This window comes from Streptomyces sp. SYSU D01066-1, from assembly GCF_054956795.1.
In genome coordinates this window covers 115344-171120 of sequence record NZ_JBUDHV010000013.1, presented here as the reverse complement: position 1 = coordinate 171120, position 55777 = coordinate 115344, and the positions used below count along the sequence as shown (strand labels likewise).

53 protein-coding genes and 1 tRNA gene are annotated in these 55777 nt (G+C 73.5%); 29 read left to right on the top strand and 25 right to left on the bottom strand.

What is annotated here, in order from left to right:
- Window positions 1-241: 241 nt before the first annotated feature.
- On the top strand, window positions 242-1123 hold the full coding sequence (locus tag ACY1JF_RS15725) for a peptidoglycan-binding domain-containing protein (protein WP_462705742.1): 882 nt from the start codon (window positions 242-244) through the stop codon (window positions 1121-1123).
- Between the two features lie 45 nt (window positions 1124-1168).
- On the opposite strand, the gene ACY1JF_RS15720 is transcribed toward ACY1JF_RS15725, so the two are convergent.
- Together ACY1JF_RS15720 and ACY1JF_RS15715 are read right to left on the bottom strand one after the other, a co-directional pair.
- Window positions 1169-1828 (bottom strand): HAD-IA family hydrolase, encoded by a 660-nt coding sequence (locus ACY1JF_RS15720; protein WP_462705741.1) that lies wholly within the window; start codon window positions 1826-1828, stop codon window positions 1169-1171.
- Window positions 1829-2202: 374 nt separating this feature from the next.
- The gene (locus tag ACY1JF_RS15715; protein WP_215171806.1) at window positions 2203-2784 is read right to left on the bottom strand and encodes a TMEM165/GDT1 family protein; all 582 of its coding nucleotides are present in this window, start codon (window positions 2782-2784) and stop codon (window positions 2203-2205) included.
- A gap of 587 nt (window positions 2785-3371) precedes the next feature.
- On the opposite strand from ACY1JF_RS15715, the gene ACY1JF_RS15710 reads away from it, so the two are divergent.
- The 3 genes from ACY1JF_RS15710 to ACY1JF_RS15700 all read left to right on the top strand — a co-directional run bounded on the left by ACY1JF_RS15710 (window position 3372) and on the right by ACY1JF_RS15700 (window position 6404).
- A complete protein-coding gene (locus ACY1JF_RS15710) occupies window positions 3372-4016 on the top strand; it encodes an HNH endonuclease family protein (RefSeq protein ID WP_462705740.1) in 645 nt (214 codons plus the stop codon).
- Between the two features lie 146 nt (window positions 4017-4162).
- Window positions 4163-5809 (top strand): alkaline phosphatase D family protein, encoded by a 1647-nt coding sequence (locus tag ACY1JF_RS15705; RefSeq protein WP_462705739.1) that lies wholly within the window; start codon window positions 4163-4165, stop codon window positions 5807-5809.
- Window positions 5810-5939: 130 nt separating this feature from the next.
- Window positions 5940-6404: a DoxX family protein gene (locus tag ACY1JF_RS15700; protein WP_462705738.1), complete on the top strand. Its 465-nt coding sequence runs from the start codon at window positions 5940-5942 to the stop codon at window positions 6402-6404.
- Between the two features lie 274 nt (window positions 6405-6678).
- Here ACY1JF_RS15700 and ACY1JF_RS15695 read toward each other — a convergent pair whose 3' ends face one another.
- The gene (locus ACY1JF_RS15695) at window positions 6679-7209 is read right to left on the bottom strand and encodes a superoxide dismutase family protein (RefSeq protein WP_462705737.1); all 531 of its coding nucleotides are present in this window, start codon (window positions 7207-7209) and stop codon (window positions 6679-6681) included.
- A gap of 263 nt (window positions 7210-7472) precedes the next feature.
- Here ACY1JF_RS15695 and ACY1JF_RS15690 point away from each other — a divergent pair, with 263 nt between their 5' ends.
- The gene (locus ACY1JF_RS15690; protein WP_462705736.1) at window positions 7473-8108 is read left to right on the top strand and encodes a DedA family protein; all 636 of its coding nucleotides are present in this window, start codon (window positions 7473-7475) and stop codon (window positions 8106-8108) included.
- A 104-nt stretch (window positions 8109-8212) separates the two neighbouring features.
- Here ACY1JF_RS15690 and ACY1JF_RS15685 read toward each other — a convergent pair whose 3' ends face one another.
- Window positions 8213-8446 (bottom strand): DUF2277 domain-containing protein, encoded by a 234-nt coding sequence (locus tag ACY1JF_RS15685; RefSeq protein ID WP_462705735.1) that lies wholly within the window; start codon window positions 8444-8446, stop codon window positions 8213-8215.
- Window positions 8447-8508: 62 nt separating this feature from the next.
- On the opposite strand from ACY1JF_RS15685, the gene ACY1JF_RS15680 reads away from it, so the two are divergent.
- Entirely contained in the window at window positions 8509-8853 is a 345-nt protein-coding gene (locus ACY1JF_RS15680; protein WP_462705734.1) for a hypothetical protein, read from the top strand.
- 105 nt (window positions 8854-8958) lie between these two features.
- On the opposite strand, the gene ACY1JF_RS15675 is transcribed toward ACY1JF_RS15680, so the two are convergent.
- Window positions 8959-9030, bottom strand: a tRNA-Val gene (locus ACY1JF_RS15675).
- Between the two features lie 221 nt (window positions 9031-9251).
- Here ACY1JF_RS15675 and ACY1JF_RS15670 point away from each other — a divergent pair.
- From ACY1JF_RS15670 to ACY1JF_RS15655, 4 genes are all read left to right on the top strand, one after another.
- Window positions 9252-10019, top strand: a complete 768-nt coding sequence (locus tag ACY1JF_RS15670) for a DUF4097 family beta strand repeat-containing protein (protein WP_462705733.1) — start codon at window positions 9252-9254, stop codon at window positions 10017-10019.
- A 71-nt stretch (window positions 10020-10090) separates the two neighbouring features.
- A complete protein-coding gene (locus ACY1JF_RS15665; protein WP_462705732.1) occupies window positions 10091-11518 on the top strand; it encodes a hypothetical protein in 1428 nt (475 codons plus the stop codon).
- A 159-nt stretch (window positions 11519-11677) separates the two neighbouring features.
- On the top strand, window positions 11678-11899 hold the full coding sequence (locus tag ACY1JF_RS15660) for an FmdB family zinc ribbon protein (RefSeq protein ID WP_462705731.1): 222 nt from the start codon (window positions 11678-11680) through the stop codon (window positions 11897-11899).
- Window positions 11900-12107: 208 nt separating this feature from the next.
- Window positions 12108-13022 carry a DedA family protein gene (locus ACY1JF_RS15655; RefSeq protein WP_462705730.1) on the top strand — a complete coding sequence of 305 codons (915 nt, stop codon included), beginning with the start codon at window positions 12108-12110 and terminating at the stop codon, window positions 13020-13022.
- Here ACY1JF_RS15655 and ACY1JF_RS15650 read toward each other — a convergent pair.
- The 3 genes from ACY1JF_RS15650 to ACY1JF_RS15640 form a co-directional block, all read right to left on the bottom strand.
- Complete coding sequence (locus ACY1JF_RS15650; protein ID WP_462705729.1) at window positions 12940-13773, bottom strand: HAD family hydrolase; 834 nt, start codon at window positions 13771-13773, stop codon at window positions 12940-12942. The genes ACY1JF_RS15655 and ACY1JF_RS15650 overlap by 83 nt on opposite strands.
- Complete coding sequence (locus ACY1JF_RS15645) at window positions 13773-16238, bottom strand: phosphoribosyltransferase (RefSeq protein WP_462705728.1); 2466 nt, start codon at window positions 16236-16238, stop codon at window positions 13773-13775. The genes ACY1JF_RS15650 and ACY1JF_RS15645 overlap by 1 nt, the downstream gene beginning before the upstream one ends.
- Window positions 16239-16355: 117 nt before the next feature.
- Complete coding sequence (locus tag ACY1JF_RS15640; RefSeq protein ID WP_462705727.1) at window positions 16356-17522, bottom strand: HpcH/HpaI aldolase/citrate lyase family protein; 1167 nt, start codon at window positions 17520-17522, stop codon at window positions 16356-16358.
- A 207-nt stretch (window positions 17523-17729) separates the two neighbouring features.
- Between ACY1JF_RS15640 and ACY1JF_RS15635 the strand changes: the two genes are divergently transcribed.
- Window positions 17730-18737: a TerD family protein gene (locus ACY1JF_RS15635; RefSeq protein WP_462705726.1), complete on the top strand. Its 1008-nt coding sequence runs from the start codon at window positions 17730-17732 to the stop codon at window positions 18735-18737.
- Between the two features lie 101 nt (window positions 18738-18838).
- Here the strand turns inward: ACY1JF_RS15635 and ACY1JF_RS15630 are convergent, their stop codons facing one another.
- From ACY1JF_RS15630 to ACY1JF_RS15605, 6 genes are all read right to left on the bottom strand, one after another.
- Window positions 18839-19579 carry a TerD family protein gene (locus tag ACY1JF_RS15630; protein WP_462705725.1) on the bottom strand — a complete coding sequence of 247 codons (741 nt, stop codon included), beginning with the start codon at window positions 19577-19579 and terminating at the stop codon, window positions 18839-18841.
- 376 nt (window positions 19580-19955) lie between these two features.
- Window positions 19956-21098 carry a DUF475 domain-containing protein gene (locus ACY1JF_RS15625; RefSeq protein WP_462705724.1) on the bottom strand — a complete coding sequence of 381 codons (1143 nt, stop codon included), beginning with the start codon at window positions 21096-21098 and terminating at the stop codon, window positions 19956-19958.
- Between the two features lie 48 nt (window positions 21099-21146).
- Complete coding sequence (locus ACY1JF_RS15620) at window positions 21147-21722, bottom strand: TerD family protein (protein WP_462705723.1); 576 nt, start codon at window positions 21720-21722, stop codon at window positions 21147-21149.
- 116 nt (window positions 21723-21838) lie between these two features.
- Entirely contained in the window at window positions 21839-22414 is a 576-nt protein-coding gene (locus ACY1JF_RS15615; RefSeq protein WP_462705722.1) for a calcium homeostasis/redox stress adaptation protein, read from the bottom strand.
- Window positions 22415-22541: 127 nt separating this feature from the next.
- Entirely contained in the window at window positions 22542-23000 is a 459-nt protein-coding gene (locus tag ACY1JF_RS15610) for a peroxiredoxin (RefSeq protein ID WP_462705721.1), read from the bottom strand.
- A 131-nt stretch (window positions 23001-23131) separates the two neighbouring features.
- Complete coding sequence (locus ACY1JF_RS15605) at window positions 23132-23569, bottom strand: DUF3052 domain-containing protein (RefSeq protein ID WP_462705720.1); 438 nt, start codon at window positions 23567-23569, stop codon at window positions 23132-23134.
- Window positions 23570-23972: 403 nt separating this feature from the next.
- On the opposite strand from ACY1JF_RS15605, the gene aceE reads away from it, so the two are divergent.
- Window positions 23973-26705 carry a pyruvate dehydrogenase (acetyl-transferring), homodimeric type gene (aceE, locus tag ACY1JF_RS15600; protein WP_462705719.1) on the top strand — a complete coding sequence of 911 codons (2733 nt, stop codon included), beginning with the start codon at window positions 23973-23975 and terminating at the stop codon, window positions 26703-26705.
- Between the two features lie 580 nt (window positions 26706-27285).
- Here the strand turns inward: aceE and ACY1JF_RS15595 are convergent.
- Window positions 27286-27612 carry a small hydrophobic protein gene (locus tag ACY1JF_RS15595; protein WP_462705718.1) on the bottom strand — a complete coding sequence of 109 codons (327 nt, stop codon included), beginning with the start codon at window positions 27610-27612 and terminating at the stop codon, window positions 27286-27288.
- 333 nt (window positions 27613-27945) lie between these two features.
- Entirely contained in the window at window positions 27946-29553 is a 1608-nt protein-coding gene (locus tag ACY1JF_RS15590) for an MFS transporter (protein ID WP_462705717.1), read from the bottom strand.
- Window positions 29554-29665: 112 nt separating this feature from the next.
- On the opposite strand from ACY1JF_RS15590, the gene ACY1JF_RS15585 reads away from it, so the two are divergent.
- The 3 genes from ACY1JF_RS15585 to ACY1JF_RS15575 all read left to right on the top strand — a co-directional run bounded on the left by ACY1JF_RS15585 (window position 29666) and on the right by ACY1JF_RS15575 (window position 32519).
- Window positions 29666-30292 (top strand): TetR family transcriptional regulator, encoded by a 627-nt coding sequence (locus ACY1JF_RS15585; RefSeq protein ID WP_462705716.1) that lies wholly within the window; start codon window positions 29666-29668, stop codon window positions 30290-30292.
- Between the two features lie 81 nt (window positions 30293-30373).
- Window positions 30374-31594, top strand: coding sequence for an alpha/beta hydrolase (locus tag ACY1JF_RS15580; protein ID WP_462705715.1), 1221 nt, complete (start codon window positions 30374-30376; stop codon window positions 31592-31594).
- A gap of 67 nt (window positions 31595-31661) precedes the next feature.
- Window positions 31662-32519, top strand: coding sequence for a DUF4429 domain-containing protein (locus ACY1JF_RS15575; protein WP_462705714.1), 858 nt, complete (start codon window positions 31662-31664; stop codon window positions 32517-32519).
- Here ACY1JF_RS15575 and ACY1JF_RS15570 read toward each other — a convergent pair.
- Entirely contained in the window at window positions 32510-32971 is a 462-nt protein-coding gene (locus ACY1JF_RS15570) for a MerR family transcriptional regulator (protein ID WP_462705713.1), read from the bottom strand. The genes ACY1JF_RS15575 and ACY1JF_RS15570 overlap by 10 nt on opposite strands.
- A gap of 97 nt (window positions 32972-33068) precedes the next feature.
- Here ACY1JF_RS15570 and ACY1JF_RS15565 point away from each other — a divergent pair, with 97 nt between their 5' ends.
- From ACY1JF_RS15565 to ACY1JF_RS15555, 3 genes are all read left to right on the top strand, one after another.
- Window positions 33069-33539, top strand: coding sequence for a GNAT family N-acetyltransferase (locus ACY1JF_RS15565; RefSeq protein ID WP_462705712.1), 471 nt, complete (start codon window positions 33069-33071; stop codon window positions 33537-33539).
- A gap of 19 nt (window positions 33540-33558) precedes the next feature.
- The gene (locus tag ACY1JF_RS15560) at window positions 33559-34377 is read left to right on the top strand and encodes a serine hydrolase domain-containing protein (RefSeq protein WP_462705711.1); all 819 of its coding nucleotides are present in this window, start codon (window positions 33559-33561) and stop codon (window positions 34375-34377) included.
- 712 nt (window positions 34378-35089) lie between these two features.
- On the top strand, window positions 35090-36322 hold the full coding sequence (locus ACY1JF_RS15555; RefSeq protein ID WP_462705710.1) for an LmeA family phospholipid-binding protein: 1233 nt from the start codon (window positions 35090-35092) through the stop codon (window positions 36320-36322).
- An 81-nt stretch (window positions 36323-36403) separates the two neighbouring features.
- Here ACY1JF_RS15555 and ACY1JF_RS15550 read toward each other — a convergent pair whose 3' ends face one another.
- Window positions 36404-37066, bottom strand: coding sequence for a pirin family protein (locus ACY1JF_RS15550; RefSeq protein ID WP_462705749.1), 663 nt, complete (start codon window positions 37064-37066; stop codon window positions 36404-36406).
- Window positions 37067-37127: 61 nt separating this feature from the next.
- Between ACY1JF_RS15550 and ACY1JF_RS15545 the strand changes: the two genes are divergently transcribed.
- The 5 genes from ACY1JF_RS15545 to fabF all read left to right on the top strand — a co-directional run bounded on the left by ACY1JF_RS15545 (window position 37128) and on the right by fabF (window position 42047).
- Window positions 37128-38330: a PucR family transcriptional regulator gene (locus ACY1JF_RS15545; RefSeq protein ID WP_462705709.1), complete on the top strand. Its 1203-nt coding sequence runs from the start codon at window positions 37128-37130 to the stop codon at window positions 38328-38330.
- A gap of 89 nt (window positions 38331-38419) precedes the next feature.
- Window positions 38420-39343, top strand: a complete 924-nt coding sequence (locus ACY1JF_RS15540; RefSeq protein WP_462705708.1) for an ACP S-malonyltransferase — start codon at window positions 38420-38422, stop codon at window positions 39341-39343.
- Window positions 39344-39359: 16 nt separating this feature from the next.
- A complete protein-coding gene (locus ACY1JF_RS15535; RefSeq protein ID WP_462705707.1) occupies window positions 39360-40361 on the top strand; it encodes a beta-ketoacyl-ACP synthase 3 in 1002 nt (333 codons plus the stop codon).
- 82 nt (window positions 40362-40443) lie between these two features.
- A complete protein-coding gene (locus ACY1JF_RS15530) occupies window positions 40444-40692 on the top strand; it encodes an acyl carrier protein (RefSeq protein WP_215169434.1) in 249 nt (82 codons plus the stop codon).
- An 83-nt stretch (window positions 40693-40775) separates the two neighbouring features.
- Window positions 40776-42047, top strand: coding sequence for a beta-ketoacyl-ACP synthase II (gene fabF / locus ACY1JF_RS15525; protein ID WP_462705706.1), 1272 nt, complete (start codon window positions 40776-40778; stop codon window positions 42045-42047).
- Between the two features lie 177 nt (window positions 42048-42224).
- On the opposite strand, the gene ACY1JF_RS15520 is transcribed toward fabF, so the two are convergent.
- On the bottom strand, window positions 42225-42719 hold the full coding sequence (locus tag ACY1JF_RS15520) for a DUF3145 domain-containing protein (RefSeq protein ID WP_462705705.1): 495 nt from the start codon (window positions 42717-42719) through the stop codon (window positions 42225-42227).
- A gap of 266 nt (window positions 42720-42985) precedes the next feature.
- On the opposite strand from ACY1JF_RS15520, the gene ACY1JF_RS15515 reads away from it, so the two are divergent.
- Window positions 42986-43882 carry an SGNH/GDSL hydrolase family protein gene (locus ACY1JF_RS15515; protein ID WP_462705704.1) on the top strand — a complete coding sequence of 299 codons (897 nt, stop codon included), beginning with the start codon at window positions 42986-42988 and terminating at the stop codon, window positions 43880-43882.
- A 25-nt stretch (window positions 43883-43907) separates the two neighbouring features.
- The gene (locus ACY1JF_RS15510) at window positions 43908-44885 is read left to right on the top strand and encodes an aldose epimerase family protein (RefSeq protein WP_462705703.1); all 978 of its coding nucleotides are present in this window, start codon (window positions 43908-43910) and stop codon (window positions 44883-44885) included.
- Between the two features lie 103 nt (window positions 44886-44988).
- Here the strand turns inward: ACY1JF_RS15510 and ACY1JF_RS15505 are convergent, their stop codons facing one another.
- A complete protein-coding gene (locus ACY1JF_RS15505; protein ID WP_462705702.1) occupies window positions 44989-47421 on the bottom strand; it encodes a beta-glucosidase H in 2433 nt (810 codons plus the stop codon).
- A gap of 104 nt (window positions 47422-47525) precedes the next feature.
- On the opposite strand from ACY1JF_RS15505, the gene ACY1JF_RS15500 reads away from it, so the two are divergent.
- Window positions 47526-48101, top strand: coding sequence for a TetR/AcrR family transcriptional regulator (locus ACY1JF_RS15500; RefSeq protein WP_462705701.1), 576 nt, complete (start codon window positions 47526-47528; stop codon window positions 48099-48101).
- Window positions 48102-48161: 60 nt separating this feature from the next.
- Window positions 48162-49421 carry a pyroglutamyl-peptidase I gene (locus ACY1JF_RS15495; RefSeq protein WP_462705700.1) on the top strand — a complete coding sequence of 420 codons (1260 nt, stop codon included), beginning with the start codon at window positions 48162-48164 and terminating at the stop codon, window positions 49419-49421.
- A gap of 133 nt (window positions 49422-49554) precedes the next feature.
- Here the strand turns inward: ACY1JF_RS15495 and ACY1JF_RS15490 are convergent, their stop codons facing one another.
- Window positions 49555-50361, bottom strand: a complete 807-nt coding sequence (locus tag ACY1JF_RS15490) for an EI24 domain-containing protein (protein WP_462705699.1) — start codon at window positions 50359-50361, stop codon at window positions 49555-49557.
- A 53-nt stretch (window positions 50362-50414) separates the two neighbouring features.
- Window positions 50415-51917 carry a SulP family inorganic anion transporter gene (locus ACY1JF_RS15485; RefSeq protein WP_462705698.1) on the bottom strand — a complete coding sequence of 501 codons (1503 nt, stop codon included), beginning with the start codon at window positions 51915-51917 and terminating at the stop codon, window positions 50415-50417.
- 325 nt (window positions 51918-52242) lie between these two features.
- Here ACY1JF_RS15485 and ACY1JF_RS15480 point away from each other — a divergent pair, with 325 nt between their 5' ends.
- Window positions 52243-52710 (top strand): MerR family transcriptional regulator, encoded by a 468-nt coding sequence (locus tag ACY1JF_RS15480; RefSeq protein WP_462705697.1) that lies wholly within the window; start codon window positions 52243-52245, stop codon window positions 52708-52710.
- A gap of 134 nt (window positions 52711-52844) precedes the next feature.
- On the opposite strand, the gene ACY1JF_RS15475 is transcribed toward ACY1JF_RS15480, so the two are convergent.
- On the bottom strand, window positions 52845-53867 hold the full coding sequence (locus ACY1JF_RS15475) for an NADP-dependent oxidoreductase (protein WP_462705696.1): 1023 nt from the start codon (window positions 53865-53867) through the stop codon (window positions 52845-52847).
- An 87-nt stretch (window positions 53868-53954) separates the two neighbouring features.
- On the opposite strand from ACY1JF_RS15475, the gene ACY1JF_RS15470 reads away from it, so the two are divergent.
- Complete coding sequence (locus ACY1JF_RS15470) at window positions 53955-54407, top strand: MarR family winged helix-turn-helix transcriptional regulator (RefSeq protein ID WP_462705695.1); 453 nt, start codon at window positions 53955-53957, stop codon at window positions 54405-54407.
- A gap of 142 nt (window positions 54408-54549) precedes the next feature.
- Here the strand turns inward: ACY1JF_RS15470 and ACY1JF_RS15465 are convergent, their stop codons facing one another.
- Window positions 54550-54879 (bottom strand): hypothetical protein, encoded by a 330-nt coding sequence (locus ACY1JF_RS15465; RefSeq protein ID WP_462705694.1) that lies wholly within the window; start codon window positions 54877-54879, stop codon window positions 54550-54552.
- On the bottom strand, window positions 54849-55379 hold the full coding sequence (locus tag ACY1JF_RS15460) for a hypothetical protein (protein WP_462705751.1): 531 nt from the start codon (window positions 55377-55379) through the stop codon (window positions 54849-54851). Before ACY1JF_RS15460 ends, ACY1JF_RS15465 begins: the two co-directional genes overlap by 31 nt.
- Window positions 55380-55777 lie beyond the last annotated feature (398 nt).

Sequence of the window (55777 nt, the reverse complement as noted above, 5' to 3'; positions counted from 1 at the left end):
GGCCGGGAGGCCGGACGGTTCCGGCGGAGCTACTGCGGACACGGCGGGTGCGGTGGGTGCAGCGGACACGGCGGGTGCAGCGGACACGGCGAGCCAGGCGGACCCGCCGGGGCAAGCGGGCCAGGCGGATCCGGTGGTCAAGGCGGGTCCGGCAGGCTCGGCGAGTCCGGCGGGCCAGGCGGCCCAGGCGAGTCCGCCGGCCCAGGCTGGTCCCGCGAGCCCCGCAGGGGAAACCGGGCCGGTGGCGAGCGCCGGGCCGGAGGATCCGTCGGACGCGGCCGAGACCACCATGGTGCTGCGCGCCCCCGACGCCGCCTCGGCGCAGGGGACCGCGGACCCGGCCGCGACCTCCGTCCTCCCCACTCCCCTGGCGCCCCCGGCGACCGCGCCCAACGCCACCGACCTGCGGATGTTCGAACCGGCGGGCGGCGAGCCCGCCGGGCCGCGCACCGTCGCGCCCGCGGCCCCCGCCGGGCGCCGCCGCCCCCGGCGGGCGGCGAAGGTCGGCGCCGCGGTGGCCGCCGTCGTGGTGCTGGGCACCGCCGGGTACGCGAGCGGCCTGTTCTCCTACCAGTCACCGGCGCGGAACGGGGCCCCGGCGGACGAGGTGCGGGCCGGCGTGCCGGACCCGTCGACCGGCATGGCCTCGGCCCGGGAGGCCACCGCCGGCGCCTCCGCGTCGTCCCAGTCCGCCTCGCCCTCCCCGTCCTCCTCCGCGTCCGGGGACGGGGACGGGGACGGGGAGGAGAGCCCGTCGCCCTCGGCGTCCCCGTCGGCGTCGGACGCCTCGCCCTCGGCGTCGCGCACCGCCGAGGCGAGCCGGTCGGCGACCTCGTCGGACACCAGCGCGCCGGCCACCGAATCGCAGCCGGCGGAGGACGACACGGAGGACGGGGAGGCCACGGTGCTGCGGCGCGGCGACGACGGCCCGGAGGTCACCGAGCTCCAGCTGCGGCTGCGCCAGGTGCACCTCTACCTGAACGACATCGACGGCAACTACGACCGCCAGGTCGAGGAGGCCGTCAGCCGCTTCCAGTGGACCCGCGGCATCAGCTCCGAGGAGACGGGCACGTACGGGCCGAAGACCCGCGAGCGGCTGGAGCGGGAGACCCGGGAGCCCTGAGGACGCCGAGGGGGCTGCGCGAAGGCTCCGCGGCGGACGGCACCGTCAGCCGATGTGCAGGCGGACGGTGCCGTCCGCCGCGGACTCCACCCGGACCTCGGTCAGATCGCGGACCAGCGCGTCGGGCCCGTGCGGGGCGGCCCGGAGACCCACGCCGACGACCCGCATCCCGGCGGCGCGCGCGGCGGCGATGCCGGCGCCGGAGTCCTCGAAGGCGACGCAGTCGGCGGGGGCCGTGCCCAGTTCGGCGGCGCCCTTGAGGAAGCCCTCGGGGTCGGGCTTGCTGGCGCCGACCGACTCGGCGGTGACGCGTACGTCGGGCAGGGCCAGCCCGGCGGCGCCCATCCGGGCGGTGCAGAGCGCCACGTCGGCGGAGGTGACGAGGGCGTGCGGCAGGCCGCGCAGGGCGGCGAGGAACTCCGGCGCCCCCGGGATCGGGACGACACCGTCGGTGTCGGCGGTCTCCTCGGCGAGCAGGCGCGCGTTGTCGGCGTGGTTCTGCTCCATGGGCCGGCCGGGCAGCAGCAGCGCCATGGAGGCGTAGCCCTGGCGGCCGTGGACGACCTTCATGACCTCGTCGCCGTCGAGTCCGTTGCGGTCGGCCCAGCGCCGCCAGACGCGCTCGACACAGGCGTCGGAGTTGACGAGGGTGCCGTCCATGTCCAGGAGCAGGGCGCGGGCGGTGAGCACGGTGGTGGCCGTCATCGGCAGACTCCAGGGCGTGGGGAGGTACACAAGGCGGCCCCGCCCGCCGGTCAGGGAGAACGGGCGGGAGCCACTTTGTTTCACCACGGTACAAAACGCACCGGGGATCGCGCCAGCGACATCGGGCACCGTTCATCCGCCGTTCAGGACGGGGCGGGCGGGGCGGAGGGCGGGCGGGGCGGAGGGCGGGCGGTGCGGGCGGTGCGGGGGCGGGCCGTACGGCGCACCCGGACTGCCCGCCGACGAACCCGGCGGACCGGTCGACGAACCCGGCGGACCGGCCGACGAACCCGGCGGACCGGCGGACGGACCCGGCGGACCCAGCCGACAAACCCGACGGGCCGGCCGACGACCGGCCGACGAACCCCGCCAGGTCAGCCCGCCACCGCCTCCCACAGGCTCCACACGCCGAGGCCCAGCATCAGCAGCGCCGCGATCTGCGTGATCAGCTTCAGCGGGACCCGCTTCATCAGGGCCTTCCCGCCGACGATGCCGAGCCCGGCCACCGCCCACAGGGCCAGTACCGCACCCAGGCCGACGGAGACCGGGTCGTCGTAGCGGGCGGCGAGGTTGGCCGTCATGATCTGCGTGAGGTCACCGAACTCGGCGACCAGGATGAGCATGAACCCCGCCCCGGCGACCTTCCAGAAGGACTGGTTCTCCGGCTTGCGGACCTCTTCCTCGTCCTCGTCCTTCTTGAAGAGCAGCACGGCCGCGCCGCCCAGGAACAGCACACCGGTGATGGCGTGCACGATCTGCTGCGGCAGCAGGGTCAGCACACTGCCCGCCGCGACGGCGAGCGCGACGTGCACCAAGAAGGCGGCGGCGACGCCCGCGAAGACGTAGGAGGCGCGGTAGCGGGTGCCGAGGACGAGGCCGGCGAGCGCGGTCTTGTCCGGCAGTTCCGCGAGGAAGACGACGCCGAAGACGAGCGCCGTCACGGTGAAGCTGATCAAAAGGTCCTCAATCGGTCGGGGCCGCCCCACCGAGAGTGCTGGTCCTGCGGACGCGGGACACCTCGGCACGGCAGCACATCGTCACCCGGGCCACGGGGCACGGGGCACGGGCGTGCACTGCTTGCCGAAGGTCTCGCCGGCGGGTCCCCTGCGGTACCGCCTCCGGGCGCCGGCTCAGGCGTGCTGAGCAGTATGTCGACGGTCCGGCGAAGAGCTACTCCCCTTCTGCGCCGTCCATGGTACGCGACGGGAGGACCCGGAGCAGGTGACGGAGGACCCCGAGGAAGAGCGGACGGGAGGCCCCGGGGCCGGAACGGGAGAACCCCCGGGGCCAGGACGCGACGCCCCGGGGCCGGAACGGGAGAACCCCCGGGGCCAGGACGCGAGAACCCCCAGAGCCAGGACGCGACAACCCGAGGCCGGGACGCGACAACCCCCGGGGCCGGAACGCGGAAGGCCAGTTCCGCACCTTGTTTTGTCATGGTCACGTCACTAACTTCTCACCGGACGCTCACCCCACCGCAACACGGCGCCGCGAGCATTCCCGTGCTCGCGCCCACCACCCCCCACCACCCAAGGGAGTCCGCATGCCGAAGTTCTACGCGCGTCGACGGCTGAGCATACTCGCGGCGCTCACCGGAGTCATGGCCTCCGTCGCGCTGTTCAACGGCCCGACCGCCTCCGCCGCCCTCCCCACCCCGGTCAGCGCCTCCACCGCCCGCACCTACCTCGCCTCCCTCACCGTGGCCACCGAGAACCGCACCGGCTACGACCGCGACCTCTTCCCGCACTGGATCACCCAGTCCGGCACCTGCAACACCCGCGAGACCGTCCTCAAGCGCGACGGCTCGAACGTCGTCACCGACTCCGCCTGCGCCAGCACCAGCGGAAGCTGGTACTCCGTCTACGACGGCGCCACCTGGACCGCCGCCTCCGACGTCGACATCGACCACCTCGTGCCGCTGGCCGAGGCCTGGGACTCCGGCGCGAGCGGCTGGACCACCTCCCGGCGCCAGTCGTTCGCCAACGACCTGACCCGCCCCCAGCTCATCGCGGTCACCGACGACGTCAACCAGGCCAAGGGCGACCAGGACCCGGCCACCTGGATGCCCTCGCGGACCGCCTACCACTGCACCTACCTGCGTGCCTGGGTGCAGGTGAAGTACTACTACGGCCTCTCGGTCGACTCCGCCGAGAAGTCGGCGCTGACCAGCGGCCTCGCGAGCTGCTGAGCATCCGCCGGCCTCTGCCGGGCACCCGCTGACCGGGCGACCGGAGGCCGGCGCCCGGTCGTCCGGCCCCGGAAGCTCCCTGCCGGCTTCCGTCGCCCCGTACCGTACGGCCCGTACGGTACGGGGCGACCGAAAGAGGAGTGACCATGGGTGACCTGCGCCTGGGACCGCTGCTGAGGTATGCCGACGGCTCGTCCGCGACCGTGTGGGTCGAGACGGACCGTCCGGCCGAGGCCGAGGTGCGCTGCGCCGACGGCGCCGGCGGCACGGCCCGCACCTTCCGGGTGGCGGGCCACCACTACGCCCTCGTCGAGGTGGGCGGCCTGACCCCGGGCGCGGCGACGCCCTACGAGGTGTTCCTCGACGGCACGCGCGTGTGGCCGCTGCCGGACTCCCCGTTCCCGCCCTCGGTGATCCGCACGCCCGGGAAGGACGAGGAGACGGTACGGGTCGCCTTCGGCTCCTGCCGCTGGGCCGCGCCGGCCGCCGGGGAGAAGGACCCGGTGGGCCCGGACGCCCTGGACACGCTCTCCGCCCGGATCGCGGCCGACCCCGAGGGCGAGCGGCCCGACGTCCTGCTGCTCCTGGGCGACCAGGTGTACGCCGACGAGGTCTCCGACGCCACCCGCCGCTGGCTCGCCGGCCGCCGCGACCTCTCCGAGCCGCCCGGCGCCGAGGTCGCGGACTACGAGGAGTACACCCACCTCTACTACGAGTCCTGGCTCGACCCGGAGGTGCGCTGGCTGCTGTCCACCGTGCCCACCTGCATGATCTTCGACGACCACGACGTCATCGACGACTGGAACACCTCCGCCGCCTGGCTCGCCGACATGCGGGCCACCGGCTGGTGGCGCGAGCGGCTGCTGAGCGGCCTGATGTCGTACTGGGTGCACCAGCACATCGGGAACCTGTCCCCGGCCGAACTGGCCGCCGACCCCGTCTACGCCGCCGTGCGCGAGAGCGCCGACGGCACCGACGCGCTGCGCGCCTTCGCCGCCGGGGCCGACGCCGACGCGGCCTCCGTGCGCTGGAGCTACCGGCGCGACTTCGGCCGGGTGCGGCTGCTGATGGTGGACAGCCGCGCGGCCCGGGTCCTCGACGAGCGGCGGCGTTCCATGCTCGACCCCGGGGAGGCCGCGTGGCTGCGCGCCCAGGCCCTGGACGACCGGGGCTCCTACGACCACCTCCTCCTGGGCACCTCACTGCCCTGGCTGCTCCCGCACCTGGTGCACGACGTGGAGGGGTGGAACGCGGCGCTGTGCCGCGGCGAGCGGGGCGCGCGCTGGGCACGGCTCGGGGAGAAGGTGCGGCGCGCGGCCGACCTGGAGCACTGGGCCGCCTTCCCGTCCTCCTTCGACGCGCTGGCGGACGTGATAGCGGAGACGGGTTCGGGGCCCGGGGCGCCGGCGACGGTGTGCGTGCTGTCGGGGGACGTGCACCACGCGTACATCGCCGAGCCGTCCTGGCCCGCGCCGGGGGACGGCCCCTCGGCCCGGGTGGTGCAGCTGACCTGTTCGCCCGTGCACAACTCCGTGCCGCTCTCCATCCGCCTCGGCTTCCGCTTCGGCTGGAGCGCGCCGGCCCGGGCGCTGGGCCGGCTGTTCGCCCGGCACGGGCGCCTGCCGCGGCCGGCGGTGCGCTGGCGCCGGGACGGCGGCCCCTGGTTCGGCAACCAGCTGATGACGCTGACCCTGCGCGGGCGCTCGGCCCACCTGCGGCTGGAGAAGGCGTCGGCGGCGGGGCCGCGGGAGAGGGCGGCGCTGCGGACGGTCACGGAGGCGAAGCTGTCGTGATGCTGTCAATGTCCGCCCGAGTGGATGTTGAGATTGCAAGCACTTATTAGGCATGCCTAACGTGGAGGCGCTTCCGTCCCCGAAGTGACCGGTTCCCCGACACCGGTCCCACCGAAGGAGTGCCCCCCACATGACCGGACGCCTCAACAGCGCCCAGCCGTACGCCCTCGGCCTGTTCCGCATGGTCGTCGGCCTGCTCTTCGCCTGCCACGGCGCCGCCTCGCTCTTCGGGGTCCTCGGCGGTGCCGCGGGCACCGAGGGCGGCACCGTCGCGGCCGGCACCTGGCCCAACTGGTACGCCGCCGTGATCCAGCTCGTCGGCGGCGCGCTGGTCCTGCTCGGCCTGGGCACCCGCGCGGCCGCGTTCGTCTCCTCGGGCTCCATGGCCTACGCGTACTTCAAGGTGCACCAGCCCGGTGCCCTGTGGCCGATGGAGAACGGCGGTGAGTCCTCCGCCATGTTCTGCTGGGCCTTCCTGCTGCTGGTCTTCACCGGCTCCGGCGCCCTGGGCCTGGACCGGCTGCTGAGCCGGCGCACCGCCGGACAGGACGAGCCGGAGCGGACGACCGAGCGGCAGACGCCGGTGTCGGTCTGATCGGCCCGGCCCCGCGCCGGCCGGGAACGGTGCCCCTCGCCTCGCGCGAAGGGCACCGTTTCCTTTTCCCGCCGGCCGGCGGGTCTCCGGTCGGTCGGCGGGCGGGTCTCCGGCCGACCGGCGGGCGGGCCTCCGGTCGCTCGGCGGACGGGTCCCCAGTCGGTCGGCGGACGGGCCTCCGACCGGCCGGTGGGCGCGTCTCCGGCCGACCGGCGGACGGGCCTCCGACCGGCCGGTGGGCGCGTCTCCGGCCGACCGGCGGACGGGTCTCCGGTCAGCCGGTGGGCCGGAACGGCACCGTGAAGCAGGCGGCGCGCGCGCCGGAGTTGCCCGGCCGGTCGTGGATCACCACGGACGACGCCCCGCCCGGCCGGAACCCCCAGTCGTGGCGGGCCAGGGCCCGCCCCTCGCCGTGCGCGTCGGGGGTGAAGTCGAGCCACACCTCGTTGTCCGGGTTGGCGGCGGCCGGGTCGGTGGACGGCCGGTGCTGGTAGTGCCCGCCCGCGGCGGCCGGGGCGGCACCGCAGGGCTTCTGGTGCACATGGGCGCCGTAGGCGTGCCCCGGGTCCAGGCCGCGCACCCGCAGCCGGACGGTGGTCGCGCCGCCGCGGTCGGTGTGCTGGCGCACCTCGATCCAGGCGCCGGGCGGGACCAGGTCCCGGTCGTACGTGAGCGCCTTCCCCGAGCCGCCGCCGGGCGGCGCGAACCGGTCCTCCGAGCGCAGCGAGAGGCCGTCCGCCCCGCCGGGGGCACCGGTCGCGAGCAGGGCCGCCGCGACGGCTCCCGCGCATATTCCTGCCACCATGATGTGTTCCGTTCCTCGGGTCCGACAGGTCCAGGCGGGGGAGGAGCCCTCCGGCGCCTCGCCCCACCGTCGTTGCTACGGGACACCGGCACCGGCCGCCCCCGGGAGGTGGCAGCCGGGTGAATTCCGCGCGCCGGGCGCGCGAGCCCCTGTGAACCCTCCGTCGCGCCCCGGGCGTACGCTGTGTGACGGTCATCGGCCTCCCCTGTCGTCCCGTGTGGCGCGGTTGGTCAGGCCCACGGGGGAAGCCATGGGGAGTCACGGTGTTCGCAAGTGTGGGGTCGCTGGTCAGCAGCCCTTGGATCTACGCCTTCGTGGCGCTGTCCGTGCTCCTGGACGTGTTCCTGCCCGTGCTGCCGAGCGGTGTGCTGGTGATCGCGGCGGCCACCGCGGCGGCGGCCGGTTCGGGCGCCGCGACCGGCCAGGTCCCGCACGACGTCCCCGACATCCTGCTCCTGACCCTCTGCGCCACCACCGCGTCCGTCCTCGGTGACCTGGTCGCCTACCGGCTCGCCCGGAGCGGCGGGCCCCGGCTGGACCGTGTGATCGCCCGTTCCCGCCGACTGACCAGGGCGCAGGAGCACCTCGGCGCCGCCCTGGCCCGCGGCGGCGGCGCGCTGGTGGTGCTGGCCCGGTTCGCCCCGGCCGGGCGGTCGATCGTCTCCCTCGGCGCCGGCGCCGCCCACCGCCGGGTGCGGGAGTTCCTGCCCTGGTCCGCCCTGGCCGGGCTGTCCTGGGCCGCCTACAGCGTGGCCCTGGGCTACTTCGGCGGCCAGTGGCTGGGCGCGACGTGGCTGGCGACGGGGGTCTCCCTCGTCGCCCTGTTCGGGGCGGGGGCGGGAGCGGCACTGCTGGTGCGGCGTCCGTCGCGGGCGCCGGGGTCCGCCCCGGCGCCGTGACGTCCGCGCCGGCCCCGTGACGTCCGCCCCGGCGCCGTGAGGTCCGCAGGGACGCCGCGCCGCCCACGGAGGCGTCGCGCCGTCCGCGGGGCGAGCGGGCGGCCTCAGTCCGCCCGGCGCCGCCGCGTCCCTCCCCGCACCTCCAGGCCGGCCAGCAGCTCGGCCGTCGCCCCGGCGACCGCGTCCACGGCGCGGTCGAACACCTCCTGGTTGTGCGCGGCCGGCGCCCGGAACCCGGACACCTTGCGCACGTACTGCAGGGCGGCGGCCCGGATCTCCTCGTCGGTGGCCTGCCCGGCCGACGCGGGCGGTCGTAGCGTCTTGATACTGCGGCACATGTTTCCAGTTTCTCCCGCTCTTGTCCGCGCGACTCAAAATCGAACAGGAGTATCATCTGGCTGTGGCTACGACCTATGACTTCCCGAGTGATCTCCTCGCCGGGCAGGAGGAACTCCATCAGGTCAGGGCCGACCTGTCGGCCCTGTTGAAACGGCTGCCCTGGTCCGTGGAACCGGTGGACGGCTTCAGTGACGACAGCGGCTGGCGCAAGGTGGAGCGCCCGGCCTCCCCCGGCTGGTCGGAGGACGAACAGGCCGAGGTGGAGAAGCTGCGCCGGCGCGAGCGCGAACTGGCGGTGTTCGTCACCACCCACCGCTACTGGGCCCAGCTCACCGGTTCCGACCAGGTCGCGGCCCGCTCCCGTCTCAAGCACGCCCATGAGACCCCGCCCGGGGACGAGGCGTAAGGGGACGGCGGGCCACGGGCCGCGGACGGCGCTCATGCGAGAGGCCCCCGGAGGACCGTTCGGTCCCCGAGGGCCTCTGCCGCCGATGCCCGGCATCGCTCCCGGTGGGCGCGGACGGTTTCGAACCGCCGACATCCTGCTTGTAAGGCAGGCGCTCTACCCCTGAGCTACGCACCCGGACGAGTCGACAGCCTACCTTGCCCGGACCGCCGCCCCGCAAACCCGTACCGCCGCTCCCCGGCCCCCGCTGCGGGGGTTAACCCCACCACCGGTCCGGGAGCGTCCTGGATCGCGGCGGCACGCCCCGGAAACCTACGGTCGTGGAGCCTCGCCGCACCGCGCCTCCCCCGGAGGCGCCCGGCGCGCGGGCCCACCGTCCGTTCCAGGGGGAGACCGCCATGTCCCGTACCGTTCCCGTCCGTTCGCTCGCCGCCGCCGGTGCCGTCGTCCTCGCCGTCGCGGGTCTGGCGGCCTGCGCCTCGCCCGACGAGGACAAGGACCCCGACCGGCGGTCCTTCGCCCTTCAGGGCCGCACGCTCACCGTCGACTCCGACGACTCCGCCCTGGAGATCGTCGCCGCGGAGGGCAACGAGGCCGGCCGCGTCGACGTCACCCGGTGGTTCAGCGGGTCGGTGACCGTCGGGAAGGAGCCCAAGGTGTCCTGGAGGATGGACGGCGACCGCCTGGTGCTGCGGATGGACTGCACGGGCCTCATCGCCGACTGCGCGGCCAGGCACCGCGTCGAGGTGCCCCGGGGCGTGGCCGTCAAGGTCGAGGACGACGACGGCGGCGTACGGGCGCGGGGGTTTTGGGACGCGCTGGACATCCGCACCCGGGACGGCTCCGTCCGCGTCACCGACTCCACCGGCCCGCTGGACCTGCGCAGCGACGACGGCTCGGTCCGCGCCGAGGTCTCCTCGCGACGGGTGACGGCACAGACCAAGGACGGCTCCGTGCGCCTCGAACTCGGTGCCGTGCCCGACCTGGTCGACACCCGCAGCGACGACGGCTCGGTGACCGTCGGACTGCCCCGGGCCACGTACAAGGTGACGGCGAAGACCGACGACGGCTCCGTCGACGTGTCCGTGCCCCGCGACGACTCCAGCGCCCACGTGGTGAACGCCCGTACCGCCGACGGCGAAGTCACGGTCCGCTCCGCGAACTGACCGGCCCGTGTGTTCGTCCTCAACGGGTGGGAGAATGAACCCGGGCAGGGCGGACGACACGGGAGAGGGATGTGACGGCGACACCATCGCAGCCGTATACGCCGCCGCTGGTGCCCCGCGCGCCACGTCCACGGCTCCTCCCGCACCGCCGGCCCGCCTCGCGCCGCCGCGCCCCCGGCGCCCTGCGCGACACGCTCGCCCTGCTGGGCCTGCCGCTGCTCGCCGCGCCCGTCCTGGCCGGCGCGTTCACCGGCGGTGGCACCCGGCGCTGGTTCGGCGGCCGGGCCGAGAGCCAGCGGGCGGCGGCCCAGACCGCCAAGGACGAGGCCGCCGCCGCGTTCTACGAACTGGACACCGCCCAGCGGGACCTGCGGATCTCCATCGAGACGATCACGGCCGTCGACGACTCCCCCGCCGCCCGGCGCGCGGTCGACGGCTTCGCCGCCCTGGGCCGGCGCATCGACGAGGCCAGCCGGCAGTACATCGGCGCCGTCGACGCCCACGACCTCGACCGGGACGACCTGGAGGCGTCGGCCGCCGCCCGCGCCCGCGCCGAACTGACCGCCGCCACGGAGGAACTGGGCCGGGTCAGGCGGGACCTGGACCGCTTCGCCGAGGGCCTCGGCCCCCTGCTCGGCACGGCGGAGACCCAGCTGGCCCGGCTCGCCCCCGCCGTGGAGCGGGCCCGGCAGTCCCTGCTGGCCGCCTCCGAAGCCCTGGACGCCGTACGCGGCTCGGGGCTGAGCGCGGACGACCTCGCCGCCCGGCTCGCCGCCCTCGCCCCGGAGCTGACCAAGCTCAACCAGGGCGCCGGCCGGCACGGTGTGCCCCGGACCCTGGAGCGCGCCGAGCGGGTCACCCGCGAGGCCGAGACGGTCCGCACCGAGGCCGAACGGCTGCCCGAGCGGGCCGCCGAGACCGACAGGCGGCTGGTCTCCCTGCGCACCCGCGCCCAGGCCCTCACCACCCGCGCCGAACAGGTCGAACCCGTCCTCAGCGAACTGCGACGGCGCTTCACCGCCGCCTGCTGGCAGGACCTCCAGCACGTACCCGACCAGGCCCGCGAGACCGTCCGGCAGGCCGAACGGAAGCTGGCCGAGGCCCGGACCGCCCGCGCCGAACAGCGCTGGCCCGACGCGACCGCGCTGCTGTCGACGGTACGGGCCCTGCTGAACGAGACCGACGAGGCCGTGTCCGCCGCCGGCGACCGGCTCCGCCTGCTCGACGCCGTGCAGCAGGACCCCCGGGACGAGATCGAACGGACCCGGTTCGCCATCCGCGACGCCCAGCGGCTGGCCATGGCCGGCCGCACCACCCCCGACCCCCGCGACGCCCGCCCCCTGGACGACGCCGTGGCCCGGCTGGAACGCGCGATCGGCACCCTGGAGGGCAGGCACCCCGACTACTGGCACTTCCTCACCGAGACGGACGCGGTCCGCCGCACGGTGGCCCACGTGGTCGGCCGGATACGGGAGGAGCGCGGGGCCGGGCACTCGTAGTCCCGCCCGGCGGACCGGCCGCGCGGGCGGGGGCGGAGGCGGTCACTCGTCCGTGCGGGCGGGCGGGCGGCGTGAGCGTGGGAGGACGGTGTGGTGCGCCGGGCGGGTCCTGACCGTGAGCCCTGCCGTGGTGCCGTGGGCGCCGGTTAACCTGTGCCCATGCCTCGTTACGAGTACCGCTGCCGCAGCTGCGGCGACACGTTCGAACTGAGCCGTCCCATGGCCGAGTCCTCCGCTCCCGCCGCCTGCCCGGCGGGCCACGACGACACGGTGAAGCTGCTGTCGACGGTCGCGGTCGGCGGCTCGTCCTCCGCTCCGGCTCCGTCCCCGGGGGCCGGCGGAGGCGGTGGCGGCTGCTGCGGAGGGGGCTGCTGCGGCTGACCGGCTCCCCGGCCGGGTCCGCGCCCACCGCCCCTCGCCCACCGCCCTTCGTCCCGCGCCGCGCCACGTCTCACGTGGTCGAGAGGCCGGCCGCGGGCGGGGGTGCCCGCACACCGCGGCGAACCGCGACGCCTCACCGCGGCGGACCCCGGTCGCCGTGCGGTCTTCCTCAGGGTCCCTTCAGCCACGATTTCCTAGCGTGGCCGTCATGACAGCCATCGCAGCGCAGACGGCCGCGGACAGCGGTGCCGCTCCGCAGTGGATCAACGACCTCATGGACGCCCTGGGCGCCCCGGGGGCCGGTATCGCCATCGCCCTGGAGAACCTCTTCCCTCCCTTGCCGAGCGAGGTGATCCTGCCGCTGGCGGGATTCGCGGCCGCCTCCGGCCGGATGGGCCTGCTCGCCGTCCTGCTGTGGACCACGGCGGGCTCGGTGATCGGCGCGCTCGCCCTGTACGGGATCGGGGCGCTCCTCGGCCGCGACCGCACCGTGGCGTTGGCGGGACGGCTGCCGCTGGTGAAGGTGACGGACATAGAGAAGACGGAGGCGTGGTTCCTCCGGCACGGCACCAAGGCGGTGTTCTTCGGCCGGATGATCCCCGTCTTCCGCAGTCTCATCTCCGTGCCAGCGGGCGTCGAGCGGATGCGGCTCCCCGTCTTCCTCGGCCTGACCACACTGGGCAGCGCGCTGTGGAACACCGCGTTCGTGCTCGCCGGTTACGCCCTGGGGGACAACTGGTCCCAGGTCACGAGCGTCGCCTCCGCGTACTCGAAGGTGATCCTCGTCGGCGCCGCGGTCGCGGTGCTGGGCTTCGTCGTCCTGCGGCTGCTGCGGCCCGGGGCCGGCCGGCGCAGGCGCGGCGAACCCGGACACGGCGGATCCGGACACGGCGGATCCGGACACGGCGGATCCGGACACGGCGGATCCGGGCGGGGAGAGGAGCCGCCCGCCACCGCGTCGGCCTCGTCCACCGCCTGCTCCGCCGAGGGTCCCTCGGACCGGACGGACGTCACCAGGCCGGACACGCCGACCGCGGGAACTACCGGGCGGGGTGCACCGACCGCAGGAACTCCTGAAGGATCCGCTCCCCGGCGAACACCCCCCGCTCGGGCAGGGCACTGACCGCCGGTGATGTCCAGCCGGAGTCGGCCAGCTCGCCGTGGCCCGGGCGCCAGCCTTGGTCGGCGGCGAGCAGCAGGTCGGCGTCGAGGAGGGAGTCCCCGGCGGCCAGGGTGAGGCCGGCGCCGGTGCGGCGGGCGACCTCGCGCACGGCCGCGCTCTTGGTGAGCGGCGCCGGGACGGCGTAGAGCTTGCGGCCCTGGAGGGACACGGTCCAGCCGCGGTCGCCGGCCCACACGGCGAGTTCCTTGACCCATCCCTCGGGCAGCAGGTCGCGTTCGAGGACGAGGTAGGCGAAGAGGTCCTCGGCGGTGCGGTGCTTGCGCACCCACCGCGGGTCGGCGGTGGCCCTCAGATGCTCGCGCACCTCCGTCAGCGGGGCGCACTCGTCGGCCAGCCGTGCGGTGACCCGCGCGTACCAGTCGGGGTCGGTGACGCCGTCCACCAGCAGGTGGCCGCCGTTGGCGCAGATCGCGTACTTCGGCGGGGGGCCGGGCAGGTTGACGCGCTGGTACTGGGCGCGGGTCCGCGTCGTGGTCGGCACGAAGACGGCGGCCTCGCCGAGTTCGGTGAGGAGCCGGGCTGCGGTCTCCGTCATGTACGACAGGGGCTTGCGGTCGTAGACCTCCACGCACAGCAGCCGGGGGGCCTCCTGGTCCGGGACGGTCAGGTTGAGGGCGGCGGCGGAGTAGATCAGCGTGCGGTCGAGGTCGCTCGCGACGAGGACAGGCGGCTGCGCGGGCTGTGCGGGCATCAGACCGTCACCGCCCTGCCGTCGGCGCCCGTCGCGCCGCGGGTGTACCGGGGGTGGATCAGTCCGACGCAGGTGTAGGGCAGGTCGGCGACCTCCTCCACGGGCACGCCCCGCTGGGCGGCGAGCAGCCGGACGTGGTCCAGGTCGCTGCCGGCGCCGGCCCGGGCCAGCACCTTCCAGGGCACCCGGCGCAGCATCACGCGGGTGGTCTCGCCGACGCCGGGCTTGACGAGGTTGACGTCGTGGATGCCGTACTCCTCGCTGATCCGCTCGACCGCCGCCCACCCCTCCCAGCTGGGGGTCCGGTCGGCGGCGTGCAACTCCTTGGCCTGGACGTCGACGGCGCCCCTGACCTCCGGGAAGCGGGCGGAGACGGCGTCGAGGAAGGCCCGCGAGAGGTCGGCGCCGGCGAGTTCGCGGTAGAACTTCGCGCCGTGGAAGTCGTGGGCGCCGACCAGGTCGGCGCGGAGCACGGTGCGGGAGATCAGGCCGGAGACGGTGGAGTTGAGGCAGGCGGAGGGGATGAGGAAGTCGTCGCGGGTGCCGTAGGTGCGGACACAGGAGCCGGGGTCGGCCAGGACCGCGATCTCCGGGTCGAAGCCGGTGATGCCGTCGGACACCTCGAAGTCGCGCAGGGCGGCGGCGAGTTCGCGGGTGATGGCGCCCTTGCCGGTCCAGCCGTCGACGAAGACGACGTCGGCGGGGTCGTGGTGGTCGGCCAGCCAGCGCAGCGCGTTGGCGTCGATGCCCCGGCCCCGGACGATCGACACGGCGTAGTGGGGGAGGTCGAGACCGTGGCGGAACCGCGCCCAGCGGCGCATCAGGATCCCGACGGGCGTGCCCGCGCGGGCGAGGGACACCAGGACGGGTCTGGGGGACCGTTCCAGCAGGACGAGTTCGGTGACGGCGCCGACGGCCTGCGCCAGCCGGGCCGCCGAGGTGCGCAGCGCCGCGTGGAACAGTTCCTGGTACTGCTCGCTGGGCTGGTACTCGACGGGCAGCGACTCGGCGTAGTGCGCGCCGCCCTTCTGGATCGCCTCCTCGCGCTCCTCGGTGGGCGCCTCCAGCGTCGTGTCCGAGAGGTCCTGGAGCAGCCAGCCGACCTCGTCGGGGGCGTAGGAGGAGAAGGCGGGGCCGCGCAGCGGCTCGGGCAGCATGGCGGGCCTTTCGCAGGGGGCGCCGGGGACGTACGAGGGGACGGTCGCGAGCAGGACGTGCGGGACGTGGGCGGCGAGCCGGGCCAGCAGGCCGTCGGGCGCGTGCAGCGCCGGGGTGTCGGCGGGCGAGTCGACGACGGCGACGACGGCGTCGAAGCCGGCGCCGGCGACGTTGTAGGCGTAGCGCTCGCCGGGGCCGTCGGCCGGGTCGTCGTGGGCGGGGAAGACCAGGCGGGTGCGTATCGCGTAGCCGGGGTCGTCGACGGCGAGGACGGGCGAGCGGGTGGTGGTGGAGTAGCGCACCTCGGCGGTCACGACCTGTTCCAGTTCGCGGGCCAGGCGCAGCGGGGCGTACATCAGTTCCTCGCAGCCGAGGACCAGGACGCGGCGGGCGCCGGCGGGCAGGGCCTCGGCGAGCCGGGCGGCCATGGCGGGCAGCGCGCTCTCCAGCCGGGCCCGGTGGGCGGCGGTGAACCCGTGCCGCCCGCCGTCGGGCAGTCCGCGGGGCCAGCGCAGGTCGACGCGGTGGACGGCGGCCGGGCCGGCCGGGGCGGGCTCCGGCTCGGCGGCCGCCGCCGCCTCGTGCCGGGCCACCAGCCGCTGTCCCTTCTCCAGTACGTCGTCGGGCAGCAGGACGGTGCCCGAGGCGGCCGTCACCAGGTCCACCCGGGCGCCGATCTCCCGGGCGAACCCCTCCAGGCGGCCCGCGTCGGCCGGTGAGCGCATGTCCACCAGGGCGACCACGACGTACCGGCGGCGGGGGTAGCGCTCGTGCAGGGCGCGCACGGTGTTGAGCACCGTGTTGCCGGTGGAGAACTCGTCGTCGACCAGGACGAGCGGTCCGTCGCCGGACAGCAGCGCGGGGTCGGCGGGCAGCAGCAGGTGGGAGGTGGCGTGCGAGTGGGACTCCTCGAAGCCGCCCGCCTGGGCGACGCCGTCGACCGGGCGGCGGGTGGAGTGCAGGTAGGGGGCGGGGCCGAGACCGTCGGCGACGCAGTGGCCGAGGCCGGTGGCGGTCTCCGCGTAGCCGAGGACGACCGTCGCGGCGGCCTCCTCGGCGTCCAGCAGGTCGCGTACGCGGCGGCCGAGGGCGAAGCCGTGGCGGTAGACCACGGAAGGCGACTGCGGTACGTGCTTGCCCAGCACGTTGGAGACGAGCAGATGGGCCCGCCTGGGGTTGCGGCGCAGGGCGAGGCCCAGCAGGCCGGTCAGGTCGTCGTCGCCGGTGAGGCCGACACCGAGCCGCTCGGCGACCCAGCTGCCGGTCCAGACACCGGCTGGCTCCCCGGCCCGCGGCCGTTCCCTCATGCGCGTACGCCTCCCGTTGTCCACTGCGTGGTCCATGATCCCTTGTGTTCGGCCGGCCGGTCCGGCCGGCCGGGCTCGGCAAGCCAGGTCCAGTCGGCCAGGTCCAGTCGGTCAGGCTCAGTCGGACAGGCCGGCGGCGAGCAGTTCGACGAAGCCGATGTCCTCGTTGGCCACGCCGAACGCCTCGGCGCGCAGCAGCGTGCGCTCGGCCCAGGCCCGGTGCGGCTTCACCTCGTTCATCTTGTTCGTGTACGACGACCTCAGCACGCCTCCCCCGCAGCGCTCCGGGCGGAGGATGTCCCGGGCGTCGCTGAACTCCTCGTGGCTGACCACGGACAGCGCGTGCACCGGGAGCACGTGGGAGGGGTGGATGCAGGTCTTCCCCAGCAGGCCGTTGGCCTGGTCGAGGGAGATCTCCCGCAGCAGGCCGTCCATGGCGTGCTCGATCAGCCGGGCCCGCAGGTCCGCGGCCTGCACCTCCAGGAAGGGGCTCTGCCGCAGCTGCGGTTTGAACATCCTCTCCTGGACCCGGAAGTACTCCCACACCGGCCCGGTCACCGTGAAACCGGTGCCGTCGGCCCGCCCCAGCATGTTCACCACGTCGGCGATGACGGAGGCGACGACCTGGACGTCGTACGCCGTCATGTCGGGGCCGCGGCGCAGCCCGTAGGAGGAGCAGAAGTCGGTCACGCCGAGCCGGAGGGCCAGGACGCGGTCGCGGTACTTGTCGACCGCGCGGAAGATGCCCTCCAGGGTGTGCACCCGCGACTCCCGGTACAGCAGCTCCGGGGACTCCAGGACCGGCATGGCGAACAGCCGCCGGCCCGTGGTGGTCTCGGCGTCGGAGAGGGCCTCCAGGAAGGGCATGCCGCGTTCCTCGGTGAACTTCGGCAGGACGAATCCGGAGAGCGTCTCCACGGCGGGGCCGAGGCGCCGCACCAGGTCGGGTATCTGCTCGGGGGCGCGGACCCGGACGAACAGCAGCGGAACGTTTCCTCCGGGTTGTCCGGAGAGGTCGGTGAGGTGCCGTACGAGGTTCTCCTCGCCGGCCGCCACATCGGCGTCGCCGATGGAGTCCTCCAGGCAGAGCACCATCGAGACCACACCGCCGGCGGCCTGCCGGAGGATGTCGTCGGCGAGGCGCGGCCGGGTGGCGGGGCTGTAGAGCGTGGCCCCCAGGGCCGCGGAGAGCAGCCGCGCCGGGGAGTCGGCGCTGAACTCGCCCGGCTCCTGGTGGAAGAGACGCTCTCGCACCTCAGGGGCTATATGCCCGAAATGACGCATGTGAACTCCCCCGTGGTGACTGGGCGACCTGTAAAACGTTCGAAGGTGGCCGGTAATAGTACGTAGAAACCCATGTCAGAAGTTCCCGCGGGGCATGAATTCCAGGTAACCCGGCCGTGTCGGCATCGCGGGGGCACGCCACCCGACGCCTCCGGGGTACCCTCCCCCGCATTGTCGTGGCCAGGGCCGAGAAGGCAGGATGACGGCATGACGCACGCGATGCTGAAAGGGTCCAACGTCCCGCTGGAGGCCACCACGGTCCGGGCCGTGCTGCGCTGGACCCCCGGGCAGGGGATCCCGGACGTCGATGTCTCCGCGCTGCTCCTGGGCCCCGACGACCGTGTGCGATCCGACGAGGACTTCGTCTTCTACAACCAGCCCCGGCACCCGTCGGGCCAGGTCTGGCGGCTGGGCAAGAAGCGGGACGCCGAGGGTCTGACCGACGCGATCCAGACGGACCTGTCCGGGGTCGAGGCCCGGGTCGGCCGCATCCTGCTGGTCGCCTCGGCGGACGGCGTCGCCTTCGAGCAGGTGCGGGACCTGCGGGTCCTGCTCTACGACGCGGCGGCCGACGACGCCGAGCCGCTGGCCTACTTCGACGTCAAGCCGGAGACGGGCGAGGAGACCGCGCTCATCTGCGGGGAGCTGTACCGGCGCGGGGAGACCTGGAAGTTCCGGGCACTGGGCGAGGGCTACTCGAACGGGCTGGAGGGGCTGGCGACCGAGTACGGCATCTCGGTGGACGAGGAGGCCGGGGCGGCCGAGGCGGAGGCACGGGACGACACCCGGGCGGCACCCGAGACGGCGGGAACGGCGCCGGAGGCCACCGGAGCGGTCCCCGAGGCCCACGCGCCCGCGCCCGCCGCCCCCACCCAGGCCCTGCCCGCCCCGGCACCGCCCGCCCAGTCCCCGGCCGTCCAGCCCCCGCCGGTCCACTCCACGTCGGCCAGGACCGCGCCCGCCCAGCCGCTGCCGCCGGAGCAGCCGCCCGGGGTGCCGGCCCAGCCCGCGTACGCCTATCCCCAGCAGACCCCGGCGACACAGCCGGCCTACGGGTACCCGCAGCCCGCCGGTGCCGGACCGGCCGCGTACGGCTCCCCGCAGGCGCCCGCCCCGGTGACCGCCGCCGGCTACGGCTACCCGCCGCCGGCGGCCGTGGTCCCCGACCCGGACTTCCGGCTGCCGCCGCAGGGGCCGCAGTTCATCGGACGGTAGGTGCGAGGGCCGCCGCGCGAAGGCGGGCGGCCCGCCCTCAGGACACGCCCCGGCAACCGGACGGCCGGGGCCCTGTCACCGCTGGGCGCACCGGGGCCGGCTCACCGTTCGGCCTTCGCCTTGTAACCCCGTCCCCACTGCAGGCCCCACCCGTACAGCCGGTCCAGTTCGCCCTGGAAGCCGTAGACGAACTTGACCTCGCGGCGGACGAACATCTCGCCCTTGATGTTCTCGATCATGACCACGGCGCAGGAGCGGGCCTGCGGGTGGCGTTCGTCGAGGCTTATCTCGATCCGGGGGCCGCTGCTCGGGTAGAGGGTGACGATGGCGTGCGCGCGTTCGAAGGCCGGCGTCTGGTCGTATATGTAGGCGAAGACCAGGAGCCGCTTGATGGCGTCCCGGTGGTCCAGGTTGATGTAGATCGTCTCGCCGGAGCCGGAGCCGAACCGGTCGTCGCCGCTGAGCTTGACGTAGGGCGCGGCGTTGACGTCCCCGAAGAAGCCGCCCAGTGGCTGGACGACCCCCTTGGCGCCGTCCTGCATCTCGTAGAGGCAGCCCAGGTCGAGGTCGACGTTGACCATGCTCTGGCTGTGGCCGATGACCTCGGGGGGCTTGAGTGCCTTGAAGGGGTGCCGGAGCAGGCTCTCCCGCTGCGGGCCGGAGATGTCGGAGGTCCGCATCCGCCAGGCCAGGTTGATGCGCAGGTTGCCGGTGGCCGCGCCCTGTTTCGTCAAGGAGACCTGGCTGTGCCGTTTGGTCAGTTCTATGGCGTTGGTCGCCGCGTTGCCCGAGTCGAAGTCGGTCTCCCGGCCGCGCCACAGCCGTCCGTCCAAGATGCCCATTCCCGCCCCCACGCATGTCCGTCTCACGCCGCCACCGCACCGAAGGGCCGCGGCTGCCTCGTCGCACCCGCGGTCCGGGACGCCGACGGGGCGGCGCCGAGGAGTCGTCCTCGACGGCCGCCCCGCTCAGAGCGTTCCTCGCCCGGGCCGGGTTCACACCCGCGGTGCCGGAGCACCGGAGGCGAACAGGGCCCGGAGCAGCGGACTCCGCACACTCCCGACCGAGCCCCGCGCTCCCGGAGGAGACCCGTACCCCCGTCCGGGGGTCCGCATCCCCGGCCGGGGGTCCGCATCCCCGTCCAGGGCCCGCGCCCCCGTCCGGGGTCCGCGCTCCCGGAGGGGACACACACTGGAGGAGACTCGCCCTCCGGAGGGCTCACACTCCGGAGGGGACCTCCGTCTTCTCGTTGTCGCCGGGTCCCTCGGCCTCGGCGAGCCGCTTGTTGCGGCGTACGGAGGACCAGAAGGAGGCGACGATCAGGACCACGCCGATCAGGCCGGTGATGATCTCGCTGATCTGGTACTGGATGGTGACCAGCAGGATCACGGCGAGGGCGCCGATCGCGTAGTGGGCGCCGTGCTCCAGGTAGACGTAGTCGTCCAGGGTGCCCTGGCGGACCAGGTAGACGGTCAGGGAGCGGACATACATGGCGCCGATGCCCAGGCCGAGGGCCATCAGGACGATGTCGTTGGTGATGGCGAAGGCGCCGATCACACCGTCGAAGGAGAAGGAGGCGTCCAGGACCTCCAGGTAGAGGAACATGAAGAACGCCGCCTTGCCGGCGATGGCCACCGCCGACTTGGGCTTGCCCGAGCGGGCGGCGGCTTCCTCCGCCTCGTGCTCGCGCTCCTCCTCCCCTTCGAGCCTGTCCTCGAAGAAGCCGGAGAGTCCGCCGACGACCAGATAGGTGATCAGGCCCGCGATGCCGGCCAGCAGCACGGTCTCGGCCTTGTCGACGTGGGCGCCGCCGTGCTGGTGGGCGTGGGTGGCGAAGGTCATCGCGGAGATCAGCAGCACGATCAGGGCGATGCAGACCGACAGCATGTCGACCTTGCCCAGCTTGGCCAGCGGGCGCTCCAGCCAGCCGAGCCACTTGATGTCCCGGTCCTCGAAGAGGAAGTCCAGGAAGATCATCAGCAGGAACATGCCGCCGAACGCGGCGATGGCCGGGTGGGCGTCGGTGACGAGTTCCTGGTAGCGGTCCTTGTCGGTGAGCGCGAGGTCGACGGCCTCGATCGGGCCGAGCTGGGCGCTGACGGCGACGATGACGACCGGGAAGACCAGCCGCATGCCGAAAACGGCGATCAGGACGCCGACCGTGAGGAAGATCTTCTGCCAGAAGGCGCTCATCTTCTTCAGGATCCCGGCGTTGATCACCGCGTTGTCGAAGGACAGCGAGATTTCCAGGATGGAGAGGATCGCCACGACACCGAAGGCGGTCCACCCCCCGTAGAAGACCGCCGCGACCAGGCCGAGCGCGGTGACCGCGAACGACCAGCCGAAGATTTTCAGAAGCACTGGCTACCCAATCCTTGTGTACGGGGCTCCCCCGCGCCGTACTCGGCTTTACGAAACGTTGACTCCGAAGTCTAGAGCGATGCCTCGGAGGCCCGACGCGTACCCCTGTCCGACGGCCCGGAACTTCCATTCACCCCGGGAGCGGTAGACCTCCCCGAAAATCATCGCCGTCTCGGTGGAGGCGTCCTCGCTGAGGTCGTAGCGGGCGAGTTCCCGGCCGTCGGACCGGTCGACCACCCGGATGAAGGCGTTGCTGACCTGACCGAAGGTCTGGCCGCGCTCGTCGGCCTGGTGGATGGAGACCGGGAAGACGATCCTGTCGCACCGCTCGGGCACCTTGGTGAGGTCGATCAGGAGCGACTCGTCGTCTCCGTCGCCCTCGCCGGTGAGGTTGTCACCGGTGTGCTCGACCGAGCCGTCGGGACTCTTCAGCTGGTTGTAGAAGACGAACCACTCGTCACCGAGCACCCGGCCGCCGCCGCACACCAGGGCGCTGGCGTCGAGGTCGAAGGGGGCTCCGGTGGTGGAACGCGCGTCCCAGCCGAGCCCGACCATCACCTGGGTGAGGTCCGGTGCGGCCTTGGACAAGGAGACGTTGCCTCCCTTGGCGAGCGTGACGCCCATGGTGCTGGTCCCTCCCCGGGTGGTGGTTCCGCGGTGCTCCGGCCCCGCGCGAGGCCGCCGATGTGCGCGTCCGGCGCCGCACACGGACCGTGCGGCGCCGGACGACGGGGGTCGGCTCAGACGTTCACGCCGAAGTCCTGCGCGATGCCGCGCAGGCCCGACGCGTACCCCTGGCCGATGGCGCGGAACTTCCACTCCGCGCCGTGCCGGTACAGCTCGCCGAAGACCATGGCGGTCTCGGTGGAGGCGTCCTCGCTCAGGTCGTAGCGGGCGATCTCGGCGCCGCCGGCCTGGTTGACGACCCGGATGAAGGCGTTGCGGACCTGGCCGAAGGACTGCTGGCGGTTCTCCGCGTCGTAGATCGACACCGGGAAGACGATCTTCTCGACGTCGGCGGGGACGGTCGCGAGGTCGACCTTGATCTGCTCGTCGTCGCCCTCGCCCTCGCCGGTGAGGTTGTCACCGGTGTGCTCGACCGAGCCGTCCGGGCTCTTCAGGTTGTTGAAGAAGATGAAGTGCTGGTCGCTGCCGACCTTGCCGGAGCTGTTCAGCAGCAGCGCGCTGGCGTCGAGGTCGAAGTCGGTACCGGTCGTGGTCCGTACGTCCCACCCCAGACCGACGATGACGGCGGTCAGGCCGGGGGCCTCCTTGGTCAGCGATACGTTGCCGCCCTTGCTGAGGCTGACTCCCACGAGTCCTCCATTGGTGTCCGGGGGCGGGAAGCCCCGAAGTGCGTCGGATGTCGGATCAACGGTTCGATCCTAGTGACGGGTTCCCGCACCTCGCAGGCCCCGGCACGCAGGATTCACCGCGTCGGGATCACAGGGTGTCGAGCGCCTTCACGTACTCGTCCAGGTCCCGGGCGTCCGGCAGCCCGTTGACGACGGTCCAGCGCACCACGCCCTCCTTGTCGATGACGAAGGTGCCGCGCACCGCGCAGCCCTTGCCCTCGTCGAAGACGCCGTAGGCGCGCGAGACGTCGCCGTGCGGCCAGAAGTCGGACAGCAAGGGGTACTCCAGGCCCTCCTGCTCGGCGAAGACGCGCAGGGTGTGGATGGAGTCGTTGGAGACGGCGAGCACCTGGGTGTCGCGGTCGGAGAACCGCGGCAGGTTGTCACGCACCTCGCACAGCTCGCTCGTGCACAGGCCGGTGAAGGCGAAGGGGTAGAAGAGCAGCACCACGTTCTTGCCGCCCCGGTAGTCGGACAGCCGCACGGTCGCCCCGTGGTTGTCCTTGAGCTCGAAGCCGGGGGCCTTGTCGCCGACCTGGATCGCCATGTCCCGCTGGTCCCTTCGTAGGAGTCGTCCTCGGAAGCACACCCTACGCAGGGACCGCCACGAAACCCCGGACGGGCCGGACGGGGCCGGTCCGTCCGGGGTTCCGTGAAGAGGGGAGCCCGGCTACGGGGCTACCGCTTCGACTTGGCGGCCTTCGGCGTCGCCAGCCGGCTGCCGCTCCAGTCCTTGCCCACGCTGACGCTCTTGGCCGCCGTCAGACCGGCCGTCGTCGCGGCTTCCGAGATGTCACTGGGCTCGACGTAACCGTCACGTCCGGTCTTCGGCGTGAGGAGCAGGATCGCCCCGCCCTCCTCGATGTACGTGGTGGCATCCACCAGCGCATCCGTCAGGTCGCCGTCGTCGTCACGGAACCACAGCACGACGGCGTCGGCCACGTCCTCGTAGTCCTCGTCCACCAGGTCACCCTCGATGGCAGCTTCGATGGCCTCGCGGAGCTCCTGATCGACGTCGTCGTCGTAGCCGATCTCCTGGACCACCTGCCCGGGCTGGAACCCCAGCCTGGCGGCAGGGTTCGTCCGCTCCTCCGCGTGGTCCGCGGTCGCGCTCACGGGTTGCCTCCTGATCATGTCTTTGAATGGGGTTCCCCCAGGCCCTTCGGGCTCCGGGGGGTCTCAGCCACGCGCGTGCGCGAAGCATTGGCCGTAGTCCACACGGGCGGGACGGATCGCGCAAGTACCCGGCCACCGGGACTGCCGAAACGGTGACGATCCCGACCGTGTCACCGCAACTCCAGGCACGCCGTCCAGGATCGAAGGTGACGTACACCACACCTTTCTGCCCCGTTTGCGTAAATGAGAACCATACAGGGGTACGAGACCCGGAAGAACTTGCCCTGGTTATCGGCAGGGAACCGGTTACCTCTCGGTAGAGATGACGTTTCCCCTCGACAGGTACACGATGGGAGACGGTTCCGGCACTCTCCGATACGTCCTGCGACAGCGAAGGAACAGTGTGGCTTCCGCATCCGATCGCAACCCGATCATCATTGGCGGCCTTCCGAGTCAGGTTCCCGACTTCGACCCCGAGGAGACCCAGGAGTGGCTCGACTCCCTGGACGCCGCCGTCGACGCACGCGGCCGGGAGCGGGCCCGCTACCTCATGCTGCGTCTGATCGAACGGGCACGCGAGAAGCGTGTCGCCGTGCCCGAGATGCGCAGCACGGACTACGTCAACACGATCCCGACCAAGAACGAGCCGTTCTTCCCGGGCAACGAGGAGATCGAGCGCAGGATCCTGAACGCCACCCGCTGGAACGCGGCGGTGATGGTCTCCCGCGCCCAGCGGCCCGGCATCGGCGTCGGCGGCCACATCGCCACGTTCGCCTCCTCGGCCTCCCTCTACGACGTCGGGTTCAACCACTTCTTCCGCGGCAAGGACGACGGCGACGGCGGTGACCAGGTCTTCTTCCAGGGCCACGCCTCGCCCGGCATCTACGCCCGCGCCTACCTCCTGGACCGCTTCGACGAGCGGCACCTGGACGGCTTCCGCCAGGAGAAGTCCAAGGCGCCGTACGCGCTCTCGTCCTACCCCCACCCGCGCTCGATGCCGGACTTCTGGGAGTTCCCCACGGTCTCGATGGGCCTCGGCCCGATCGGCGCGATCTACCAGGCCCGGATGAACCGCTACCTGCACGCGCGGGGCATCGCGGACACCTCCCGCTCCCATGTCTGGGCGTTCCTCGGCGACGGCGAGATGGACGAGCCCGAGTCGCTCGGCCAGCTCACCATCGCCGCCCGTGAGGGCCTGGACAACCTCACCTTCGTCGTCAACTGCAACCTCCAGCGCCTGGACGGCCCGGTGCGCGGCAACGGCAAGATCATCCAGGAGCTGGAGTCGGTCTTCCGCGGCGCCGGCTGGAACGTCATCAAGCTCGTCTGGGACCGCACCTGGGACCCGCTGCTCGCCCAGGACCGCGACGGCGTCCTGGTCAACAAGATGAACACCACCCCGGACGGCCAGTTCCAGACGTACGCCACCGAGTCCGGCGCCTACATCCGCGACCACTTCTTCGGCGACGACCACCGGCTGCGCGCCATGGTCGAGAACATGACCGACGACCAGATCCTGCACCTGGGGCGCGGCGGCCACGACCACCGGAAGATCTACGCGGCGTACAAGGCCGCCCTGGAGCACAAGGGCCAGCCCACGGTCATCCTGGCCAAGACGGTCAAGGGCTGGACGCTGGGCCCGAACTTCGAGGGCCGCAACGCCACCCACCAGATGAAGAAGCTGACGGTCGACGACCTCAAGCGCTTCCGCGACCGGCTGCACCTGCCGATCTCCGACCGGGAACTGGAGTCCGGCCCGCCGCCGTACTACCACCCCGGCCGGGAGACCGAGGAGATGCAGTACATGCACGACCGCCGCAAGGCGCTCGGCGGTTACGTCCCCACCCGCGTCGTGCGCGCCAAGCCCCTGCCCCTGCCGGGCGACCAGGCGTACGCGACCGTGAAGCGGGGCTCCGGTCAGCAGTCCATCGCGACCACCATGGCCTTCGTCCGGCTCCTCAAGGACCTCATGCGGGACAAGGAGATCGGCAAGCGCTTCGTACTGATCGCGCCGGACGAGTACCGCACGTTCGGCATGGACTCGTTCTTCCCGAGCGCGAAGATCTACAACCCGCTCGGCCAGCAGTACGAGTCGGTCGACCGGGACCTGCTGCTCGCGTACAAGGAGACGCCCAACGGCCAGATGCTGCACGACGGCATCTCCGAGGCAGGCTGCACGGCGTCGCTCATCGCCGCCGGCTCGGCGTACGCGACGCACGGCGAACCGCTGATCCCGGTGTACGTCTTCTACTCGATGTTCGGCTTCCAGCGCACTGGCGACCAGTTCTGGCAGATGGGTGACCAGCTCGCGCGCGGTTTCGTCCTCGGCGCGACCGCCGGCCGCACGACCCTGACCGGCGAGGGGTTGCAGCACGCCGACGGCCACTCCCAGCTGCTGGCCTCGACCAACCCGGCGTGCGTGGCCTACGACCCCGCCTTCGGCTTCGAGATCGCCCACATCGTCAAGGACGGGCTGCGCCGGATGTACGGCCCGGACAGCGAGGACGTCTTCTACTACCTCACCGTCTACAACGAGCCGATCCAGCACCCGGCCGAGCCCGAGAACGTCGACGTCGAGGGCATCCTCAAGGGCCTCTACCGCTTCAGCGAGGGCACGGGCGGCTCGGTCCCGGCGCAGATCCTGGCGTCCGGGGTGGCGCTGCCGTGGGCGGTCGAGGCGCAGCGGATCCTCGCCGAGGAGTGGGAGGTGCGGGCCGACGTGTGGTCGGCGACCTCCTGGAACGAGCTGCGGCGCGAAGCCGTGGCCTGCGAGGAGCACAACCTGCTGCATCCGGAGGAGGAGCAGCGGGTGCCGTACGTGACGCGGAAACTGTCGGGCGCGCAGGGGCCGTTCGTGGCGGTGTCGGACTGGATGCGGTCGGTGCCGGACCAGATCGCGCGGTGGGTGCCGGGGACGTACCAGTCGCTGGGCGCGGACGGGTTCGGGTTCGCGGACACGCGGGGGGCGGCGCGCAGGTTCTTCCACATCGACGCGGAGTCGGTGGTGGTAGGGGTGCTGAGCGAGCTGGCGCGGGAGGGGAAGGTGGACCGGTCGGTGCTGAAGCAGGCCGTGGACCGGTACCGGTTGCTTGATGTGACGGCGGCGGATCCGGGGGTGGCGGGCGGCGACGCGTAGCGCGTCCGCCGGGGACGGGGCGGCGGGGCTGCGGCTCCGTCGCCCTTCGCGGTGCCCGGCGCCGCGGTCGGCGCGGGCGAGTGACGCGAGGCGAGTGACGCAAGACGGGGGGCGCGGCCCGCGCCGCCCGTGTGAGGGGGCGGGTGCCGCGTCCCCTCACACGGGCGGCACGAGTCCGTGGCCGTACCCACGGTCGCGTACGGCGGGAAAGGGGCGGGGCGGGGCCGGGGGGGGGGGGGGGGGGCCCGCCCCGCGCCCCCCCCCCCCCCCCCCGGGCGCCCCCCCCCGGGGGCGCCCCCCGGGGGGGGGCGGCCCCCGCCGCGGCCCCGCACCCGGGCGGCCCGCGGCCGGGGCGGTACCCCCGGGCGCGACCGGCGGGACCGGGGGGGGGCGGGCCGGGGGTGTCCGTCCTCGGCACGGCGCGGGACCGCCGTCCCGCGCGGCGGGCCCACCCGGGGCGCCGCGCCGGCCGCTGCGGGCGGACACCCCCGTCCCGCTCCGCCCCGGCCCACCCGCACCGGAGTGGGCGCTACGCGCGCCCCCGGCAAACCCGCGGTCGCGCCGCGGGCGTTCCCTCGGCTCAGAGCGGCGTGCCGTGCCCGATCAGCCCGACCAGGGCGACGAGCGTGTCGATCGCGCCCAGGGTCACGGCGATGACGGCCGGGAGCGGGCGGGAGCCCGCCCAGGTCCGCCCCATGGCGAGCCAGCCGCAGACGATCGCCGCGGGGCCGAGGATGATTCCCAGCGCGAAGAACCCGGCGACCGCGCAGACGACTCCGATGATCCCGAGCGTCGCGCGATCCGGTCCTTCCCTGGTGCCGAACGCCTGGGGGGAGCCCCACCTCGGCCACGTCCGGCCATGCGAGCGTGGGTTCTCGCGTGTTCCCTGTCCGAAGCCCGTCATCATCAACTCCCTGAGCCCTTGCCCGAGTTGGTGTTCACCTCGGGTTCGGTGAGCGGGTACCCCCGCTGGGACGGTCATTCCCCCGGCGAGGCGCTGCCCGCGCGCTGCCCCCCTCCAGCAGCGCGCCGCAGCCGTCGACCCTCCCGTCCCTCGAAGAACTCCACGAAGGACTTCGCGGGGGACTCCGCGGAGGATCTGACCCACTGTGACCTGCGACCTCCGCCGGAGGGGAGGGGTTCGCCGCGATCGTCACCCCGATGGGCGAACCACGGGCCGAGGACGCGGACCGAAGACGCGGACGGAGGACGCAGGCCGAGGACGCGGACCGAAGACCCGTCAGATGTGACCGACGCCCGCGCCCGCCTCCGCGTTGTCCCCCCGCTTGGTCAGCAGCGCCACGAACACCGCCGCCACCGCGACCCCCGCCGCGGTCAGCGACGCCAGGCTCATGCCGGAGATGAACGTGTCGTGCGCGACGTCCGCGATCTTCTCGGCGACCGGGGCCGGAGTCCCGTCCGGCACCGGCGCGATCCCCTGCTGGACGCCCTGCGCGGCCTGGTCCAGCTGGGCCGGCGTGAGCTGCGGCAGCCCCGCGTCCGCCCAGTTGCCCGGGAAGTCGTTGTCCACCTTGGAGGCCATCACCGCGCCCAGCACCGCCGTGCCGAGGCTGCCGCCGATCTGCATCGCCGCCTGCTGGAGACCGCCGGCCACACCGGACAGCTCCAGCGGCGCGTTGCCGACGATGACCTCGGTCGCGCCGACCATGACCGGCGCCAGGCCCAGCCCCAGCAGGGCGAACCACAGCGACATCACCAGGCTGCCGGTGTCCGTGTCCAGCGTCGACATGCCGTACATCGCGACCGCGGTGAGCACCATGCCGCCGGCCAGCGGCAGCCGCGGCCCGACCTTCGTGATCATCGCGCCCGCGGCCGGCGACCCGACGATCATCATCGCGGTCAGCGGCAGCAGGTGCAGACCGGCCTCGACCGGGCTCATCCCGTGCACGTTCTGCAGGTAGAAGGTGACGAAGAACAGGCCGCCCATGAAGGCGATCGCCATCAGCACCATCAGCACGACACCGGCCGACAGCGGCAGCGACCGGAACATCGTCAGCGGGATCAGCGGCTCCCCCACCCTGGTCTCCCAGAAGGCGAAGAGGGCGAAGCCGGCCACCGACACCGCTATGAACAGCCACGTCCGGCCGTCGCCCCAGCCCCACTCGGGAGCCTTGATGAGCGCCCACACCAGGCAGAACATCGAGGCCGACAGCAGCACGATGCCGACGATGTCGAAGGAGCGCGGCGCGTTGCGCGCCCGGTGGTCCAGCAGGATCAGCACGCCCAGCACCAGGGCGAGCACGCCCACCGGCACGTTGATGAAGAACACGGACTGCCAGTTGACGTGCTCGACCAGCACGCCGCCCAGGATCGGCCCGCCCGCCGTCGACGCGCCGATGACCATGCCCCAGATGCCGATGGCCATGTTGAGCTTCTCGGCCGGGAAGGTGGCCCGCAGCAGCCCGAGCGCGGCCGGCATCAGCAGCGCGCCGAACAGGCCCTGGAAGACCCGGAAGACGATGACCGCGCCGATGCCGCTGGAGAGCCCGATCGCTCCCGAGGACGCGGCGAAGCCCGCCACGCCGACCAGGAAGGTCTGCCGGTGACCGAAGCGGTCGCCGAGCTTGCCCGCGGTGATCAGGGTGACCGCGAGGGCGAGGAAGTACGCGTTGGTGATCCACTGCAGCTCGGACCAGCTCGCGCCGAGGTCCTTGCCGATGGCGGGGTTGGCGATGGCCACGATGGTGCCGTCCAGGGCCACCATCATGACCCCGACGGCCACGGTGATGAGCGTGACCCACGGACGGCCGCGCAGCCCCCTGGCCGGTCCGGTGTCCGACGGCCCCCGGTCCCCCGGCCCTGTCGTCTCGATGGTCTGACTAGTCATACTTGCGAGGGTAGTGACAGCCACTGACAATTGACAAACGGATTCACTAGTCGGTTACTGACACGACACCCGCTATAGCCTGAGCAGGGGAAAGAGCCGAAGGAGAGTCCATTTGGAATCGCTGCGCGAACGCAAGAAGCAGCGCACCCGGGACGCCCTGCTGCGGGCCGCCCTCGACCTGTTCACCCAGCAGGGGTACGAGGAGACGACCGTCGACGACATCACCGCGGCCGTCGACGTCTCGCAGCGCACCTTCTTCCGCTACTTCGCCGGCAAGCAGGACGCCGCGTTCTACGTGGCCCGCCTCGCCGAGGCGGGCTTCGTCGAGGCGGTGCGCGCCCGCCCGGCGGACGAACCGCCGCTGGACGCGCTGCGCCGGGCCCTGGCGGAGAGCTGGGACAGCATCGGCGAGGCCATCGAGCGGCTCGTCCCGCTCGATGTGCACCTGCGCTTCTACCAGGTGATCGAGTCGACGCCGGCGCTGCTCGCCGCCCACCTGCACCGCGCCACGCAGGTGGAGGAGCAGATCGCGCGGGTGATCGCCGAGCGCGAGGGCCTGGACGTGGACGCGGACCCCCGGCCGCGCGTGGTGGTGGCCGCCTTCGGCGCGGTGATGCGGGTGGCGGAGCGGACCTGGACGGCCCGGGGCGACGCCAGTCTCACGGCCCTGCACGCCCTGACGGCCGCCCATCTGGACCGGCTCGGACCGGCGCTGACGGGGAACTGGCGCACGACCTGATACCCATACGGCGCGATCGAAACGTGATCCCCGTCACTTGGCACACCCGAGACCGTTCCGTTCTCCTAGTGTGTCCTCCCAGTGACTTCTCTCGACACCTCCCCGCAACTGAACGTCTGGCGGGCGCTGCTCGCGCTGGCCGTGGTGTTCGTCATGCTGGCCACCACCGGCTGGACCGCCCTGCGCAACCAGCGGGAGGCGACGGCGCTCCGGGCGTCGGTCACCGCGTGGGAGCACGGCCTCCTCGACGGGCGCCGGCTGCCCGACACCGGCGCCGGCCCCGCCCGTCTGGCTCGCTTCTTCGCCTCGCTCACCGAGGCCCAGCGCTCCTACCTGGCCCGCCGCTACCCGCTCGCCGTGGGCAACATGAACGGCGCCCCCGTGGCCCTGCGCTACCGCGCCAACCGGGCCGCGCTCCGAACGGCCCGGGCCCTGGAGCGGAGGCGCCTGCACGACAGCCGCCTCTCCCCCGCCGGACAGCGCGAGGCGGCGGCCCGCGTGCACCGCTACGGGGAACTGCTGCGCCCCGGACGGCACGTCCTCGCCTTCGACCCGGACGGCTCCGGCCGCGTCGTCGAGGTCTTCGGCGACCTGGACCGCGCCGAGCGGATCTCCGTCGTCGTGCCCGGCTCCGACACCGACCTGCTCACCTTCGAACGCACCGAGCGGGTGTACGCCGCACCGGCCGGCATGGCCAAGGCCCTGTACCGGGCCGAGCGCGCGGCCGGCCCCTCGACGCGTACGGCGGTGATCGCCTGGGCCGACTACACCGCGCCCAGCGGCCTGGGCGTGGACGCGGCCACCGCGACGCTCGCCGCGGCCGGCGCGGTCCGGCTGGCCGCGCTGGTGCGCGCGCTGCCCGGCGGGGCGCCGGTCTCCCTCTTCTGCCACAGCTACGGCTCGGTGGTCTGCGGTCTGGCGGCGGCCGGTCCGCTGCCCGGCCGGGTCGCCGACGTGGCGGTGGCCGGCAGCCCCGGCATGCGGGTGGAGAGCGCCGCCCGGCTGGGCACCACGGCCCGGGTGTGGGCGATGCGGGACGCCGACGACTGGATCCAGAGCGTGCCGTACCTGGAGTGGGGCGGGCTCGGGCACGGCGCCGATCCGGTGTCCGCCGCGTTCGGGGCGCGGGTGCTGTCGGCGCGGGGCGCCGAGGGGCACAGCGGCTACTTCGTCCCGGGGACGGCCAGCCTGGCCAACTTCGCGCGGATCGGGGTTGGCGCGTACCGCTCGGTGGACTGCGCCGACGGATCCGGAGGCTGCCGGACCGGTTTGTCCGGGGCCGTCACGGCCGGACGCGCGTAGAGACGACGGAAACCGCGGCCCGCGCGGGGATAGGACGCGACGGCTCGTGCCGCATACGATGAGCCGCATGGGTGACGTACTGGCCGGATTTCATGCCGCCTGGGAGTTCGAGTCCGACTCCGTGCTCATCCGTTACGAACGGGGGATCCGAACACCGAAGCTCTTCCAGGTACTGGGGGAGCGCCGCGTCCCCTTCGACGCGGTCGCGGGCGTGACGCTGACGCCCGGCAGACGCGGCACGGTCGTGCTGCGCATGGAGCCCCGCGCGGGCGCCGACCCGCTGATGGAGGCCGCGGCGGGACAGCTGCGGGAGTCGTCCGACCCGTACCGGCTGGTGCTGCCGGCCGAGCGGGAGGTGCTCGCCGAGTACTACGCCGACGAGTTGCGGGCGCGGCTGCCCGCCACCGCCACCGCCCCCGCCGAGGAGTACCTGGTGGCGGCGCCCGACGCGCCGCTGCACTTCAAGGCGTACGACGCGAAGGCGTCCTTCGACGGGGACACGGTGTCGTTCCGGTGGTTCTGGACCGGGGCCTCGTCGGCGAAGTGGAAGGCCGGCGACCAGACCTTCCCGGTCGCCGGCCTCAGCGGGGTGCGGTGGCGCTCCCCCGAGGTCTTCGAGGGGTACCTGCGCCTGGAGCGCCGCGACGACGACTCCCCGACCGCGCAGGCCGACCAGGACCCGGCGTCCGTGGTGTTCGGCCTGGGCTACGGGGCGGTGCACGAGTCGCTGCCGTTCGCCGCGGCGGTGCTGGCCGCGGTGCGCGAGGCCGGTCCGGTGGCGGTGCCGGCCGCCACGGCGGCGGCCCGCCGCGACCCCGCCGACATCGCCGAACGCATCCGGCACCTGGGGGAGCTGCACCAGGCGGGACTGGTCACGGACGAGGAGTTCTCCGTGAAGAAGGCGGAGCTGCTCGCTCAGCTCTGACTCCCGGCCCCCCGGTGGAAGCCGATCCGCGGGTCGAGGACCGGGAGGGTGTCCTGGAGTTCCGCGATCCGGGTCAGGACGTCGCGCCGGGTCGCCTCCAGCAGTTCGCGCCGGGCGCGGTAGGTGTCCTCGCCCTCACGCACCGGTTCGGCGTAGCGGACCATGCCGGCGACCGGCATGCCGGTCAGCCGGAACCTGCCGACGAAGCCGAGCCGGTCCAGGCTGCGGTCGCGGCACCGGCCGGTGTGCGAGCGGTCGACGTGCGACATCAGGCCGATCCGCTCGTACCGGCGCAGGGTGTGCGCGCCCAGGCCGGTGCGGGCGACGACCTCGCTGATGGCGCAGTGGTCCTGGCCGTCGGGGCGCGGGTGGCGCCGGGGTCCCGAGGCGCGGGTGCCGGTGCGGGTGGTGTCCGGCCGGCAGGCCGCGGCCGCGCTCTGCGTCACCGTCATGGCGCCCGCGCTATGACCTTGGAGCGCGCTCCGGGCAAGCCGCGCGGCGGAAAAAATCGACGGACACGGCACCGGGAGGATCACTACCGTCTGGGGCATGAGTCTCGTACGCCGTGCCGTGCCCGGGGACGCCGGGGAAGTGCTGCGCCTGCGCCAGGTGATGATCGACTCGATGGCCGCGGGGCCGGGCGACACCGGCTGGCACGCCGAGTCGCTGCCGGCCCTGCGCGGGCGACTGGCCGACCCCGAGGGGGAGTTCGCCGCGTTCGTCGTCGACCACCCCGAGCGGCCCGGGGCGCTGGCCGCGCTGGTGGCGGGGACGCTGGAGTACCGCATCGGACGGGCCGGCAACCCGCACGGGCTGATCGGCTACGTCTTCAGCGTCGCCACCGACCCGGACGCGCGGCGGCGCGGGTACGCGCGCGCGTGCATGGGGGAACTGCTGGAGTGGTTCCGCAAGCGGGGCGCCGGACACGTCATGCTGACCGCGTCCGCCGACGCCGAGCCGCTGTACGCCTCGCTCGGTTTCACGCGGGACACCGACCCCTCGATGCGGCTGTACCTGTAGGCCGCCTAGGCTCGACGCCATGTCGCTGAAGAGCCTCGCGTTGATCGAGAACTGGCCGGTTCCCACCGCCGCGGCGGGTGCCGTACGGGCGGACGGCACCGTGCTGGGCACCCACGGCCCGGTGGGGCGGCCCTTCCCGCTGGCCTCGGTCACCAAGCCGCTCGCCGCCTACGCGGCCCTCGTCGCCTACGAGGAGGGCGCGATCGAGCTGGACGAGCCCGCCGGCCCGCCCGGGTCGACGGTGCGGCACCTGCTCGCGCACACCTCCGGGCTGGCCTTCGACGAGCACCGCGCGACCGCGTCCCCCGGGGAGCGGCGGCTGTACTCCAACGCCGGTTTCGAGCAGCTCGGCGACCACATCACCGAGGCCACCGGCATCCCGTTCGCCGAGTACGCCCGGCAGGCGGTGCTCGCCCCGCTCGGCATGGCCTCGACGACCCTCGACGGCTCCCCCGCCAAGGACGGCGTCTCCACCGTCGAGGACCTGCTGCGCTTCGCCGCCGAGGTGCAGGCGCCCCGGCTGCTGGACCCGCGGACGGTCGCCGAGGCGACGACCGTGCAGTACCCGGGCGTCAAGGGCGTGCTGCCGGGCTACGGCCACCAGAACCCCAACGACTGGGGCCTCGGCTTCGAGATCCGCGACGGCAAGTCCCCGCACTGGACGGGCTCCTCGTCCTCCCCGCGCGCCTTCGGGCACTTCGGGCAGTCGGGCACGTTCCTGTGGATCGACCCGGACGCGCGGCTCGCCTGCGTGGCACTCACCGACCGGGCGTTCGGCCCCTGGGCGGTCGAGGCGTGGCCGCCGTTCACGGACGCGGTCCTCTCCGAACCGGTGTGATTCCCCGGCTCCCCTGCTCGCCGACTCCCCCGGTCCCCCGGTCTCCCGGCGGATCGGCCCCGGCTTCGAGCACATCGAGCGCATCGAACGCATCGAGTGCATGACCGGAGTGCGCGGCCGGAGGACACGGCCGGAGTGGATGGCCGGTCACGAAGGCAGGGCGCCCGCTCCCCCGGCCCTCGGGGCCGTCCCGGCGGACGGCCCCACCGCGCCGTACGGCCCCGAAGGCCGTCCGGACGGGCGACGGCGGGCCCGAGCGGCGGCGCACCGAGGGCTTCGCCGCCGATCCGCACACCGCCGCCGGGCCCCGCGAGAGCCTGCGGGGCCCGGCTCACGTGCGGTGTGCGGGACCCGGCCCCGGCGCACCACAGGCCCCGCGGCCCAGCGACTCCCCCCGAGGACCCGATCGGCGTCCGGGTCCGGCAGCCGAAGGCACGGGACCGGCGGAAGGCCGGGGACGGGCCCCTCGGACGCGGCGGACGCGCCCGTGCGCCGACGGCGCCGCGCGGCGGTCGCGGGGCGGAGGGGGGACGGGGCCGGGCCAGGTGCCGCCGGTGCGGCGTGCCCCGCTCCGCGCGGCGCGGAGGGGCTTCGCCGGCGCACAGTCGCAAGCGCGTCCCGCCGGACCCGGCCGCCCGGGTCTGACCGTGACCTAGATCGCATCGCCGAAGTTCCGGAGCGCACGCGGCACTTCGCATGTTCGGATGTGTGAATGCGCACCTCTGATCGGACAGAACCGCGTTCTCCCTCCCCGGACCGCGCCGCGGCGCCGCGCAACCCCTACGAAGAGCTCGGCGCGCTCGACGACGGTCCCCTGCGGAGGACCTCCGTGGAGGAGTTCCTGGGCAAGGACCTCATCGAGCAGTGGTCCGAGCCGGACCCGCCCGGCCGGCGCGGCTGGAAGCGGCGCCGGCGCGACCGGTCCGCCGGACTGCCGTTCGCGGTGAAGGCGGTGGTGGGACTGGTCGTCCTCGCCGCCTTCACCGCCCTCGCCGACCGCTGGGCCGTGCTGTACGCCGAGGACCGGGCCGCGGACGCCCTCAAGGACCGGCTGGACCTGGCGACCGAACCCCAGGTCGAGATCGGGGGCTTCCCCTTCCTCACCCAACTGCTCGACGGGCGGCTGGAGTCGGTGCGGGTGACCATGCCGGACGTGGCGGCCGACCGGGTGACCCTGGCGGCGGTCTCGGCCACGGCCCACGACATACGGCTGGACACCGACGGCCCGACCTCGGTGCGCGGCGCGCGCGTCGCCCGGCTGGACGGCGACGTCCTGCTGTCCTTCGACGACCTCGGCAGGGAACTCGGCGCCTCCCAGGTGACGTTCACCGACGACGGCAGCGACCGGGTCCGGGTCCGCGGCACCCTGCCGATCGCCGGGCACGACCTGGCACTGCACGCTGAAGTAACGATTCGCCAGGAGGGTGACCAGAGCATCTCGACGCAGATCGGCGGCATCCGTCTGGACATCGGCGACCTGGCCACCTACCGCCCCGGCACCGGCGCCTCGGACGGCCTGCACCTGACGCCGGAGGCCTCCGCCGACCTGGCCCGGGACGCCCGCAAGGCGAGGTCACTGCTGTCGGTCACGGCGCTGGCGCGACGGCTGGGGCTGTCCGAGGCGGCCGTGGACGAGGTTTTGGCCGACGACGGCCGGCTCACCGAGCTGACCGGCTCCCCGGACTTCGCCCGCCAGGCCCGGAGCCTCGACCTCATCGACCTCGCCCTGGACCACCCCGGCGTCCTGCGCGGCCTGGGCCTGGACCCGGCCCTCCTCGAAGCCCTGCCCCGGCTCACCCGGCCGGTCCTCGCCGACCGTCTGTCCCTCTCCTTCGAGCTGCCCGCCCTGCCCTACGGGGAGGTGCGGCTGCGGGACGTGCGCGTGGCGCAGGACGGCATCCGGGTGCGGCTGACGGGCTCGGCGCTGACGCTGGACGGCTCGTGACCGCGGGACGGGGCGGGCCCGCGCCGCCCGGTCCGTGGTGGCCGCGGAGACCGCCGGCGCGCACGGCCGCCACCGGGAGCGTCAGCGGGCAAGTTCCGCCATCTCCCACAGCAGCAGCTCCGCCGGGCGGGACGCCACCGCCTCCAGCTCCCGGGCGCCGGTGACGCGGGCCGCGTCGCCGGGGCCCAGCCCGCTGCCGTCCAGGCGCACCTCCCCCCGGACGACGTGGACGTACACGAACCGCCCGTCCGGCACCGCCGTCCGCTCCCCCGCCGCCAGCCGCCGTACGTGCAGCAGCGCGCCGGCCGCGGGGAGGGCGTACGGCGTGGCGTCGGCGATGCCGCGGACGATCTCGTAGGACGGTGTGCCGCCGGGCTCGCGCGGGGCCAGCCACATCTGCACGAAGGTCAGCGGCCGCGGGCCGTCGTTGCGCTCCACGTGCCGTACGCCGCCCGCCGCGCTCAACCGCTGCACGTCCCCGGCGCGGACCACTGTCCGGCGGCCGGTGCTGTCCTGGTGGGTCAGCTCGCCCTCGGCCACCCACGTGACGATCTCGGTGTGGCTGTGGGGGTGCTCGTCGAAGCCGGCGCCGGGCGCGAGCCGCTCCTCGTTGCAGGCGATCAGCGCGCCGAAGCGGAGGTTGTCCGGGTCGTAGTGGGGACCGAAGGAGAAGGCGTGCCGCGACTCGATCCCGGCCGCCGGGTCGCCTCCCGGGTAGCGCTCGTCGGCGCGGCGTACGTCCATCACGTCCTCCACCGTAGACCCCTGGGCACGTGCGGCCGTCCCGATAAGGCAGTCTTGTCCCGTGCCCGAACCCGAAGCCAGCAGGCCCCCCGCAGCGCGTCCCGCCCATCCGCACTCCGCGACCCTGAAGCGGCTGGAGCGGTCCGCCGGATCGCTCGCCGCGCAGGCGATCACGCGGATGGACGAGACCCTGCCGTGGTACCGGGCCATGCCGCCGGAGAACCGGTCCTGGATCGGGCTGGTCGCCCAGGCGGGCATCGCCGCGTTCACCGAGTGGTTCCGGCGGCCGGAAACCCCGCAGGCCATCTCCACCGACGTGTTCGGGACCGCGCCGCGCGAGCTGACCCGGGCGATCACGCTGCGGCAGACCGTGGAGATGGTGCGGACCACGATCGAGGTGATGGAGTCCGCGATCGACGAGGTGGCCGCGCCCGGCGACGAGTCCATGCTGCGCGAGGCGCTGCTGGTGTACGCCCGGGAGATCGCCTTCGCCACCGCCCAGGTCTACGCGCAGGCCGCCGAGGCGCGCGGCGCCTGGGACGCGCGCCTGGAGTCGCTGGTGGTGAACGCGGTGCTCAGCGGGGAGGCCGACGAGGGGGCCGTGTCGCGGGCCGCCGCCCTCGGCTGGAACTCCCCCGAGCACGTCTGCGTGGTGCTGGGCACGGCGCCCGACGGCGACTCCGAGCTGACCGTGGAGGCGATCCGGCGGGCGGCGCGGCACGCCAAGCTCCAGGTGCTGACCGGGGTGCTCGGCGACCGGCTGGTGGTGATCGCGGGTGGCAGCGACAACCCGCTCGCCGTCGCCAAGTCGCTGATCGGACCGTTCGCGCAGGGGGCGGTCGTGGCCGGTCCCGTCGTGCCCGACCTGCTCGCCGCGACCCGGTCCGCGCAGGCCGCCGCGGCCGGGCTGAAGGCGGGCTCGGCCTGGCCGGACGCTCCGCGCCCGGTGCTGGCGGACGATCTGCTCCCGGAGCGCGCGATGGCCGGGGACCGCACGGCCCGCGAGCAGTTGGTGGAGGAGATCTACAGACCGCTGGAGGAAGCCGGCGCGGCGCTGCTGGAGACGCTCAGCGTCTATCTCGAACAGGCGAGCAGCCTGGAAGGGGCCGCCCGGATGCTGTTCGTTCACCCCAACACCGTGCGCTACCGGCTCCGACGTGTGACTGATGTCACCGGCTGGTCACCCTCCGATGTACGATCCGCGTTCACCCTGCGGATCGCGCTGATCCTGGGGCGTCTGGCCGATGGAGATCCGCAAACCTAGTCTTTTGTGGGGGGTCGACAAAACCCCTCCATGTTCTTCGTCCCTGTCCTCACGGGCGGCCACGCCCGTCCCCAAGAGAGAGTGTGAGAGTGCTCGTACTCGTCGCTCCCGGCCAAGGCGCCCAGACGCCCGGCTTCCTGACTGACTGGCTCCAGCTCCCCGGCGCCGCCGACCGCGTCGCCGCGTGGTCGGACGCCATCGGTCTCGACCTCGCCCACTACGGCACCGAGGCCGACGCCGACGCGATCCGTGACACGGCGGTCGCCCAGCCGCTGCTGGTCGCCGCCGGCCTGCTCTCGGCCTCGGCGCTCGGCGCCGTCCCCGGCACCGCCCCGGGCGCGGTCGCGGGCCACAGCGTCGGCGAGATCACGGCCGCCGCCTTCGCGGGCGTCCTGGACGACACCGCCGCGCTGACCCTCGTACGCGAGCGGGGGCTGGCCATGGCCGAGGCCGCCGCCGCCACCGCCACCGGGATGTCGGCGCTGCTCGGCGGCGACCCCGAGGTGAGCGTGGCGCACCTGGAGAAGCTCGGCCTGACCCCGGCCAACGTCAACGGCGCCGGGCAGATCGTCGCCGCCGGAACGCTGGAGCAGCTCGCCGCGCTCGCCGAGGACAAGCCGGAGGGCGTGCGCAAGGTCGTCCCGCTGAAGGTGGCCGGCGCCTTCCACACCCATCACATGGCACCCGCCGTCGACGCGCTCGCCCGGGCCGCCAAGGAGCTGTCCCCCGCCGACCCGGCCGTCCCCTACGTCTCCAACAAGGACGGCCGCACCGTGGCCACCGGCGCCGAGGTGCTGGAGCGGCTGGTCGGCCAGGTCGCCAACCCGGTCCGCTGGGACCTGTGCATGGAGACGTTCAAGGAGCTGGGAGTCACCGCCCTGATCGAGGTGTGCCCCGGCGGCACGCTCACCGGGCTGGCCAAGCGCGCGCTGCCCGGCGTGAAGACGCTGGCCCTCAAGTCCCCCGCCGACCTCGACGCCGCCCGCGAGCTGATCGCGGAACACGGTGCGTGAGAAGGAGCCCGAGAACATGTCGAAGATCAAGCCGAGCAAGGGAGCCCCGTACGCGCGCATCCTCGGTGTCGGTGGCTACCGCCCGACCCGGGTGGTGCCCAACGAGGTGATCCTGGAGAGGATCGACTCGTCCGACGAGTGGATCCGCTCCCGCTCCGGCATCGAGACCCGGCACTGGGCGGGCCCCGAGGAGACCGTCGCCGCGATGTCGGTCGAGGCGGCCGGCAAGGCGATCGCGGACGCGGGGATCGACGCCCACCGGATCGGCGCCGTCGTCGTGTCGACCGTGTCGCACTTCTCCCAGACCCCGGCCGTCGCCACCGCCATCGCCGACCAGCTGGGCACGGACAAGGCCGCCGCGTTCGACATCTCGGCGGGCTGCGCGGGCTTCGGCTACGGGCTGACGCTGGCCAAGGGCATGATCGTCGAGGGTTCGGCCGAGTACGTCCTCGTCATCGGCGTCGAGCGGCTCAGTGACCTGACCGACCTGGAGGACCGGGCCACCGCCTTCCTCTTCGGCGACGGCGCGGGCGCGGTCGTGGTCGGCCCCTCCAAGGAGCCGGCGATCGGCCCGACGGTCTGGGGGTCGGAGGGCGACAAGTCGGAGACGATCAAACAGACCGTGCCGTGGGACGTGGCCCTGGGCGAGGGCCACACGAAGTTCCCCGCGATCACGCAGGAGGGCCAGGCGGTGTTCCGCTGGGCCGTGTTCGAGATGGCGAAGGTCGCCCAGCAGGCGCTGGACGCGGCCGGAGTCACCCCGGACGAACTGGACGTCTTCATCCCGCACCAGGCCAACGTGCGGATCATCGACTCGATGGTGAAGACACTGAAGTTGCCGGAGCACGTCACGGTCGCCCGTGACATCCGCACCACCGGCAACACCTCGGCCGCCTCGATCCCGCTCGCGATGGAGCGGCTCCTGGCGACCGGCGAGGCGAAGAGCGGCGACACCGCACTCGTCATCGGCTTCGGGGCGGGTCTCGTCTACGCCGCGACGGTCGTTACCCTCCCTTAGGCACTCCGTGCCGGATCATTCAAGGGTCCGGTACGGAAACGCACCGCCACACCCTTACGGAACACAACGAAGGAGCGCCCTCATGGCCGCCACTCAGGAAGAGATCGTCGCCGGTCTCGCGGAGATCGTGAACGAGATCGCCGGCATCCCGGTCGAGGACGTCGAGCTGGACAAGTCGTTCACCGACGACCTGGACGTCGACTCGCTGTCCATGGTCGAGGTCGTCGTCGCCGCCGAAGAGCGCTTCGACGTCAAGATCCCCGACGAGGACGTCAAGAACCTCAAGACGGTCGGCGACGCGACCGAGTACATCCTCAAGCACCAGGGCTGATCCGCCGATCACTGCCTTGGGCTGATGCCCCGCCACCCGGCGGTGGCGCCGTTCCAATCCTCGTATCTGGAGAAAGAATTCCCGTGAGCTCGACCAATCGCACCGTGGTCGTCACCGGTATCGGCGCAACCACACCGCTGGGTGGCGACGCAGCTTCCACCTGGGAGGGCCTGGTGGCCGGCAAGTCCGGCGTCAAGCCGCTCGACCAGGAGTGGGCCGCCGACCAGGCGGTCCGTATCGCGGCCCCGGTGGCCGTGGAGCCGACCGAGACCATCCCGCGGCCGCAGGCCCGCCGTCTGGACCGTTCGGCGCAGTTCGCGCTGATCGCGGCGCAGGAGGCGTGGAAGGACGCCGGTTTCGAGGCCAAGGCCGGCGAGGGCGCCGACGTCGACCCCGACCGGCTGGGCGCGGTCGTCGCCTCCGGCATCGGCGGAGTGACGACGCTGCTCGACCAGTACGACGTGCTGAAGGAGAAGGGCGTCCGCCGGGTCTCCCCGCACACCGTGCCGATGCTGATGCCGAACGGCCCGTCCGCCAACGTCGGCCTCGCCGTGGGCGCCCGGGCGGGCGTGCACACCCCGGTCTCCGCCTGCGCGTCGGGCGCCGAGGCCATCGGTTACGCCATCGAGATGATCCGCACCGGCCGCGCCGACATCGTCGTCGCCGGCGGCACGGAGGCGGCGATCCACCCGCTGCCCATCGCCGCGTTCGGCAACATGATGGCGATGTCCAAGAACAACGACGACCCGCAGGGCGCGTCCCGTCCCTTCGACACCGGCCGGGACGGCTTCGTCCTCGGCGAGGGCGCGGGCGTCGTCGTCCTGGAGTCCGCCGAGCACGCCGCGGCGCGCGGCGCCCGGGTCTACGCGGAGGCGGTCGGACAGGGCATCTCCGCCGACAGCCACGACATCGTGCAGCCGGAGCCGGAGGGGCGCGGCATCTCCCACGCCCTGCAGAACCTGCTGGACCGCACCGACCTGGACCCGGCGGAGATCGTGCACGTCAACGCGCACGCCACGTCGACGCCGGCCGGTGACATCGCCGAGCTGAAGGCGCTGCGGAAGGTGTTCGGGGACGACACGGACCACATGGCCGTCTCCGCCACCAAGTCGATGACCGGACACCTGCTCGGCGGCGCCGGCGGTGTCGAGACGGTCGCGACCGTGCTGGCGCTGTACCACCGGGTGGCTCCGCCGACGATCAACGTGACCGAGCTGGACCCCGAGGCCGCCGCCAACGCGGACATCGTGCGGGGCGAGGCGCGGAAGCTGCCCGTGGACGGGCGGATCGCCGCGCTGAACGACTCGTTCGGGTTCGGGGGGCACAACGTGGTGCTGGCGTTCCGGACGGTGTGACGCCGCTCGCTCCGATGGCTCGGACCCTGGGAAAGGGTCCGGGCCATCGCCGTTTCCGTGCTCGTGGCGTAGCGGGTGCGGGGGCGGGTGCGGCGTGGGTTGTCGCGTCCACGCGGCGGAGTTGCGGACCGGGACGGCCCCGCGTCCCGGCGGCGTCCCGGCCAGCGCGCCGGAGCCTCAGACGACCTGGTGGAGCCACCGCACCGGGGCGCCCTCGCCCGCGTAGCGGAAGGGCTCCAGCTCGTCGTCCCAGGGCTTGCCGAGGAGGCGGGCGAGGTCGGACGCCAGGTCCGTCTCGCCGCTCTGGGAGCGCTGCAGGGCGGCGCGCAGCCGGTCCTCGGGGATGAGGATGTCGCCGTGGATGCCGGTGACGGCGTGGAAGATGCCGAGGTCGGGGGTGCAGCTGTAGCGCTCGCCCTCGTGGGAGGCGCCCGGCTCGGCGGTGACCTCGAAGCGCAGCAGCTGCCAGCCGCGCAGCGCGGAGGCCAGCTTGGAGGCGATGCCGGCCTGGCCCTGCCAGGAGAACTCGGAGCGCCAGGTGCCGGGGGCGGCGGGCTGCCGGATCCAGTCCAGGCTGACGCGCGTGCCGAGCACGCCCGCGACGGCCCACTCGACGTGGGGGCAGAGCGCGCGCGGAGCGGAGTGCACGTACAGAACTCCACGTGTCGTCACCGGAACCTCCGGGCAGAGCGGGACATCTCGGAAGGGGCACAGCGGCAGCGGCCCGGTGGGCCGTGTTGAGGGCGAGGCTACCGTGCGGTGGCGTGCGGAGTGTGACGTACCGTCGGTCCCGGCAGCGGGAAACCTCCGTCATTCACCCGGCAGGACGCTTGTGCGGATGTGAGACGCCGCTTCGCGGGCCCGGGGAACCCTGGCGCGGTGTCATGGGTTGGAGCTGTGGGAGATCGCGGCGGCACGACGAGGGACGGGACGCGGGCATGGGACAGGGGACGTACCGGGGCGAGCGGGGCCGCCGGCGGACGCGGGCCGTGCTCGCCGTCCTCACCGCGGCCGTGCTGGGGGCCGGCGCGTGTGACGCCGGCGGCCCCGCCGGGTCTGGCGGGTCGCCGTCCCCGACGCCGACGCCCGTGTGGGACACCTCCCCGGAGTCGGTCGCGGCGGTGGGCGACTCCATCACCCGGGGCTTCGACGCCTGTACGGTCCTGTCGGACTGCCCGCGGGTGTCGTGGGCGACGGGCGACAGCGCCGAGGTCGACAGTCTCGCCGTACGGCTGCTGGGGAGGAAGGGGGCGGCGGCGCGGAGCTGGAACCACGCGGTGACCGGGGCCCGGATGGCGGATCTGGCCGGGCAGGTGACCCGGGCGGCGGAGCACCGGCCGGAGCTGGTGGCGGTGATGGTGGGGGCCAACGACGCCTGCCGGCCGACCGCCTCGGCGATGACGCCGGTGGCGGACTTCCGGGAGCAGTTCGAGGACGCGATGCGGACCCTGCGCGCGCGGCTGCCGAAGGCGCAGGTGTACGTGGCGAGCATCCCGGACCTGAAGCGGCTGTGGTCGCAGGGGCGCACCAGCGCGCTGGGCAGGCAGGTGTGGAAGCTGGGGATCTGCCCGTCGATGCTGGGTGACGCGGACGCCGTGGACGCGGCGGCGACCTCGCGGCGGGCGGCCGTGGCGCGGCGGGTGGAGGACTACAACGCGGTGCTGGCCCAGGTGTGCGCGGCGGACCGGCGGTGCCGGACCGACGGGGGTGCCGTGTACGACTACCGGTTCGGGACCGGGCAGCTGAGTCACTGGGACTGGTTCCATCCGAGCGTGGACGGGCAGGCCCGGCTGGCGGCGATCGCCTACCGGGTGGTCACGGCGCGGGAGCCCTGACCCCGCCGTGTCCTAGAGTTCGCACATGAACGAACTCTTCGGAACACTTCCGGACAGCACCCCGGTCCACCGCTGGACCCTGGAGCGGGCGGGCGTGCGGGTGCGGATCCTGTCGTACGGCGGGATCGTGCAGTCGGCCGAGGTCCCCGACCGGGACGGGCGCAGCGACGACGTGGTGCTGGGGTTCGACGACCTGGAGGGCTATCTGGCGCATCCGGGGCCCTACTTCGGCGCCCTGGTCGGACGGTACGCCAACCGGATCGCGGGCGGGCGCTTCACCCTGGGCGGGCAGACGTACTCGCTGGCGCGCAACAACTGGCCGAACACGCTGCACGGCGGTGAGCGCGGCTTCGACAAGTACGTGTGGGACGCGGCGCCCGTCGAGCACGGGGTGCGGCTGCGCCGGGTCAGCCCGCACGGCGAGGAGGGCTTCCCGGGCCGGCTGGAGCTGTCGGCGACGTACACGCTGGAGGCGTCCGGGGCGCTGCGGATCGCCTACGAGGCGGTCACCGACGCGCCGACGGTGGTGAACCTGACCAACCACAGCTACTTCAACCTGGGCGGCCGGGGCGCCGGTCACGCGGGCGGCCACGAGCTGCGGATCGCCGCCTCGCGGATCACTCCGGTGGACGCGGAGCTGATCCCGACGGGTGAGCAGGCGGACGTGGCGGGCACCCGTTTCGACTTCCGCGCGGGCCGGAAGGCGGGGTCCGGCTACGACCACAACTTCGTGCTGGACAAGGGGGTGACCGAGGCGGCCGAGGAGGTCGCGGAGCTGTACGACCCGGCGTCCGGACGGGTGCTGACCGTGGCGACCACCGAGCCCGGCCTCCAGCTGTACACCGCCGACCACCTGACGGAGCCGTTCGCGCCCGGGGACGGGATCGCGCTGGAGACCCAGCACTTCCCCGACTCGCCGAACCGGCCCGGCTTCCCGAGCACCGTGCTGGCGCCGGGCGAGGTGTTCCGGTCGGAGACGGTGTACGGGTTCTCCGCGCGGTAGGGCGCCAGGGTCCCGCACAGGGACGTGGTGGGCCCCGGCCCGGTCGTCAGGTCCGGGCCGGGGCCGCTTGGGGAGGCCGCGCGGCGGGTGCGCGGCCCCGGTCTCAGACGGTGATCGGCGCGGTGATCCGGCGGTCGGCGATCGAGCGCCCGGCCTGGAGTTCGTACGGACCCTTCACGAACGACCAGGTGCCCGCCGCCTCGTCCCAGATCTCGAAGGCGCGGCGGGGCAGTGCGACGGTCACCTCGGCGCGTTCGCCGGGGGCGGCCTCGACACCGGCGAATCCGGCCAGCCAGCGGGCGGGGCGGCTGGGGTCGGGCTGCGCGGGGGCGAGGTAGAGCTGGACGACCTCGCGGCCGGGGCGGTCGCCGGTGTTGCGCAGGCGGACCTTGACGGTGGTGCCGGTGACCTGGAGGGACTCGTAGGTCCAGTCGGTGTAGCCGAGGCCGTGGCCGAAGGGGTAGGCGGGGGTGCGGCCCTCCTTCTCCCAGGCGCGGTAGCCGATGAAGACGCCCTCGGAGTACGGGAGCTCCCCGTCCTCGGGGACCACCTGGGTGACCGGGGCGTCGGCCAGGGAGCCCCAGGTGGTGGGGAGCCGGCCGCCCGGTTCGTGGGCGCCGGTCAGTACGTCGGCGAGCGCGGCGCCGCCCTCCTGGCCGGGGAACCAGCTCAGCAGCACGGCGGCGACCTCGTCCCGCCAGGGCAGCTCTACCGGGGAGCCGGAGTTGACGACCACGACGGTGTTGGGGTTGGCGGCGGCGACGGCGCGGACCAGGTCGTCCTGGCGGCCGGGGAGCTTCAGGTCGGTGCGGTCGAAGCCCTCGGACTCCACGCGTTCGGTGGTGGCGACGACGACCACGGCGGTGTCGGCGCCGCGGGCGGTCTCGACGGCCTCGGCGATCAGCTCGTCCGGGTCGCGCACGGGCTCGGCGTGGCAGAGCGAGAAGGTGATGACCTTCATCGGCATGTCGTCGGGGAGGTCGATGACGTGGCGGAGGCTGACCTCGACCGGCTGCCCGGCGGTCAGTTCCACCTCGGCGCGGGGCTCGGGGGCGCCGAAGAAGGAGAGGAAGGGGTCGTCCTTGGCGGGGCGCTGGACGTCGTCGAAGTACGTGGTGCCGTCGACGGTGAGGGTGAAGGCGCCCAGGCCCTTGATGCCGAAGGTGTGGGTGCCGCTCTCGCGCGGGGTGAAGGTGCCGGTGAGGTCGACGGTGTGCAGGGTCTCGTGGGTGACGCCCTCGGGCAGGTCGGAGCCCATCCACTGGACCTGGCCGTCGGGGGCGTTCGCGGTGCCGAGGACCCGGCCGTCGGCGTCGTGGCAGACGGTGCGCAGGGTGAAGCCCTTGGCGGCGACCGAGAGTTCGGTGTTGGGGTCGGCGCCGACGGCGTAGCTGAGGGTGCCCTCGGGGAGGGCGGCGGTGAGGCCGTCGAGCGGGGAGACGACGCGCGTGGGGAAGACGGTGGCGGAGCCGCCGCCGAGGACGCGGGCGTCGCGGGCGGCGGCGCCGATGAGGGCGACGGTGCCGGGGCGCAGGGGGAGCGCCCCGCCCTCGTTGCGGAGCAGGACGAAGGAGCGGCGGGCGATCTCGCGGGCGAGGGCGGCGCCGTCCACCGGTGCCGGGGGCTCGGGGACGACCGGTTCGGCGCCCTGGAGGGCGCCGACGCGGGCGGCGAGCCGCAGCACGTTGCGGACGGCCGCGTCGACCTTGGCCTCCTCGACCCGGCCGTCGCGCACGGCCTGGGCGAGGGCCTCGCCGTAGACGGTGCCGGGGCCGGGCATCGCCACGTCGAGGCCGCCGTCGATGGCACCGGTGGTGGAGCGGGCGGCGGTCCAGTCGGAGACGTTGAAGCCGTCGAAGCCCCACTCGCCGCGCAGCACCTCCTCGACCAGGCGGTGGTGCTCGGTCATCGTCGGGCCGTTGACCGAGTTGTAGGCGGTCATGATGCCCCAGGGGCGGGCGTTCTCGACGATCGCCTCGAAGGGGGCCAGGTACAGCTCGCGCAGGGCGCGTTCGGAGACCAGGTTGTTCACGGTGAAGCGGTCGGTCTCGGCGTCGTTGGCGACGAAGTGCTTCACGGTGGTGCCGACGCCGCCGGACTGGACGCCGGTGACGTAGCCGGCGCCGATCCGGCCGGTGAGGTACGGGTCCTCGCTGTACGCCTCGAAGTGCCGGCCGCCGAGCGGGGAGCGGTGCAGGTTGACGGTGGGGGCGAGCAGCACGTGGACGCCCTTGCGGCGGGCCTCCTGGGCCAGCAGCACCCCGGCGCGGCGGGCCAGCTCCGGGTCCCAGGAGGCGGCCAGCGCGGTCGGGGAGGGCAGCGCCACGGAGGGGTCGTCGGCGCTCCAGCGCACCCCCCGGACGCCGATCGGACCGTCGGACATCACCAGGGAGGCGAGGCCGATCTCCGGGAACGCGGGCAGGGACCACATGTCCTGCCCGGCCAGCAACCGGGTCTTCGCCTCCAGATCGAGCTTGCCCAGGGCGGCCTCGACGGCCGCCTCCCGCGCCTCGTTCTCCACCGCTGTCTCAGCCACCGCGGCACCTCCTCGTCGAAAGCCGTACGGACGTCCTCATCCTGCACCCGGAACCTGGTGATCGGTAGGTTTCGTGATCCTGTCGTTACAAACGGGTCGTCCGTATGCCGTACGGTGACGCCATGACGACCAGGGCCAGGGGCGCGGAGCGGCGCGCGGAGATCCTGCGGGCCGCCGTCGGGGTCATCGCCGAGCGGGGGTACCGGGGCGCGAGCCTGGCCGCCGTGGCCGAGCGGGCCGGACTCACCCAGCAGGGGCTGATGCACCACTTCCCGAGCAAGGAGGCGCTGCTGGTGGCGGTCCTGGAGGAGCGGGACCGCTGGGACGCCCTCCCCGCCGACGGACTGCGCCTGGACCTGCTCGCCTCGCTGGTCGAGTACAACGCGATGCGGCCGGGCATCGTCCAGACCTTCTCCGCGCTGCTCGGGGAGAGCGTCACGGAGGGGCATCCGGCGCGCGCGTACTTCGCCGAGCGGTACGGGCGGGTCCGCGGCTCGATGGCCCAGCTGCTGCGCGCGGAGTACGGCGACCGGCTGCCCGGCGGGCTGACCCCGGAGCGGGCGGCGCCGCTCATGGTGGCGGTGCTGGACGGGCTGCAGTACCAGTGGCTGCTGGACCCGGAGTCGGTGGACATGCCGGGGGCGTTCCGGGACTTCCTGACGCTGCTGGGCGAGTCGTGAGGCGCGTCCGGCACCACGCGCCGTAGCGCGTGTCACTTCCGTCACGCCATACTGCCGCCCATGACCGGCACAGGTGTACGGATCAGTGGACTCGCCCTCGCCCTGGTGACGGGGGTCTCGGTACCGGCGGCGGCGGACACGGCGGTGGCGGCCACGGCGGCAGCGCCCACGGTGGAGGAACAGCGGCTGGAGCGGGCGGTGCCCCAGGAGATCCTGCGGCGCTCCGGGTTCGACGCGGTGGCACCGGCGTTCGCCCGCGCCCTGGGCCGCGCGGACTCCTGGTCCGAGGCCCGCCGTACGGTGCTGCGGCAGGGGACGGCGCTGTGGCGGCGGGCGGTGGACCGGGCGCAGGGGCGCGGCCCGGCGGTGGGGGACCTGCCGCGGGACGACGACCGGCCGCTGTACTGGGCACGGCTCTCGATGACACGGGAACTGCGGGGCTGGCAGCCGGGGTTCGGGCTGTCGTCCGGTCGGCGCGCGGCGCTGCTGGAGGACCTGGAGCGGACCTCGCGGGGACAGCGGGACATCCGGCTGCCGGGCGGCGCGGGGGGCGTGCGGCGGGTCCTGGTCACCGGGTTCGACCCGTTCACCCTGGACCGGGACATCCGCATCTCCAACCCGTCCGGGGCGTCCGCGCTGGCGCTGGACGGCGCGGTGATCCAGACGGACCGGGGGCCGGCCCGGGTGGAGACGGCGGTGTTCCCGGTGCGCTGGGACGACTTCGCGGACGGCGAGGTGGAGCGGGCGCTGCGGCCGTACCTGCCGCGCGCCGACCTGTTCGCGACGGTGAGCCAGGGGCGGGTGGGCCGGTTCGACGTGGAGCGGACCAACGGGGCCTGGCGCGGCGGCTTCGCGGACAACGAGAACGTCTCCCGCACCGGGCTCGTGCCGGTGTCCGACCCGGCCGGCCAGCCGCAGTGGACGACGACCACGCTGCCGTACCGGGAGATCGTGGCGGCGGACACCGGGCGGTTCCCGGTGTACGACAACACCGGCGTGACCGAGATCCCGGCGGGTGGCACCGAGCCCGTGGTGCGGCCGGACGGGCCCACGCCCGGGTCGGCGGCGCGGGCCGGGGGCGGCGGGGACTACCTGTCCAACGAGATCGCCTACCGGGCGACACTGCTGCGCGACCGGCTGGGCCTGCGCGGGAAACTGCCCGGTGGCCATGTGCACACGCCGGTGCTCCAGTTCGGCGCCGGGAACACCACGGAGGTCACCGACGCGGAGTTCGTACGCAACCGGCGGGACATCGTGGCGCAGGTGCGGGCGATCGTGTCGGCGGCGGTCAGCGCGTCGGCGGAGCGGGCGCGGGACTGACGGCGGAGGTCAGCTCGTCGGCGGGACGGGCGCGGGACCGACGGCGGAGGTCAGCTCGTCGGCGGGACGGGCGCGGGACCGACGGCGGAGGTCAGCTCGTCGGCGGGACGGGCGCGGGACCGACGGCAGGGAGTCAGCTCGTCGGCGGGACGGGCATGGAGCTGACGGCAGGGGTCTCCTCGTCGCCGTCGCGGGTCTCCTCGCCCAGGAGTTCGCGGGCGAGGAGGGTGGCGCCGGCGACCGCGCCCGGCATCAGGAACACCGCGACGACGGGGACCAGGAAGGCCAGGCCCAGCGGGGTGCCGAAGCCCCAGACCAGCGTCTTGCGGGAGCGGAGCAGGGCGAGGCGCTCGCGCATCTCGACGCCGCGCCGCTGGAGGGCGACGGAGGTCAGTTCCTCGGTGAGGAAGAAGCCGGTGACGAAGAAGCCGATCACGGGGACGACCGTCTGGCCGACGACCGGGATGAAGCCGAGCGCGAAGAGGAGCACGCCCCAGACCGCGGCGCGGACCAGGAGGCGGAGGCTGTCGCGGCCGGAGATCCACAGCTCCCGCCAGAGCGGCAGGTCGGACTCGGGGGCGGTGCCGTCCGGGGAGACGTCCCGGTCGACCCGCTCGGACAGGCTCTCGTAGAAGGGCTGGCCGATCAGCAGGGTCACCGCGGTGAAGGTGAGGACGGCCAGCAGCAGGGCGAGGGCGAACAGGACGGCGGTGAGGAAGCCGCGGAAGAGGCCGAGCCAGGGGCTGGACCAGTCGTCGGCGAAGGGGGTGGCCCAGGCGGTGAAGTCCGCGCCCCACAGGGCGAGCGCCACCAGGGCCGCCAGGTACAGGACCAGGGTGATCAGTCCCGGCAGCAGCCCGAAGCCGTAGCTCTTGCCGTGCCGGGCCACCCAGCGCTGGCCCTTCAGGAGATGACCGAATCCCGCCCCAAGATCACGCATGGGCGCACTCTATCGGGCGGGGGCGCGCGGACGCACGGACACCGGTCGGTGGATCAGTGGCCCGCGGTGAGCTGTCCGGCGAGGCGCTCGCGCAGGGCGGTGCTGGGCCCGTTGAGGCCGGTGACGGTGACCTTCTTGCCGCGTTCGGCGTACTTGGTCTCGATGGCGTCCAGGGCGGCGACCGAGGAGGCGTCCCAGACGTGGGTGCCGGAGAGGTCGATGACCACGTCGTCCGGGTCGTTCCGGTAGTCGAACTGGTGGACGAGGTCGTTGGACGAGGCGAAGAAGAGCTCGCCGGTGACCGAGTAGACGACCCGCTTGCCGTCGGGGTCGACCACGCCGGACACCTGGGCCAGGTGGGCGACGCGCTTGGCGAAGACGGTCATCGCGGTCAGGGAGCCGACCACGACGCCGATGGCCAGGTTCCCGGTGGCGACCACGACGACGACGGTGACGGCCATGACGGTCGTCTCGCCCAGCGGCATCCGCTTGAGGGTCCTCGGCCGGACGGAGTGCCAGTCGAAGGTGCCCACCGACACCATCACCATGACGGCGACCAGGGCGGCCATCGGGATGTCCGAGACGACGGGGCCGAAGGCGATGCACAGCACCATCAGGAACGCCCCGGCGAGGAAGGTGGACAGGCGGGTGCGGGCGCCGGAGACCTTCACGTTGATCATGGTCTGGCCGATCATGGCGCAGCCGCCCATGCCGCCGAAGAAGCCGGTGACGATGTTGGCGACGCCCTGGCCGATGGACTCCCGGGTCTTGTCGGAGCGGGTGTCGGTGATGTCGTCGACCAGCTTGGCCGTCATCAGCGACTCCATCAGGCCCACCAGCGCCATCGCCAGGGCGTAGGGGGCGATGGTGGTCAGGGTGTCGAGGGTGAACGGCACGTCGGGCAGGCCCGGCACCGGCAGGGAGGAGGGCAGGTCGCCCTTGTCGCCGACGGTCGGTACGGCGATCCCGGCGGCGACGGTGATCACGGTGAGGACGACGATGGAGACCAGCGGCGCCGGCACCACCCTGGTGACCCTGGGGAAGAACACCAACAGGGCCAGACCGCCGACGATCAGCGGGTAGACGGCCCAGGGCACGTCGTGCATCTCCGGCACCTGCGCCATGAAGATCATGATCGCGAGGGCGTTGACGAAGCCCACCATGACGCTGCGCGGCACGAACCGCATCAGCCTGGCCACCCCGAGCGCGCCGAGGACCACCTGGAAGACGCCGGCCAGGATCACGGCGGCGACCAGGTAGCCCAGCCCGTGCTCGCGGTTGAGCGGGGCGATGACCAGGGCGACCGCGCCGGTGGCGGCGGAGATCATCGCCTTGCGGCCGCCGACGACCGAGATCACGACCGCCATGGTGAACGAGGCGAACAGGCCGATCGCGGGGTCGACGCCGGCGATGATCGAGAAGGAGATCGCCTCGGGGATCAGGGCGAGGGCGACGACCAGGCCGGCCAGCACCTCGGTGCGCAGCACCTTGGGCGAGGCGAGCCACTCCGGCTTGGACAGGCGCGGCCTGGGGGCGCGGGACAGCGGTGAGGACATGCGACCGTTTCCGTTCAGGCGCACGCGTCCACTTGCCGTGGGACACTCGCGCGCGGTGCTGCGTGATGCCGGGGGATCGCCCGGCGGTCCGGCCGCCCCGGCGGGGCCCTGCCGGACAGGGCGGCGACCCGTTCGGGGTGCCGGTCGGGCATCATTGCCCGGAAGTCTTCGGTCCCGTCGAGGCTGCGACCACGGCCGGCACGGTGACGGTTCCACTCGTCCGACGACTCTACCCTGACGTAAGGGAAGAGTGCGAGTCGCGGCTTGCGAAGCGCGGGTGAACAGCGGCCGGGATCCGGTGACGAGAACGAGGAGAGACACGACGATGACGGAACAGCAGCGGCGGATGCGGATCGGCGAGGTCGCCGAACGGACCGGTCTGTCGCTGCGCACCATGCGTCATTACGAAGAAGTCGGTCTCGTTATTCCCTCCGCCCGCAGCAAGGGCGGTTTCCGCCTGTACACGGAGTCCGACGTCGAGCGGCTGATGGTGATCCGCCGGATGAAGCCGCTGGACTTCTCCCTGGAGGAGATGCGGGACCTGCTGGAGATCACCGACCGGCTGTCGGCGGCCGACGAGGCCCCCTCCGAGGAGGAGCGGGAGCGGCTGCGGGAGCGCCTGGACGCCTACCGCAAGGTGGCCGACGCGCGGTGCGAGACGCTGCGGGCCCGGCTGGCGATGGCCGAGGACTTCGCCGCCACGCTGCGGCAGCGGCTCGCCGGGTCCGGCGGGCGGCCGGAGCGGCGGCAGCGGGGCGGTGCTGGCGGACTGCCGGGGGCGGGGCGGCGGTAGCGGGCCGCCAGGGCAACGGTGGCGGGCCGCCGGGGCCGGCGGCAGCGGAGCGGCGGGCCGCCGGGGGCGGAACCTACCCTCTCGTCAGGGTAGGTTCACCGACGTGCCCCGGACGGCGGCCCGTGCGGCGGACGTCAGAGCTTGACGATCATCTTCCCGGTGTTGTCGCCGCGCAGGACGCCGAGGAACGCCTCCAGGTTGTTCTCGATGCCCTCGACGACGGTCTCGCGGTACTTCAGCCGGCCGTCGCGGACCCAGGGGCCGACCTCCCGCACGAACTGGGGCTGGAGGTCGTAGTGGTCGCCGACGAGGAAGCCCTCGATGCGGCCCCGGGTCTGGATGAGGCGGAAGAGGTTCCTCGGACCGGGGGCGGGCTCGGTGTTGTTGTAGACGGAGATCATGCCGCAGACCGCGATCCGGCCGCCCCGGTTGAGGGAGCCGATGGCGGCCTCCAGGTGATCGCCGCCGACGTTGTCGAAGTAGACGTCGACGCCGTCCGGCGCGGCGGCGCGCAGCTGGCCGCTGACGTCGCCGTCCTTGTAGTTGAAGGCGGCGTCGAAGCCGTACTCGTCCGTGAGCAGCTTCACCTTCTCGTCGGACCCGGCCGACCCGATGACCCGGGAGGCGCCCTTCAGCTTGGCGATCTGCCCGACCTGGCCGCCGACGGCGCCCGCGGCACCGGAGACGAACACCGCGTCGCCCTCCTTGAAGGAGGCGGTGCGCAGCAGACCGGCGTACGCGGTGAGGCCGGGCATGCCGAGCACCCCGAGGTACGTCGACAGCGGCGCGACCTCGGGGTCGACCTTGGTGGCCTGCCGCGCGTCCACGACGGCGTACTCGCGCCAGCCGAGCCAGTGCAGGACGTGGTCGCCGACGGCGAGGTCCCCGGCGTTCGACGCCACGACCTCGCCGACCGCGCCGCCCTGCATGACCTCGCCCAGCTCGAAGGGGGCGACGTAGGACTTGGCGGCGCTCATCCGGCCGCGCATGTACGGGTCGACGGAGAGGTAGGTGTTGCGGACCAGCACCTGGCCCTCGCCGGGGGTGGGGACCTCCGCCTCGACGAGGGCGAAGTCCTCCTCCTTCGGCCAGCCGACCGGACGGTTCAGCAGGTGCCATTCCCGGTTGACGGAGGGGAGCGCGGGGGACTCGGTCATCAGCGGCCCTTTCGAGGATGTTTCATTACCTGAAACAACTGTGCTCTTGAAAATTTCAGGTTGTCAAACACTGGGTACCCTGAATCCATGGCCGCCGCGCATCCCTCCCCCCGACCGGACGCACTGACCCTGGAGGTCGTCGAGCTGATCGGCGCGGCCGTGGCCCGGTTCCACGCGGACTACGAGGAGGCGGCGGCCCAGCACGCGCTGACCGGGGCGCAGGCGCGGCTGCTGAGGCTGCTGTCGCTGGAGCCGCTGCCGATGCGCAGGCTGGCCCGCAAGCTGCGGTGCGAGCCGTCGAACGTCACCGGCATCGTGGACCGGCTGGAGGCGCGCGGACTGGTGGAGCGCCGCCCCGACCCCGGCGACCGGCGCGTGAAGGTGGCGGCGGTCACGGAGGAGGGCCTGCGGGTGGCCCACGGTCTGCGCGAGTCACTGCGCTTCGCGCGCGAGCCGCTGGCGGGGCTGTCGGAGGGCGAGCGGCTGGCGCTGCGGGACGCGTTGCGGCGGATGGTGGGGGACGAGGGGGCTGAGGGCTGAGCCCTCCGGCGGGTGCTTACGCCTCGAACTCGTACCGGAGCTCGTAGAAGTGCCCGGCCTTCACCATGACCGTCACCTCGGGAAGCGGCCGACGACATGGGGGTCGCGCGGCATGTCGTCGGCGAGACCGTGTGGGCCGCCTTCAGGACGACACCGTCGGTCCCGGCGCCTCGTCCGGCCCCCCGGACAGGGACGGCCGCGGCACCGTCAGCAGTGCCCGGGACCGGTGCGGCGGGATGATGTGGCCGCAGTCCTCGACGACGTGTCCGGCGAGGCCGTCGGTGACGGGGCGGAGCCGGTGTTCCAGGGCGGTGCCGGCGGGGTGGGCGCCGACGGCCAGTGCCGGGACGGCCGGACGGGTGGTGGTGAGTGCCCGCCCGAGCCCGCCGCCCGCCCGCCTGGAGGGTGGGTGGGCGGGCGGCGGGGGTCTGACGACAGGGTCTAGGCGCACCACCACAGGAATCGCCTGCACGTCTCCGTCACCGACGGCTCCGGGACGGGGAGTTGCGATTGCTCGTCGGAAGAAGACGGTTGCGGGGCGGGCGTTCCCGTGACGGCGGGGGGTTCGTCCTCCGGGGTGGTCACCGCCGAAGGCACCGAGGGGCTCTTCGGGGTGGCGGCGCGGGAGGGCGTCGGGTCCGCCCTCACGGCCTCCTCCGAAGTGCCCGGCTCCGTCGCCTCGGCCGAGCCCGACGGGTGCGGGTCGGCCTGCGCCGGGCGCGGGGACGCCGAGTTCGTCGCGCCGGTGGACGTCACGTCGTCCACCGGTGCGACCGTGGCTTCCGGCGAGGGCTCGCCCTCGTCGTCCCGGTCGGCCGCGGGAGCCTCTCCCCCGGACGTGGCCGGTTTCGGGGAGGGGGTGCCCGCGCCGCCGGCACTGCCGAGTTCGGTCAGGCTCAGGCCACCGGTGGCCAGCAGGACCCCGGCGGTGACCAGCAGGGTCCGGCGGCGGCGCCTGCGGTGGGCCGCCACCCTGCGGTCGCGTCGGCCGCCGCTGCCGTCGGCGGCGTTCCGGCGGGCCGGGCCGGCGGGGGCGGAGGCGTCAGAGGCGGGACTCTCATAGGCCGGATGCAGGTACGGCGAGGCCCCGTCGGCCGGACTCCCGTGGGCCGGGTGCGCGTACGGGGAGACGCCGTAGGCCGGACTCCCGTGGACCGGGTGCGCGTACGGGGAGACGCCGTAGGCCGGACTCCCGTGGACCGGGTGCGCGTACGGGGAGACGCCGTAGGCCGGGCCCCCGTGAGCCGGAGGCGCGTACGGCGCATCCGCGTAAGCCGGGTCCTCGTCGACCGGACCCCCGTAAGCCGGGTCCTCGTCGACCGGACCCCCGTGGTGCGAGTCCTCGTGGTCCGGTGCTCCGTGGTGCGATT

Coding starts and splice junctions, on each gene's coding strand:
- ACY1JF_RS15720 (WP_462705741.1), bottom strand. CDS start 1,828: ATGACGGCCACCACCGTGCTCACCGCCCGCGCCCTGCTCCTGGACATG.
- ACY1JF_RS15710 (WP_462705740.1), top strand. CDS start 3,372: ATGCCGAAGTTCTACGCGCGTCGACGGCTGAGCATACTCGCGGCGCTC.
- ACY1JF_RS15705 (WP_462705739.1), top strand. CDS start 4,163: ATGGGTGACCTGCGCCTGGGACCGCTGCTGAGGTATGCCGACGGCTCG.
- ACY1JF_RS15700 (WP_462705738.1), top strand. CDS start 5,940: ATGACCGGACGCCTCAACAGCGCCCAGCCGTACGCCCTCGGCCTGTTC.
- ACY1JF_RS15695 (WP_462705737.1), bottom strand. CDS start 7,209: ATGGTGGCAGGAATATGCGCGGGAGCCGTCGCGGCGGCCCTGCTCGCG.
- ACY1JF_RS15685 (WP_462705735.1), bottom strand. CDS start 8,446: ATGTGCCGCAGTATCAAGACGCTACGACCGCCCGCGTCGGCCGGGCAG.
- ACY1JF_RS15670 (WP_462705733.1), top strand. CDS start 9,252: ATGTCCCGTACCGTTCCCGTCCGTTCGCTCGCCGCCGCCGGTGCCGTC.
- ACY1JF_RS15660 (WP_462705731.1), top strand. CDS start 11,678: ATGCCTCGTTACGAGTACCGCTGCCGCAGCTGCGGCGACACGTTCGAA.
- ACY1JF_RS15655 (WP_462705730.1), top strand. CDS start 12,108: ATGACAGCCATCGCAGCGCAGACGGCCGCGGACAGCGGTGCCGCTCCG.
- ACY1JF_RS15650 (WP_462705729.1), bottom strand. CDS start 13,773: ATGCCCGCACAGCCCGCGCAGCCGCCTGTCCTCGTCGCGAGCGACCTC.
- ACY1JF_RS15645 (WP_462705728.1), bottom strand. CDS start 16,238: ATGAGGGAACGGCCGCGGGCCGGGGAGCCAGCCGGTGTCTGGACCGGC.
- ACY1JF_RS15640 (WP_462705727.1), bottom strand. CDS start 17,522: ATGCGTCATTTCGGGCATATAGCCCCTGAGGTGCGAGAGCGTCTCTTC.
- ACY1JF_RS15635 (WP_462705726.1), top strand. CDS start 17,730: ATGACGCACGCGATGCTGAAAGGGTCCAACGTCCCGCTGGAGGCCACC.
- ACY1JF_RS15630 (WP_462705725.1), bottom strand. CDS start 19,579: ATGGGCATCTTGGACGGACGGCTGTGGCGCGGCCGGGAGACCGACTTC.
- ACY1JF_RS15620 (WP_462705723.1), bottom strand. CDS start 21,722: ATGGGCGTCACGCTCGCCAAGGGAGGCAACGTCTCCTTGTCCAAGGCC.
- ACY1JF_RS15610 (WP_462705721.1), bottom strand. CDS start 23,000: ATGGCGATCCAGGTCGGCGACAAGGCCCCCGGCTTCGAGCTCAAGGAC.
- ACY1JF_RS15595 (WP_462705718.1), bottom strand. CDS start 27,612: ATGATGACGGGCTTCGGACAGGGAACACGCGAGAACCCACGCTCGCAT.
- ACY1JF_RS15590 (WP_462705717.1), bottom strand. CDS start 29,553: ATGACTAGTCAGACCATCGAGACGACAGGGCCGGGGGACCGGGGGCCG.
- ACY1JF_RS15575 (WP_462705714.1), top strand. CDS start 31,662: ATGGGTGACGTACTGGCCGGATTTCATGCCGCCTGGGAGTTCGAGTCC.
- ACY1JF_RS15570 (WP_462705713.1), bottom strand. CDS start 32,971: ATGACGGTGACGCAGAGCGCGGCCGCGGCCTGCCGGCCGGACACCACC.
- ACY1JF_RS15565 (WP_462705712.1), top strand. CDS start 33,069: ATGAGTCTCGTACGCCGTGCCGTGCCCGGGGACGCCGGGGAAGTGCTG.
- ACY1JF_RS15560 (WP_462705711.1), top strand. CDS start 33,559: ATGTCGCTGAAGAGCCTCGCGTTGATCGAGAACTGGCCGGTTCCCACC.
- ACY1JF_RS15555 (WP_462705710.1), top strand. CDS start 35,090: ATGCGCACCTCTGATCGGACAGAACCGCGTTCTCCCTCCCCGGACCGC.
- ACY1JF_RS15550 (WP_462705749.1), bottom strand. CDS start 37,066: ATGGACGTACGCCGCGCCGACGAGCGCTACCCGGGAGGCGACCCGGCG.
- ACY1JF_RS15535 (WP_462705707.1), top strand. CDS start 39,360: ATGTCGAAGATCAAGCCGAGCAAGGGAGCCCCGTACGCGCGCATCCTC.
- ACY1JF_RS15530 (WP_215169434.1), top strand. CDS start 40,444: ATGGCCGCCACTCAGGAAGAGATCGTCGCCGGTCTCGCGGAGATCGTG.
- ACY1JF_RS15515 (WP_462705704.1), top strand. CDS start 42,986: ATGGGACAGGGGACGTACCGGGGCGAGCGGGGCCGCCGGCGGACGCGG.
- ACY1JF_RS15510 (WP_462705703.1), top strand. CDS start 43,908: ATGAACGAACTCTTCGGAACACTTCCGGACAGCACCCCGGTCCACCGC.
- ACY1JF_RS15500 (WP_462705701.1), top strand. CDS start 47,526: ATGCCGTACGGTGACGCCATGACGACCAGGGCCAGGGGCGCGGAGCGG.
- ACY1JF_RS15495 (WP_462705700.1), top strand. CDS start 48,162: ATGACCGGCACAGGTGTACGGATCAGTGGACTCGCCCTCGCCCTGGTG.
- ACY1JF_RS15490 (WP_462705699.1), bottom strand. CDS start 50,361: ATGCGTGATCTTGGGGCGGGATTCGGTCATCTCCTGAAGGGCCAGCGC.
- ACY1JF_RS15485 (WP_462705698.1), bottom strand. CDS start 51,917: ATGTCCTCACCGCTGTCCCGCGCCCCCAGGCCGCGCCTGTCCAAGCCG.
- ACY1JF_RS15480 (WP_462705697.1), top strand. CDS start 52,243: ATGACGGAACAGCAGCGGCGGATGCGGATCGGCGAGGTCGCCGAACGG.
- ACY1JF_RS15475 (WP_462705696.1), bottom strand. CDS start 53,867: ATGACCGAGTCCCCCGCGCTCCCCTCCGTCAACCGGGAATGGCACCTG.
- ACY1JF_RS15470 (WP_462705695.1), top strand. CDS start 53,955: ATGGCCGCCGCGCATCCCTCCCCCCGACCGGACGCACTGACCCTGGAG.